The organism is Corynebacterium sp. CNJ-954, assembly GCF_001942345.1.
Classification (GTDB): Bacteria; Actinomycetota; Actinomycetes; order Mycobacteriales; family Mycobacteriaceae; genus Corynebacterium.
Map to the genome: position 1 here is coordinate 1 of NZ_MKKI01000008.1, position 47,653 is coordinate 47,653.

Sequence of the window (47,653 nt, forward strand, 5' to 3'; positions counted from 1 at the left end):
CGAAGCAGTTGATCAGGGGCTGGATCAGGGAGTCGGAGATGGCGGTGACGATGGCGGTGAACGCGGCGCCGATGATGACGGCGATGGCCAGTTCCATCACGTTTCCGCGGGTGATGAAGTCTTTGAAACCCTTGAGCATGATGCACTCCTTGTGCTGGTAGAACCGAGAGGGAGGGGTAGGGTCCGGCTACCGGGGGGCCCGGTCTCCGGTGGACGTCGGGAAGATGCCCGAGTCGGTCACGACGATCTGGACGGAGGCGTCGTGACCTGTCCTGGGGACGTCGACCCCGAACTCACCGTGGTCGACGACTGCCACAAGTGTGCCAGGTTCCCCGCGTCCGGTCAGGATACTGAAGGTCCGGTCGTAGTAGCCGCCTCCCTGTCCGAGGCGGGTGCCGTCCCTGTCGACGGCGAGAGCGGGGATCACCAGGGTGCTGACACGCCCGGACAAGTCCACGGTGGATATCGGTGACGGGAACTCCGGTGTTTCTGACGGTTCCGCGATGCCGAAGGTGCCGCGGCGGGTCGACTGTGCACCCCGGTAGGGGAGCCACGACAGCGGGCGGGCCGGGCCGGGGACAACCGGGAGCCAGACCTCGAATCCGGCGTCGCGGAGTGTGTCAGGGAGCCCTGCACCACCGGGCTCCCCAGGGAGCCCTGCGAATGCGGCGACCGTGCGGTCTGCGCCACCGTCCAGCAGGGCACGCAGGTGGTCGGCGATGGCGGCGTCCCGGCGGGACCGTTCGCCCGGCGGCACGGCAAGCCGCCCAGCCCGGATGTGCTGCCGGAGTTCCTGCTTCGCCGCCTGGACGGCTCCGACGGCCCCGACGGCCCCGACGGCCCCGACGGCCCCGACGGCGTGATCTGTTTCATGGCACATATCCGCCGATCATAGAGGCACCGGGGGTAGCGTCGGTCCGGTTCTGGCTCCCCGGCTGTCCGTTTTCCGGGTGTCGGTGTGTTCTCACCGGGCCACGAGGGGGTGATCCCTGTAGGATTCGTACCATGGCAACTACCAACTCACCTGTTCCCTCCGGCTCTCCAGACGGCGTCACCGACGGCGTTTCCACCGGTGGGATCCGAACTGTCGTGGTTCCTGCCGCCGGTCTGGGCACCCGTTTCCTCCCGGCGACCAAGACAGTCCCCAAAGAGCTCCTGCCCGTCGTGGACACCCCCGGTATCGAGCTCATCGCGAAAGAAGCTTCCCAGGCCGGCGCCTCCCGCCTTGCGGTGGTCACCTCACCCCGCAAGCAGGGAATCATGGCCTTCTTCGACCGCGATGAACTCCTGGAGGACACCCTCGAGTCGCGCGGCAAGACCGAACAACTCAACAAGGTCCGGGCGGTCAACGAGATGATCACGGCGGTGTCGGTGAACCAGGACCGTCCCCTCGGGCTCGGCCACGCCATCGGCTGTGCCGAGGACGCCCTGGACGAGGACGAGGACGCTTTCGCCGTCCTGCTCCCGGACGATCTCGTCCTGCCTTTCGGCGTGATGAACGAGATGATCGAGGTCCGCAAGCGCTACGGCGGCACGGTCCTGTGCGGTTTCGAGGTTCCGGAGGAGGAGGTGTCGAACTACGGCGTCTTCGAGATCGCCGAGGCTGACGGTGCTGACGGTGCTGACGACCAGGTCAGGCGGGTGACCGGTATGGTCGAGAAGCCCGATGCCGCCGACGCCCCCTCGAATATCGTGGCCACCGGGCGTTACCTCCTCGACCGTTCGATCTTCGACGCGCTACGGCGGACTGAGCCGGGCAAGGGTGGGGAAATCCAGGTCACCGACGCCATCGCCAAGCTCATCGACGAGGGGCACCCGGTGCATGTCTACGTCCACCGCGGGAACCGTCATGATCTGGGCAACCCGGGTGGTTTCATCCGCGCCTGCGTGGACTTCGCCCTCGACGACCCTTCCTACGGTCCCTCGCTGGAACGGTGGTTGGCGCGGCGACTGGAGAAGTGAGAACGTACCGACGGTCCTGCCGGTACTGACACGAACTGGAGGTGGTGCCCGACATGGGCGCCACCTTCTGCGGTTTCCGTACCGGGAGGCGGTAGAGTCTGCAGAGTCTGTACTCGTACAACCTGCACATCATCCTGAAACTTCCCGAGAACCCGTGAGGACGGCCACGTGAGAACTGTTGAGGAGCAGCTGGCCACGGTCAGCGCCGCGGCAGTAACACCGGAACCGGTGCGCACCGCGATTTCAGAGGCACTCGGGTTGCGGTGTGCCGAACAGGTGGAGTCGGAGGCGTCGGTCCCCGGTTTCGACCAGGCGGCGGTGGACGGTTACGCCGTGCGTTCCGTCGACGTCCGTCATGCCGGCAGCGTTGACCCGGACGTCCCCTCCGCGAAGCTCCCCGTCGTCGGCGACGTCGGGGCGGGGTCGCACCGTCCGGTGCGACTGCAGCCGAGGCAGGCGGTGCGGGTTCAGGCCGGGGCGCCGGTCCCCACCCTCGCGGACGCTGTCGTCCCTCTCGACTGGGCCGAGGACGACGGGCGTCGTACCGAGGCCTTACGTCCCGTCGCGGCCGGGCAGTTCATCCACCGTGCCGGGTCCGACGTGCAACCCGGCGATGTCGTCGTCGAACAGGGCTCGGTGATCGGGGCGGCCCAGGTCGGGTTGCTGGCGGCGGTCGGCCGCTCCAAGGTCCTGGTGTATCCCCGACCGAGGATGGCCGTCCTGTCGTTCGGCCCCGAGCTTGTCGACATCGACCGTGATCCCGGACTCGGACAGGTCCATGACGTGAACTCCTATGCACTGGCTGCCGCCGGACGCGAGGCGGGTGCGGACGTCAACCGGCTCGGCATCGTCGGGGGCGAGGACCGGCGGCTCCGTGACATTATCGAGGGGCAGCTCATCCGTTCGGAGATCCTGGTGATCGCCGGGGGAGTCGGGGGCTCCTCGAGTGACCGCCTCCGCGAGATCCTTGCCGAGCTCGGTGACCTGGACGTCTCCCGCGTGGCGATGCACCCCGGTTCTGTGCAGGGCTTCGGCATTCTCGGGGCGGACCGGGTGCCCACGTTCCTGCTTCCCTCCAACCCGAGTGCGGCTCTTGTCGCGTTCGAGGTCATGGTGCGTCCGCTGGTGCAGATCCTCCGCGGTCAGCGCCAGTCCATGCGTCGGATGGTCAAGGCCAGGACCATCGCCGGGCTGGAATCGGCGCCGCATCGTCGTGGCTTTATCCGGGCACAGCTCATGCGTGACCGCGAGACCGGTGAGTTCCTCGTGGATCCGCTCGGCGCGGTCGCAGGCGGCGAACCCACCCATCTGCTGGGCAGCCACGGCCAGTCGAACGGCCTGATCGTCGTTCCCGGTGACAGGACCCGCATCGAGCCCGGCGAGGTCGTCGACGTGATGTTCCTGACGAACCGGGTGTGAACCACCCGTGCTACTGACGAACCGCCACCCCGGGTGGCCGGCGAAGACACCCACGATCGTGACTGGCGCGGGACGGGTCCGGTTGCGTCCTCTGTCCCGACGTGACGGCCGGCGCTGGTCCGAACTTCGGAATGCGGACGAGCATCTGCTGCGTCCTGTGGAACCGACGGTGCCCGGGCAGTGGTGGGAGGCCCACACGAAGGCGATGTGGCGGCGTAACTACTCCGGGCTCACGGCTCTGGCGGCCCAGGGGGTTCTGCTTCCGTTCGCCATCGAGGTCGACGGCGGGTTCGCCGGTCAACTGACCCTGGGAAATGTCCAGCATGGTGTGGTGTGCAGCTGCTGGATCGGTTACTGGGTGTATTCCGGGGTCAGCGGGAGGGGAGTGGCCAGCAGCGCCGTGGAACTCGGTGTGGATCATGCGATGACCCAGGTCGGGATGCACCGGGTGGAGGCGACGGTGCTGGAGTCCAATGTGGCGTCGCGTCGGGTGCTGGAGAAGGTCGGCTTCCGTGAGGAAGGCCTGCTGCAACGCAATCTGCACATCAACGGGCAGTGGCGTGATCACGTCCTCGTGGGTCTGACGGTCGAGGAACGTCCTTCAGGGCTGGCACGGTAGCAGCCGGTCGACGGCAGCCTGCGACACGGCACGGCGCGCCTGCGGCGTCCTCACCGACTCGCCACGTATCGTCGGTGGCATTGTTCCATCGTGATGCGTTCTGAATGTCATGGTTGTCATGGTTGTCATGATTGTCGTCGGTGAAAGGAAAGGCCGCTAGTGTCCGGCTCCCTCAGCTCTCTGATCCTGATCGCGGTTGTCTGGCTTCTTCTCCTCGCGCCGTTGTTTCTCCGAAGCCAGTCGCCGGTCCGGCGGACGTCGAAGGCGTTGTCCGAGACCCGCGTCCTGCATGAAGGTGGCGCGGAGATCTCGCGCCCGCGGAAGCGGCCACTCCCGGCGGAGTCGTTGTACCACGCGGATGTCGATGACGACATCGAGCTGGTCGAGGCCGAGCCGGAGCAGGTGATCGTCGACGACACGGGGCGGAATGTGCCGGGCATCATCGAGGGTGAGGTGGTCGGCTACCGCCCCCTCGACGAGGAGGACACCGGCGAGTTCGCCCCGGTGGACCCGCTGGCGGATGACACGGAGGCTGTCGAGGACTCCGCCTTCGTCATCGACACGGAGGTCGGTGAGGAAGCTGACGACACAGAGGACACAGAGGACACAGACGAGGCCGAGACCGGCGACGAGCGGGTGGAGGTAGCCCCGGTGGCGGCAGTCGGTGAGGACCGTCGACGATTCTCCGACGTCCCGTCGGCGTACCTACGCGGTGGTGACATCGATGTCACGGTGGGGACTGACGAGCAGTACGAGGCCGATGCACAGGTCGGGGCCGAGAGCGAGTCGTCCGACGACTTCCTCGAGGACGAGTACGGCGACGGGGAACTGACCGCGGAGGAGCTCGACTACGCGGCAGCCCGCCGTGGTCGTGGTTTCTACGATCCGGAGGCGTCCCAGCGTCTGGTCGAACGGCGTCAGATGCGTCGTAAGCGGGTGCTGTCGGTGCTGGCGGCACTGTGCGTGGTGTCCGTCGTCGCTGCCGTGATCCTGGGCGGTGCTGTCTGGTCCGCGGTCGTTGTGATGGTCGCACTGTCGGGTGTGTACCTCTACTATCTGCGACGCCAGGTGGTCGAGGAGGCCCGGCTGCGTCGCCGGAGGATCGCCCGGATGCGGCGTGCCCGTCTCGGTGTGCGCAACACCGACGACCGTGAGCTCGGTGTCCCGGACCGTCTGCTGCGACCCGGTGCCGTGGTGTTGGAGAGCGATGACGCGGATCCGGAGTTTGCCGACCTCGCCTACGCTGACTACTCCGGTTACACCGACTACGCGGATGACGACGGATATGGCGGTTACGATGACCGCGCCGACACCCACATCCGGGCGGTGTAGTGCCGCTCACCGCGTCTTCCGGGGGAGATAGAATGGGGGCATCATGAACAATCCTGCCTTTCGCGATGCCGCCCTGCTGATCCTGCGTGTCGCCCTGGGGGTCATCTTCATCGCCCACGGGTGGGACAAGGTGTTCCATGTCGGAGCGGAGGAGACCGCTCAGCAGTGGGCGTCGATGCACATCCCGCAGCCGACGCTGTCCGTGTGGGTCGTCGCCGTCGTCGAGATGCTCGGCGGCGCCCTCCTGGTCCTGGGGTTCCTCACACCGGCTGCGGCCGGTGTGCTGGCGCTCGACATGGTCGCGGCCTTCTACTTCGTCCATCTGGGCAGCGGGCTCTTCGTGGCCGAAGGAGGCGGCGAGCTGGTCATCGTCCTGTTCGCCGCGTGCCTCGTTCTCGTCGTCTTCGGCGCCGGACGTGCGAGCCTCGACAAAGCACTCTCCCGGTTCGGGTGATCCCGGTGGAGGACGACTCACGTTCCGACATGCACGCGGTGGTCCGTTCCGCCCTGTCGGCCCGGTTGGACGGTGAGACTGCGCCGTCGGACGTCGACGACGACATGATCGACGCCCATCTTTCCGCCTGCGAGGACTGCCGCGAGTGGTTCGCGGCAGCGAGTGACCTGAACCGGCGACTGCGGATGTCGGTGGCTCCGTCCGACGGCGTCGCTCCCGGCGGGCCCGCCGGCGATGCCCGCGCGTTGGCTGAGTCGATGCTGCGCGTCGCCGACGAGACCCCCCGCCTGTCACACCGTCTCCGGAACCGGTCGCTGCCGCTGGTGCTCAGCAGGGTGGCGCTCGTGGCCGTGGCCGTGTGCTACATCGTCTGGTCGCTGCTGCTGCTCACCGGGGCCGCCGGAGGTGGTGCGGAGTCGGTGGACGGCACCGGGCCGGGTGGAGCGGTCGGCAACGCCGGTGACCCCGACGTGGCGTCGCTCTCCGTCGACGCTGCGGCTGTCCGGCTGGCTTTGGCGGCCGGGCTGTTGTGGGGCGCGGCCCGTCCGCGTTCAGCTCCGGGCCTGTTTCCTGTGTTCCTGGCGCTGTGGGGGTTCGGCGCCGGTTTCGCGACGCGCGACATCGTCCTGGGCGTGCTGGGTGGCGGCACGGACCTGACGCTCATCGCAGGTCTGCTGCTGCACCTCGCCGCGTGCGCGGCACTGGTGAGCGTGTGGTTGTCGCGGAACCACGCGGTCGCCCCGCTCCGGCAGTCGCTGAGGGGGCTGTCGGCCCGCCCGGTGAGCTACAGCCCGGACGATGTGCGGAGTAATTCGTCCTGGCGACCGGGGGATGACCGGTAACTGCGACCGGTCAGGTCCAGCCCGGCAACCACATCCGCCACTGCCACTGCTCGTCGGTGAGCGGCATCCCGGTGAAGATCGGGAGGAAGAACAGGAACATCCACACGACCAGGACCAGGTAGGCGACCACGAGCAGCATGCCGGTCTTGCCGAGGACGAGTCCGCGCGCGTCGGTGGCCACAGAGCGCCTGCCTCCCGCCCCGGGGGCCGGTTCGTCCGGGCGCAACGTCCACCCGGAGACCTGCCCCAGGACGAGGGCGAGACCCAGGATGAGGAAGGGCGCGAGGTTCGTGGCGTAGAACAGGTACATCTGGCGGTCGACGTTCAGCAGCCACGGCAGGAAGCCCGCCGCGTAACCGACCAACGGGACGAGCCACCTCACGTCGCGGCGGGCGATGATCCGCCACAGGCCCCACAGGAGCACCGGGACGGACAACCACCAGATCGCCGGCGTGCCGATCAACAGCACGACCTCACGGTGCCCGGAGTCATCGCCGGACGAGTGGTAGAGCAGTGCGCGGGTGGAGGCCAGCCAGTCCCACGGCTTGGACTCCCACGGGTGGTGGTGGCCGTTGGAGTTGGTCAGTTCACTGTGGAAGCCCAGGACGGAGACGTGGTAGTAGATGAAACTCAGCCAGCTGTCGGGCAGGAAGTCGAGACCCCATGAGCTGATCCGGTCGCTGCCTGCAGCGGCTTCGTGCCGGAAGACGCCGGTTTCGGAGGCGAACCAGGACCGCCAGGACAACAGGTAGACCACCAGGGGGACGAGGACCAGGGAGGCGAACGCGGGGATGCAGTCCCGCACCAGCGTTCCGGAGAACGGGCGGGTGACGCCGAAACGGTGACGCCGCCACCAGTCGACGGCGACGACGGCTACCCCGAAGAACGCCATGTAGTACAGACCGGACCATTTGACCGCGAGTGCGCAGCCCAGTGCGACTCCGGCGCCGAAGCGCCACCAGCGGTACCCCACCCGGGGGCCGAGTGTGTTGTCGGTGATCCTGCCCTCGGCGGAGACCCGGTGGAACAGGCGCTCCATCTGCCCGTGGTCGCGCAGCAGGAGGTAGACCGCGAGAACGACGAAGAAGACCTGGAAGTGGTCGAGCATCGCCGAACGGCCGGTGACGAAGAGGATGCCGTCACACAACGCCAGGATGCCGGCGGTGAGCCCGACCCAGTCGGAGCCGGTCAGGCGGCGGGCGGTCGCCGCGATGAGCAGGATCACCCCTACGGCGAGGAGCGCGACGACGATACGCCATCCCCACGGGTTGTTCCCGAAGACGGCCATGCCGAGGGCCTCGAGGTGTTTGGCCAGCGGAGGGTGGACGACAAGCCCGTAGGCGGGGTTGTCCTCGATGCCTCCGATGAGCAGGTCGCCGCCACCTTCCGTGCCACGCAGCACCTGCCATGACTGCGGGACGTAGTGTTTCTCGTCGAAAACCGGGGTGCCGTCGTCGGTGGGGTGCCCCAGCCAGAGGAGCCGGCTGACCAGGCCCAGGACCCCCAGTGCCGCCAGGATCGACCACCATCGGCGTGGCCGTTCCTGCCGCCCGGGTGCAGGACCGGGCGCTGTGCCTGTCGTGGCTGGAGTCTCCGTCACAGTGGCTTATCCTATACGTCTCCGGTGGGGTCGAGGGGTCCCGAGTCCCCCGGCGGGTAGAGTCTGGTGACCATGCAGGACAACACCCCGGAGCGTCCCGAATCCGATACGGTCACACGCGCGCTGGAGCGCGCGCGAGCCGACCGTCCTCTCCCCGGGGGTGGAGTGATTCTCGCGGCGACGCCGCTGGGTGATCCGCTGGATGCTTCGATCCGCCTCATCGACGCCCTGGGCAGTGCGGATGTCGTGGCAGCCGAGGACACACGCCGGACGCGTGCGCTGGCGGATGCGCTCGGGGTCGAGATCACCGGGAAGATCGTCTCCAATTTCGACCACAATGAGTCCGATCGTGCCGCGGGCCTGGTGGCACGGGCAGCGGCGGGGGCGCGGGTGCTGGTGGTGACGGATGCGGGGATGCCCGCCGTCTCCGACCCCGGCTTCCCCCTTGTCCAGGCGGCACAGCATGCGGGGGTACCGGTGACGTGCCTGCCGGGCCCGTCGGCGGTTCCCACAGCTCTGGCACTCTCCGGGGTCGGGGTGGGCCACTTCGCCTTCGACGGCTTCGCCCCGCGGAAGGACGGGGCGCGGCGTCAGTGGTTGGAATCGGTCCGTGACTCGACCCGTGCGGTGAGTTTCTTCGAGTCTCCGCACCGGCTCGCGGCAACTCTCTCCACCGCCGCCGAGGTCTGCGGGGCAGACCGTGAGGCGGCGGTGTGCCGGGAGCTGACCAAGAAATTCGAGGAGGTGGTCCGTGGACCACTGGGTGAGTTGGCGACGTGGGCGGCGAACGGCGTGCGTGGCGAGATCACCGTGGTGATCTCAGCGTCCTCGGGGCCGGAGGTACGGAGTCCTGAGGAGCTCGTCGGAGAGGTAGAGGAGAAAGTCGAGCAGGGGCTGAGGTTGAAGGACGCCACCCGTGAGGTTTCTGCTGTTCACGGTGTCTCCCGCCGGGAGCTCTACGAGGCGGTCCTCGCTGCCCGGCAGGGCTGACCGGTAGGGTTTCCGGTGTTCAGGTGGAAGGGGGGCTCGGCTCCGTACGCGGGGAGTATGGCAGAGTAGTCTGCATGTCCGTTTCAGAAGAGAACCCGCAATCTGACGATATCGGCCCGCCGGGCACCGACGCCGCCGGTGCTCCTTTCACGGATCCCGGCCTCAACCTGGAGAAGATCTCCCCGGTCGCGACCGAGGACATGCTGCCGCCGCCGGCCGAGGACGAGAACGCGAAGGTCGACAAGGCGTGGTGTTTTTCGCTGCGCTGATCGTCCTCGCCGTCGTCGCCTGGGGACTGATCTCCCCGGACAACTTCTCGACCTTCGCCGACAACGCCCTGGACTTTGTCGTGACTGACTTCGGTTGGGTCTACGTCATCGCGGGCTCGGTGTTCGTGTTCTTCATCCTGTGGGTGGCCTTGAGCAAGTTCGGCAACGTCCGGCTCGGACAGGACAATGAGCGACCCGAATTCAACGCGGCCAGCTGGATCGCCATGCTCTTCGCCGCCGGCATGGGCATCGGCCTGATGTTCTACGGTGTCGCAGAACCGATGAACTTCTACCGCAACGGTGTGCCCGGTGAGGCGTCGGAGAGTAACCCGGTCGCGTTCTCGACGACGTTGTTCCACTGGACGCTGCACCCGTGGGCGATTTACGCGATCGTCGGTCTCGCCATCGCCTACGGTACCTTCCGGCTGGGGCGTAAACAGCTGCTGAGCTCCGCTTTCATCCCCTTGATCGGCGTGCGTCGCGCCGAGGGGTGGCTGGGCAAGCTGATTGACGTCCTGTCGATCTTCGCCACGGTGTTCGGTACGGCGGCCTCCCTCGGCCTGGGCGCCCTGCAGATCGCGTCGGGGCTCAACGCCACCGATCTGGTCCACGACCCGGGTACCGGGTGGCTGCTGCTGATCATCGGTGTGCTGGGGGTCTGCTACCTCATCTCGGCATTCTCCGGTGTGAGCAAGGGAATCCAGTACCTGTCGAACTTCAACATGGTGCTCGCCGCCATTCTGGCGTTCTTCGTGTTGATCGTCGGCCCGACCGTCGTCATCGCGAACACTGTGCCGACCGCCTTCGGCAACTACCTCCAGGAGTTCTTCGGCATGGCTGCCCGTACGGCGGACTCCGCGCCGGGTATGGACGAGTGGCTCGCCAGCAACACCCTGTTCTACTGGGCGTGGTGGATCTCCTGGTCGCCCTTCGTGGGTACCTTCATCGCCCGGATCTCCCGTGGACGTACCGTCCGTGAGTTCATTCTCGTGGTGATGCTGGTCCCGACCGCGGTGTCCGTGGTCTGGTTCGCGATCTTCGGCGGTAGCGCGATTCACCAGGAGTCCGAAGGCTCGGAGATCTACGGCGACGGCACCGCTGAGAACATGTTGTTCAACCTTCTGCATGATCTGCCTCTGGGCACCATCTCATCCATGGTGGCGATGGTGCTGCTGGCGACGTTCTTCATCACCTCGGCGGACTCCGCCTCGACGGTGATGGGCACCATGAGCCAGAACGGCAAGCTCGTCGCCGACCGGAAGATCACGGTGCTGTGGGGACTGCTCACCGCCCTGATCGCCGTGGTGCTCCTGCTGTCGGGTGGCGACGACGCACTCAACAGCCTGCAGACGGTGACGATTATCGCAGCCAGCCCGTTCGTGATTCTCATTCTGTTCCTGTGCCTCGCCATTTACCGGGGGTTGTCGCAGGACCCGATGTTCCTCGACGAGAAGCAGAAGCGTGCCTTCGCGCTCCGTCTCGGCCGTGAGCGCCGACACCAGGAGACTGCGGAAGCCCGCGCGGCGCGGGAACGCCGCCGGGGCAAGCGTGGTGCCGCCGCCGACAAGGCGGACGCCAGGAAGTAGTACCGCCTGTCCATGAGACTGCTGCGCGCACCAGGGAACCAACCCCTGGTGCGCGCTTCGTCTGTGCGATGGCTTAGTCTGGTCGCATGTCGAAACACGTGCTCACCGCCGTTGCCTGGCCCTACGCAAACGGACCCCGTCACATCGGGCATGTCGCCGGATTCGGCGTCCCCTCGGATGTCTTCGCACGGTTCCAGCGAATGTCGGGGAACAAGGTGCTGATGGTCTCCGGGACCGACGAGCACGGTACACCGCTGCTCGTGCAGGCGGAGAAGGAGGGCGTCGGCGTCCAGGAACTCGCGGACCGGTACAACCGTGTCATCGTCGAGGACCTCGCCGGTCTCGGTCTGTCCTACGACCTGTTCACCCGGACCACGACACGGAACCACTACGCCGTGGTCCAGGAGCTCTTCCGTGGACTCAACGACAACGGTTACATGGTGCGTCAGACGACCACCGGCGCCATCAGCCCGTCGACAGGCCGTACCCTGCCGGACCGGTTCATCGAGGGCACCTGTCCGCTGTGCGGCGCCACCGACGCCCGCGGCGACCAGTGCGACAACTGCGGTAACCAGCTCGACCCCGCAGACCTGATCGACCCCCGCTCGAAGATCAACGGCGAGACCCCCGACTTCGTGGAGACCGAGCACTTCATGCTCGACCTCCCGGCGGTGGCGGATGCCCTGGAGTCCTGGTTGACGACCCGCGACGGGTGGCGCCCCAATGTGCTGAAGTTCTCGCTCAACCTGCTCAAGGACATGCGTCCGCGGGCGATGAGCCGCGACATTGACTGGGGTGTCCCGGTCCCGATCGAGGGATGGCAGGACAACAACGCCAAGAAGCTCTACGTCTGGTTCGACGCGGTCGTCGGCTACCTGTCCGCCTCGATCGAGTGGGCCTGGCGGTCCGGGAAGCCGGAGGCCTGGCGTGACTGGTGGTCTGATCCGGAGGCCCTGTCCTACTACTTCATGGGCAAGGACAACATCACCTTCCACTCCCAGATCTGGCCGGGGGAGCTGCTCGGCTACGCCGGGCGCGGCGACCACGGCGGCGAGGCAGGGGAGTTCGGTGAACTGAACCTCCCGACCGAGGTCGTCTCGTCGGAGTTCCTGACGATGTCCGGGTCGAAGTTCTCCTCGTCAAAGGGCGTGGTCATCTACGTCCGTGACTTCCTGCAGGAGTTCGGTTCGGACGCGCTGCGGTACTTCATCGCCGTCGCCGGACCGGAGAACATGGACACCGACTTCACCTGGGACGAGTTCGTGCGACGGATCAACACCGAACTCGCGAACGGCTGGGGCAACCTGGTCAACCGCACGGTGTCGATGGCGCACAAGAACTTCGGTGAGATCCCGGCCGCCGGTGAACTCACCACGGAGGACACCGACCTGCTTGAGGACGCCGCCGCCGCGTTCGACACCGTCGCGGAGTGCCTGGAGCATTCCCGGTTTAAGGCGGGGATCGCCGAGGCGATGCGTATCGTCGACCGTGGTAACCAGTACATCGCGGCCCAGGAACCGTGGAAGCTGGCGAAGGACGAGTCCCGGCGGGAGCGGCTCGCGACGGTCCTGCACACCGCGCTGCAGGTAGTGTCGGACGCCAACACACTGCTCACCCCGTACCTGCCGTTCTCCGCCCAGCAGGTCTTCGAGACCCTCGGCGGCACCGGCGTGTGGGCGGCGCAGCCGCAGGTCGTCGAGGTCACCGACGATTCGCCGCGGACGCCGGTCGGCGTCGGTCTGCCGGCTGAAGGTCGCAGCTACCCGGTCATCATGGGTGACTACGACGATCAGCAGGCGCACTGGGGCCGGACCACGCTGACGCCGGGAACCCCGCTGGCGAAACCGTCTCCGCTGTTCACGAAGCTGGACCCCGAACTGGCCGAGACCGGCCCGTCCTGGGCCGCGGTGGAGTAGAGCGTCCCAATAGGGCCCGGTGGTCGTGCCGGAGTGACGACGACCCGCACCACTGACCCACCACCGGCGAGACCTACACTGCCCTGGCGGCCCGCTACGCCTCGGCGGTCAACACCGCCGACGAGGTGCTGTGCATCCTCGCCCCACTGATCATGGCCGACACCGAGGCCCGGGAGGCTGCGGCGGTGTCCCTGACCCGCAGCGGGGCCCGGTTGACCCTGGACTGCGGTAGCCGGCACACCGCGGAGGCACTCTGGTCGGCGATCAGTGTCGCCGCTCTGGAGGCGCGCAGGGAGATCGTGCAGGACGACCGGGAGGGCCCGTCGTCACCGGTGAGAGACCCCGCCTGACGCCGCGCGCTGCAGGTGTGGTCCTCGTCGCCGCACGTTCTGCTAGCGTGGCGGCGCGCACCTGCGCGCTTCACCGACACGGGGTGCCCGGACCCGGGCTGAGATCCATACCCGTTGAACCTGATCGAGGTCACACTCGCGGAGGAATCGTCATGACCGACCACGCACGTTTCACCGACCGGCTCCAGCGGGAGCATGCCGACACCTGGGAAGCTGCGGTGAACCACCGCTTCGTCCGGGGCCTCTTCGCAGGAACACTGCCGGACGAGGAGATGGCGGCGTACCTCGTCCAGGACTACCGTTTCGTCGACGGGTTCATGGCGCTGGTCGGTGCCGCGATCGCCACCGCCGACAACTTCGCCTCCCGTCACCGCCTGGCGGAGTTCATCGGCGAGATCGCCGGGGACGAGAACACCTACTTCGTCGAGGCGATGGAGGATCTCGGTGCCGGGGAGCGCGACAGCATCCCCGACCGGGAATCCACCGCCGGGTTCAAGAGGATCTTCACCGAGGCGGCGGAGACCAGGAATTATGCGGCGATCGTCTCTGTCCTGGTGGTCTGCGAATGGCTGTACCTGGACTGGGCGACCCGCGATGCGAACCGTGCGGAGGCGCCGGTCGGTTTCGGCGGATACCCGGAGCGGTACGTCCATGCGGAATGGGTGCGCCTGCATGACTACCCGGCGTTCCACGAGCTTGTCGCCTTCCTCCGTGACGAGGTGGACCGGGCGGCGGGGTTGTCTCCGGAGAATGAGGCGTTGTCCCGCGAGTACTTCCGGCGGACCGTGGATCTCGAACTCGCGTTCTTCGACGAGTCGCTGCCGCTGCACTCCTGAGGGCGTTCCCCGGCCCGACGCCAGCTAGCCTGGGGACCATGTCACGGAAGAAACCACGTCCCACACCTGTGCCTCCCGAGCCGCTGGCGGAGGTCTTCGACGCACACACTCATCTGGCCTCCTGCGGGGCCACCGACGCAGAGTCCGTGCGGGCTGCCATGGACCGCGCTGCTGCAGCCGGTGTGAGCGGCGTGTGCACCGTAGGCGACGGAATCGACGAGGCGGAGCTGGCGCTGCAGGCGGCCCATGCCGATGATCGGATCGTCGCGGCGTGTGCCGTGCACCCGACCAAGGCGCATGAGCTCACTGACGACGTGAGGACGCGTCTGCGTGCGCTCGTCGCCGACGACCGGTGCGTCGCTGTCGGGGAGACGGGGTTGGACACCTACTGGATCAGGCACGATCCGGAGGGCACTGCGCCGCTGGACGTCCAGGAGGAGGCGTTGCGCTGGCACATGAGCCTGGCTGCGGAGATCGGCAAACCGCTGATGATCCACAACAGGGAGGCCGACGAGGACCTCATGCGGGTACTCGCCGACGCCCCGGACGGGCTGACCGTGATGCTCCACTGTTTCTCGTCACCGTTGGAGGTCGCCCTCGAGGCGGTGGACCGGGGCTACTACCTCAGCTTCTGCGGCAACGTCACCTTCAAGCGCAATGAAGAACTGCGGCAGGCTGCTGCCTGTGTACCGGGGGACCGGATCCTCGTGGAGACGGATGCGCCGTACATGACTCCGGAGCCGTTCCGTGGCGCCCGCAATGAGCCGACGTTCGTCGGATACACCGCCCGGCTCCTCGCGGAGGTCCGAGGCGTCGACCCGGACGAGTTCGGTGTCTCGGTGTCGCAGAACGCCCGCCGACTCTACGGCCTGCCTGTGTGACGCGTGGGGGTTCAGTCTTCTTCTGTCACCTGCTGTTATCGGTAGCGACGGGACCGGGTGTGATCATCGCGACAGAAACGGGGGCAGAATGCCGAATTTCTTGATCGTGACCCAATCGTTACCGTATCGTGATCAACGTTATGTCGGTTGTCCCGAACCGTCGTCCCTGACCGTCAGGAACGACGCCACCGGAGGTAGAAGAGCGCGTGTCCCCCAAGAAGAAGTCCACCCTGCATCGCATCAACAGCACCAGCTCGGTCCCGCTGCGCGCGGCGACCGGCGGCATGCTGGCGGTGCTGGTTGTCGGCGGCACCGTCGTCGCCACCAACCACAAGGACGTCACCTTGGACGTCAACGGCGAGATCATGCAGGCCAGTGCGATGTCGGGCGACATCCGCAGCCTGCTCGAGGACAATGACGTCCAGGTCGACGACCGCGACATGATCACCCCGGGGCTCGACGAGAAGGTGGAGAACGACGGCACCGTCACGGTGCGCTCGGCACGCCAGGTCGCTGTCACGGTCGACGGACAGCTCAAGGACGTCGACACCACGTCGCTGACCGTCGCCGACCTGCTGTCGGAGCTGGGCTACGAGGGCAACGACGCCTCCCTGTCCGAGGGCGTGGGGACGCAGATCCCCGTCGAGGGCATGGAACTGAACATCACCACCCCGCGTGACTTCACCCTCAACGACGGCAACCCCGGCGAAGAGCCCGCGCGTCTGTCGCTGGCCGCGGCCACCGTGGGTGAGGCACTGGAGCTGCGCGGCACCCCGCTGGGCAAGGACGACGTCGTCACTCCGCCCGCCGACACCCCGCTGACCCCCGGCACCCATATCGAGGTCCACCGCGTCAGCACCGACGAGACCACCGAGGAACGTCCGTTCGATCCGCCGGTGAAGGTCCAGGAGGACCCCGAGAAGCCTGAGGGCGAGGAGGAGGTCCTCGAGGAGGGGTCCGCCGGCCGCGAGAAGGTCACCTTCAAGATCACCAGGACCAACGGCGAAGAGACCGACCGTGAGGTCGTCGAGCGCACCGAGCTCGAGCCGGCCACGGAGCGTGTCGTGGTGCGCGGCACCAAGAAGGGCTCCAGCGCCGCAGCCGTCGCCGGGGGTTCGGTGTGGGATGAGCTGGTGCAGTGTGAGGCCACCGGCGACTGGTCGGCCAACACCGGCAACGGTTTCTCCGGTGGTCTGCAGTTCACCCCGTCCACCTGGGCGGCGTACGGCGGAACCGAGTACGCACCCGAGGCACACATGGCGTCCCGCGAGGAGCAGATCTCCGTGGCGGAGAAGGTCCAGGCCGCACAGGGCTGGGGCGCATGGCCCGCCTGCACCTCGAAGATGGGCCTGCGCTAGAGAGCCGGTCGGGGGCCACGGCGCTGTCGACACGCTCCGGTTCGGGGGACCGGGTGCGGGCGACTAGGCTGGTGAACCGTGGAACTAGAGAACAGCCCCGGTGTCCGTCTGCTCGGCCCCGGCGAGATCCGGGAGTTGGCGGCGGAGCTTGACGTCACCCCGACGAAGCGGCTCGGCCAGAACTTCGTCATCGACCCCAACACGGTCCGCCGGATCGTCTCTGCGGCGGAGGTCGGCCCCGATGACCACGTCATCGAGGTGGGCCCCGGCCTGGGGTCGTTGACTCTGGCGTTGTTGGAGTCCGTCGGCCATGTCACCGCGGTGGAGGTTGACCCACGGTTGGCCGGACGGCTGGAACGCACCGTCTCCGAGCACGCCCCGGACCGGGTCGCTGACCTCACCGTGGTCACCGCGGATGCCTTGTCGGTGGGTGGGGAGGACCTCGGCGGACAGTCGGCTCCTACGGCACTGGTGGCGAATCTGCCGTACAACATCTCGGTGCCGGTCCTGCTGCATCTTCTGGAGGTCTTCCCCAGTATCCGGCGGGTGTTGGTGATGGTGCAGCTGGAGGTCGCCGACCGGCTCGCCGCCGCCCCGGGCAACCGGGTCTACGGCGTGCCCAGCGTGAAGGCGGGCTTCCACGGCCGGGTGCGCAAGGCCGGCACCATCGGCAAGAACGTGTTCTGGCCCGCGCCCAAGATCGACTCGGGTCTCGTCCGGATCGACCGCTGGGTCGATGAGGACCGTCCGTGGCAGCAGACGATCGACGAGGTGGGGGAGGACGCCCTGCGCCGGGAGGTCTTCGCCGTCACTGACGCCGCCTTCCTGCAACGGCGGAAGACGTTGCGCGCCGCCCTGTCCGGGTACTTCGGGTCAGGCCCTGCGGCGGAGAAGATCCTGACCGATGCGGGGATCGACCCACGGGAGCGCGGTGAGAAGCTTGGTACCGCGGCGTTCGTGGACCTGGCGGTGGCGTCCCTGCAGGCAGGAGAGCAGCCGTGACCGCCGCAGACAGTGCAGAGTTCTCGCTGCAGGGGCAGTCTGTCATGGCCACGGCACAGGGGAAGGTGAACCTGCACCTCTCCGTCGGGGATGTCCGTGATGACGGCTACCACGACCTGGTGACGGTGTTCCAGGCCCTCGACCTCACCGAGACCGTGACGCTGACGGTGGCCGACATCCACGAGGGCGTGCCCACCGAGATGGCGGATCTCATCGGTTCCTTCACTGTCACCGGTAGGGACGCCGCCAAGGTCCCCACCGGTGATCGCATGGTCGACAACCTCGCTGTCCGCGGTGTGTTGTCCGTGCTGGAGCACTACCGGGACGACCTGGCGGGCGTGCCCTCGGCGACGTTCCCCGTCCTGGACATCGTGGTGGACAAGGGCGTACCGGTCGCCGGCGGCATGGCAGGTGGATCGGCGGACGCCGCGGCGGCGATGGTCGCCACCCGTGAGATCCTGCATGGCGCGGGCGCCGTGGACGCCGGTTTCGACCGGGCACCGCGTCCCGACGATGACACGTTGGCGGTCCTTGCCGCGGAGCTCGGGGCCGACGTCCCGTTCTGCCTGACCGGGGGCACCGCACTCGGTCAGGGCAGGGGTGACGTCCTGGTTCCGGTCCTGACCCGGGGCACCTACCACTGGGCACTGGCGATGGATCCGCGTGGACTGTCCACCGCCGATGTCTTCGGGCGCCTTGACGAACAGCGGGCCGCTGCCGCACGGGGTGAGCGCCCCGACCAGCGGGCCGGCGGTCCCGAAGACGCCCAACGTGCGATCCTCACCGGCGACGTCGACGTGCTCGCCGCACACCTCGACGGTGCGGTCGTCAACGACCTGCAGGCACCGGCCATCAGTCTCAGCCCGGATCTGCGCCGTACCCTGGCGGCGGGCAAGGACGCCGGCGCGCTGGCATGCCTGGTGTCCGGGTCCGGTCCGACCGTGGCGATGCTCTGCCGTGACCGTGACCACGCGGTGGACGTCGCGACGGCGTTGTCCTCCGAAGGGGTCGGTGGCCGTGCCGTCCCCACCACCACCGCGGCGTCCTGCCGCCACGGTGCGCGTATCGTGTCCCCAGCCTGACCCCGACAGCCTGACCCCGACAGCCTGACCCTGACCGACATCAACCGAGAGGATCCCCCGGAACCGCCATGGCAACACCGGTCAACCTGATCAACCTGGAGAACGTAGAGAAGTCCTACGGTCTCAAGACCCTGCTGGACAAGGTCAGCCTGGGGGTGCACTCCGGCGACCGTATCGGTGTCGTCGGCCTGAACGGTGGAGGCAAGTCCACTCTCCTGCGGATTCTCTCGGGCGCCGACACCGCGGACGCCGGACGGGTGTCGCGCAACAACGACCTGCGCATGGCGCGGGTCTCGCAGGACGTCGACCTGGTGGGCGACACCGTCGGAGAGTCGGTCCTGGAACCGTTGGGGCTGCAGACCTTCGAGTGGGCCTCGGATCCACGGGTCCGTGAGGTGCTCCACGGACTCGGGGTCGTCGACCTCGGCGAGGACGGCCTGGACACCCCGGTCGCGGGGCTGTCCGGTGGCGAGCGGCGTCGTGTCGGTCTCGCCGCTGCGCTGGTGCGCGACCTCGACCTGCTGATCCTGGACGAGCCCACGAACCACCTGGATGTCGAGGGTGTGCAGTGGCTGGCGTCCCACCTGCTGTCCCGTCGGTGCGCACTCATCGTGGTCACCCACGACCGGTGGTTCCTCGACACCGTCGCCAACCACACGTGGGAGGTGCACGACGGTGTCGTCGACGTCTACGAGGGCGGTTACAACGACTGGACGTTCGCGCGTGCCGAACGCGCCCGTCAGGCCGATGCCGCCGAGCAGCGCCGGGCCAACCTGGCGCGGAAGGAACTCGCGTGGCTGCGTCGAGGGGCACCGGCCCGGACCTCGAAGCCGCGGTACCGGATCGAGGCCGCTGAGGCGCTGATCAAGGACGTCCCGGCACCGCGCGACTCCGTGGAGCTGATGAGCTTCGCGACGCGCCGCCTGGGCAAGAAGGTCATCGAGCTCGAGGACGCGACCATCACCACCCCGGACGGCCGCCCCCTCGTCGAGGACCTGACCTGGCGGCTCAACCCCGGTGAGCGCATCGGTCTCGTCGGGGTGAACGGGTCGGGGAAGACCACGCTGCTGCGCACTCTCGCGGGCGAGTATCCGCTGGCCGGTGGTCGGCGGATCGAGGGCAGGACGGTGAAGATCGGATGGCTGCGTCAGGAACTCGACGACCTCGATCCCACCCGTCGTCTCCTCGATGCGGTCGAGGACGTCGCCACCCGGGTACAGATCGGGGACAAGGAGCTCACCGCGTCCCAAATGGCGGAGCGACTCGGCTTCTCCTCCAAACGCCAGCGCACCCCGGTGGGGGACCTCTCCGGCGGGGAGCGACGGCGTCTCCAGCTCACGCGGGTACTCATGGCGGAACCGAACGTCCTGCTGCTCGACGAGCCGACCAATGACCTGGACATCGACACCCTGCAGGAACTCGAGAGCCTGCTCGACGGGTGGGCAGGCACGCTGGTCGTCATTTCCCACGACCGTTATCTCGTGGAGCGTATCTGTGACTCCACCTGGGCGCTCTTCGGGGACGGGAACCTGACGAACCTTCCCGGCGGCATTGCGCAGTATCTCGAACGGCGTGCCGAGCAGGCCGCCGTCGAGAACAGGCACACCGGCAACATGGCGCTCGGTGATGCGCCGAGTCCGCAGCAGACTCCGCAGCAGTCCACCGGCCTGTCGGCGCAGGAGGACCGGGCACTGACCAAGGAACTCAACGCCCTGGAGCGGCGCATGTCCAAGGTTCAGGCAACGGTCGAGGACCTCAACCAGCGGCTCGCTGCGGCAGCGGCACCGGAGGACGGCAACGTCGACACCGCCCTGCTGGCTGACCTCGATGCGAAGCTCACCGCGGCGAAGGACGAACACGACGAACTCGAGATGAACTGGCTCGAGGTCGCGGAACGGCGGGAGACCGGCGGCGCCTGACCTTGCTAGACTCACTGGACGACATTGATATGAACTGATGTGAACTGATGTGAACTGACGTGAACTGACGGACGGACGGGAGCCGTAGCGGTGCAGGATGACTTCCCGGGCGTGATCGTCCGGCAGGACCACAGCAGGACCGGCACCGCCGCTCCGGAGGCTCCGGAGCACACCGGCTTCCTCCGACGGTTGATGGAGCCCAGCCCCTGGGGGCTCGTCGTCGGCGCACTGATGTTCGCGCTGTCACTGACTCCGTCGCTGCTCACCCGCGACTGGTTGTTCCAGGGGGTCGCCGCCGGCCTGTCGGCGGCGACCGGTCACCTGATCGGGGTCCTGCTGCAGTGGGTGTGGGTGTTGTGGATCCGCGACCTCGTGGAACCGTTGGCCACTCTGCTGACGCGTGGACGGTCACTTCCTGCCCGGTGGCGGCCACGACTGCGCATCGCCCTGATTGCCGTGATCGTCGTCGCGCTGCTGGTGTGGATCCTTTTCGCGGTGCGGTGGCAGCAGGAGATCGCCGACATCATGGGGGACGAGGCGTACTCCGCCGGGGAGTTCCTCAAGGTGCTTCCTGTCGGGCTGCTGCTCTGGGTGGGTATCTACCTGGTGGGCAAGGTGGTGGTGCGCGGGACGGTGCTGCTCGCCCGCGCCGTCCCGGGACAGCACACCCGGTACGGCCTGAAGCTGCTCGTGTCGTGGGCCGTCGTCGGTCTGGTGACCGTCTTCGTGGCGGACCAGGTGCTCCCCGGCACGATTCTGCGGGTCAGCGAGCGGATTTTCTCCGTGCGTGACCAGGAGATCCGTGAGGACCTGGTCCGCCCCCACGTCAGCGAGCGGAGCGGCGGCCCCGGTTCACTCAACGAGTGGGAGGACCTGGGCGCCTACGGCACACGGTTCACTGCGCTGGGGTTGTACAAGGACCAGCTCGAAGAGCTCACTGGCAGGGACTCGGAGGAGCCGATCCGGGTCTACTCGGGACTGAGCAACGGTGACACAGATCGCGAACGCGCGCTCAACGTCGTTGATGAGCTGGAGCGGACGAATGCCCAGGACCGCCAGGCGCTGATGATTGCCCCGACGACGGGAACAGGATGGGTGAACCCCACGGCAGCGCAGGCGTTTGAGCTGATGTTCGACGGTGACACCGCCATCGCCGCCGACCAGTATTCGTACCTGCCCAGTGCGATCCAGTTCATCACGGACCGGAACCGGGTGCGTGAGGCGGGCAAGGAGCTGATCTCCACGGTGGCTGAGTGGTGGAACAGGCTCCCGGAGGACAACCGTCCGAAGCTCTACGTGTACGGGGAGTCCCTGGGCACCACCGCCGGTGAGGGAGGGTTCTCCGGTATCCGCGACATCGCTTCAACGGTGGACGGTGTGCTGTGGCTCGGTCCACCGAACAGCAATGAGCTGTGGCGGGATTTCGTGTCGCGACGGGACCCGGGTACCCGTGAGGTTGACCCGGAGTACTCGGGTGGCATGATGGTGCGTTTCGCCGAGAACTCGGAACAGATCCAGAAGTGGATCGAGGACCCTGAGGACGGCGGGACTCCCTGGGGTGGCAGTCGTGTGCTCTACGTCCAGCACCCGTCGGATCCGGTGGTGTGGTGGTCGCCGAATCTGCTGTTCCGCGAACCTGACTGGTTGAAGGAGCCGCCGGGCTTCGACCGTTCGCCGACGATGCGGTGGATGCCGATCGTCACGTTCTGGCAGGTGACTCTGGACCTTCCGCGTGCGGGGAACGTCCCCAACGGGCACGGTCACAACTACGGCACCTCCGTGTTGGACGGCCTGGTTGCGGTGGCGGGGGAGGACCGGTTCTCGGTGGAGGACGTGGAGAAGCTGCGTGGGGAGTTGGACGTGGCCATGGAGAACCAGGGGCCGGAGAAGGAGGTCGGCGTCGACAACGGGTGATGCGCGGGTGTGGTCCCCGTCATGCGTAGGGTGGCCCAGAACATGTGAAGGGCCTAACATGGCCGGTGCGGGGAGTGGATGGCCCCGGCACCAGATACACATCGATCATGTATCACCTCTGGTTGAAGCGCCCTACGGTTCTCATACGGTGGACCGTGGGGTGCTTTGCTTTTTCTTCGCTGTTCATGGGGTGTGGCCTGTGAATATCTAACCCCGTCTCAGGGTGGGTAGTATCTGTTGCCTAACGGTCTGGGGGTCGGGATCGGTAGTGTGCATGGTGTGGCGCGGAGGTTGCGTGCCGCAGGTACTTGTATTCAGACTGAAAGGACGATCACCATGATCGAGACCATCCAGGACATCATCGACACCGTTTCCACCGCTCTCGTGGACGTCTTCAACGCCATCGTTTCCTCCGTCAACGAGTAAACGATGCTCGCTGCGTGAGCGGCGATGCCGGCCCCCGCACCTCAGTGCGGGGGCTTTTTATGTGACTACCCCCGGGGGTAAATACGTTCGTTATGGTAACTACCCGTCTCTGTCGTTGTAACGTACGTCTCGTGACAGGAACACCCGTCGCACCCCATCGCGCTTCTCAAGGAGATCACCATGATCGAGACCATTCAGGACATCATCGACACCGTCTTTACCGCCATTGCCGTCGTTGCCGTCAACGTCGTCAGCTCCCTGCAGGGCGCCCGGTAGTTTTCAGACGCTCATCGCCCCCGTACTTCGGTGCGGGGGCTTTCTGCGGTCGACGGAGAACTATTGCGAACTATTGCCTGACGCTTCGCCGGCGCACAGTAGGGCTGAATTGCTTCGAAGGTCGGCCGATCGTACCCCCGGGGGTGTGGCGATTCGGAGGGACATTTTCAGGGGGATAATGTTCTAGGTGCAGGGGACCTGGATGGCCCCCGCGCAACGATACAACTCGATCATGTATCGCCTTTCTGGGTAGGCGCACATCACGATCCGCAACGGCGGAACGGATGTGCGTCTATTCGTGTTTATGCTCCTGACCTGCCGATATAAGTTGCTCTAACCCATATGGGGGTAGGTAATATCCTTGTGTAACGTTTCTTATCCCCCCACCGGTATGGTCCATCGTGCGGCTCAGAACACTGGGGCGCGAAACCAAACTTCTATCGAAGGGAAGATCATCATGATCGAGACCATTCAGCAGATCATCTCCACCGTTGCTACCGCTATCACCGACGTCTTCGGTGCCATCGTTTCCTCCATCAACGAGTAAATGATGCTCGCTGCATGAGCGGCGATGCCGGCCCCCGCACTTCGGTGCCGGGGGCTTTTTGCATTCAAGGAACGGATGGGCCTGTCAACGGCGGGGCTTCAGGGGTTGTTCGGTCCGGAGGGGGTGGTCGCGTGTGGGCGGGGATGAACAGCGGTCACGTGAGAACGATTTTCGGTAGTATCGGAGAAGCGCCTCCAGTCCCATGGGAGCGCTCTGTGGAACGTTCCTGGTGTCAGCCGACTCTTGCACCAGGAACGGTGCGGTGGCTCGCCCAGTGTGGCCTCCGGCACCGGGTCCCCATCGCCGGCGTGACGATGGGGACTCTTGCTGTACGGCGACCGCCGATTTTATCCGGCTACTAGCGACCTGACGCGAGAGCGCAGGTGGTCGGCGTGACTGTAGATACCCTCGATGGAGTCTAGGTCATGCGGAGTTTCGTTCTTGTTCTCATCGAACAGGACGATTCGGGGGATTTTGCGGTCGAACAAGAGGCGTGCGATCGGTTTGCGGTTGTTGTCCTGAAACAAGATCGCACAGTAGGTCTTGGCGTCTCGCATGGTGATGTCGGTGGCGGGTACGTCGGAACAGCAGATTGCGCGGATGATGCTGTGGGCCTGCCGTTCTTCTTCGGTGGTCACCACGCCGTCTTCCGAGACCGGCACGTCAGGGGCCTTCTCTTCGACGCTATCGGCGGCGGTTGCGACGGCTGTGGTGGGGTCCTCAAGGTCCTGGGCGGAGCGGAGACGACGGTTCGTTTCGTCCCGCAGGTACTGGCTGGCAGCAGTCGCAGCGAGACGGGTGAACAGATCCAGGTTTGCCGCGGTCATTCGGCGGGAGGTGACTCGGGCGGCCAGCAGCTTGACCCATTCCGTGGATGGTTCCTTGAGCTCCGCTGCGATGCCCTTCCTCAGTTCAGAGACGTATTTCAGCTCTTCTGCGCTGGCGGCGATCGTCTCGGAGTCGAACTGGGTTTTCGTGCACATCTCGAGGTGCGGGAAGATTCGGGCGTCAACGGACGAGAGGTCAAGGGTCATGAACGGTTTCTCGTCCATGCGGTTGACGGCGTCGAGCTGAGCATAGAACTGGTAGACCTCGCCGTTCGTGAGAATCGCGAACTCGGTGTCCGTGACGTTGAAATACCGGACGAGCTGGGTAGCGTGATTGAGGTCGAGGGGTTCCCCGATCTTCTTGCACTCGATGAGGAACCGGAAGTCGTCGCCGGACTTGATGGCGAAGTCGACTTTCTCACCCTTCTTCTTCCCGATGTCTGCGGTGTACTCGGGGATGACCTCACGGGGGTCCGTGACGTCATAACCGAGGACGTTGCTGATGAAAGGGATGATGAACGCTGTCTTGGTGGCTTCCTCGGTCTCGATGATGGGTTTGAGTTCGCGAACCTTGGTCGCGAGTGCGCTGATCGCCTGGTCGATGCTCATGGTTGACTCTCTTGTCGGGGAATGTGCGCTGGGAGGTGGAGAGTCCTTCCCTGAGCGTTTAGGGATGAAAGTGATAATACATCAGGCAAAAGCATTGAGGTCGGTGTTCTGATATTGGACCCGGTTTTTCGTGTTTCCACTGGAGCATCCTGAAACACCGGGTGCGGACCAACCTTTCCGCCGGGCATGCCCGTGAACCACCCGCCGGTACCCGTCCAGAGGGCGAAATGTTCGTCATACCTGCCGTGAGTGGTGTCGTCTGACCTGCTATGACACGAGGTCTGCGCCTCGCGTACCCTGGTGGCCATGATTTTGATCAATGTGCGGTTCCGTCCGCTTCCCGAGTACGTCGAGAACTTCCGCGAGGTTGTCGCGGACTTCACCGAGGCCACCCGGGCCGAGGACGGCAACCTGTGGTTTGACTGGTTCCGTGGCACCGACGACCCCTCCGAGTACTTCCTTGTCGAGGCATTCGAGGACGGCGCGGACGGCGCTCATGTCAACAGCGACCATTTCCAGGCCGCGTGCAAGCTGTTCCCGACGGTGTTGTCGGAGACCCCGCAGATCATAAACACCTCTATCCCGGGTAAAAGCGAGTGGGACCGGATGGCGGAGTTCTCCGTCGAATAGCAGGTAAACTCGGTCCCCATGACGTCACAGAACGCTCCGGGACCGACTGCCCCCGCTGAGAACCCGTCGGGGACCCGTCCGCCGAAACTGAACAAGAAAGCCTATGAGAAGGAGCTCAAGAAGCTCCAGGCCGATCTGGTGGACATGCAGCAGTGGGTCCGGGAGACCGGTGCCCGTGTGGTGGTCATCATGGAGGGGCGCGACGCCGCCGGCAAAGGTTCGGCGATCAAGCGGATCACCCAGTACCTCAACCCGCGGTTCTGCCGGGTGGAGGCGTTGCCGGCACCGACGTCCCGCGAACAGGGGCAGTGGTACTTCCAGCGCTACGTCGAGAAGCTGCCCACCGCCGGGGAGATCGTGATCTTCGACCGCTCCTGGTACAACCGTGCCGGGGTCGAACGCGTCATGGGGTTCTGCACCGCCTCGGAGTACCGCCGGTTCCTGCACCAGGCTCCCGTCTTCGAGCGACTGCTCGTCGAGGACGGCATCATGCTGCGCAAGTACTGGTTCTCGGTCTCCGACGAGGAGCAGGTGGCCCGGTTCACCTCGCGCCGTGAGGATCCGCTGCGGCAGTGGAAGCTGTCGCCGATGGACCTGCAGTCCATCACCCGGTGGGAGGACTACTCGCGGGCGAAGGACGAGATGTTCGCGCACACAGACACGCCCGCCGCCCCGTGGTACACCGTGGAGAGCGAGGACAAGAAACGCTCCCGGATCAACGTGATCAACCACATCCTCTCCTCGGTGCCGTGGGAGAAAGTCGAGCACACGCCCCCGCGCATCCCGGAGCGACCGGAGGTGGCGTCAGACTACGAACGACCCCCGCGCACGGAGTTCCGTTACGTCCCCGACCTCGCCTCCAGCCTGGAGCAGGGAAAGCAGCAGAAGAAAAAGAAGCGGAAGAAGAAGTAGGACTCCGCAGGCTACTCACTCGTAGTGGGCGGCGATCTCCTGGGCGAAGTGCTCGTGGATCACCTTCCGGCGGAGCTTCAGTGACGGTGTGATCTCCTGGTAGTCGACCCCGAGGTCACGGTGCAGGATCGTGAACTTCTTGACCTGCTCCCACCGGTTGAGGTTGCTGTTGAGCTCGTCGATGTAGCCCTGCACCATCTCCCGCGTTTCGGGGGCGCGGACGATCTCGCGGTAGCCACCGGAGACGCCCTGGCGTTCCGCCCAGGCGGTGACGGCATCCTCGTCGAGGGTGACGAGAGCGGACACGAACGGGCGGTCGTTGCCGACCACCACCAGTTGGCTGGCGACCGGGCAGAGCCCCTTGAACTTGGCCTCGACCTGGGCGGGAGCGACGTACTTGCCGTTGGACGTCTTGAACAGTTCTTTCTTTCGGTCGGTGATCCTGACCCGGCCTTCGCTGTCCATCTCGCCGATGTCGCCGGTGTGGAACCAGCCGTCGGGTTCCAGGACCTCGGCGGTGGCCTCCGGGTTGTTGTGGTAGCCGTCCATCACGCCCGGCCCCTTCACCAGGACTTCACCGTCGTCGGCGATGCGGACCTCGATACCCTCCAGCGGGGGGCCGACGTAGCCGGCGCGGTAGATGTCCGGCCGGGTCAGACAGGTTGCCGCGCTGGTCTCGGTGAGTCCGTACCCCTCGAAGATCGGCATGCCGGCGGCACCGAACCAGCGGGCGATGTCGGTGTTCATGGCCGCCGAGCCAGAGATGAAGCGCCGGACATTACCCCCGAAGCGCTCGCGGATCTTCGACATCACCAGCCGGTCGCCGATCTTCGCCTGCAGACGGATCCAGGGGCTGGCCGACCCGACACCGTTGTCGGCGTCGAAGACCTGGACGCACACGCGGCTGGCCCAGTGGAATAGCTTCTCCTTCACACCGCCCTCAGCGGCCATCATCGTGGCGATGCCGTTGTAGGCCTTCTCGAAGATGCGGGGGGCCGAGCCCATGAACGTCGGTTTGACGACGGCGAGGTTTTCGATGATCTTGTCGATCCGTCCGTCGATGGCGGTCTCGTACCCGATGTGGACGGGCAGGACAAGGAGCAGTTTGCCCATCACATGCGCCAACGGCAGCCAGAGGAACTGTTTGTCGTCGATGGTCAGGAGCTTCTCCGGGCCGGAGTTCGAGGTGACCTCGGAGGCGTGCGCCTCGAACACCCACACCCGGTGGGGGAGACGCACGCCCTTGGGACGACCGGTGGTGCCTGAGGTGTAGATCAGCGTCGACAGGTGTTCGAGTCGGGTCGCGTCAATACGGTCGTCGACGGCGGAGGGGTGGGCGTCGAGGTGTTCGCGTCCCCGTCGGCGCAGTTCCTCCAGGGTGATCACCCAACCGGGGGCACTGCTCTCGACCTCGTCCGGCACGTCGCCGCTCACCATCACGACGGTCTGCACCCCGGGAATCTCGTCGCGGAGGCCGAGGAGCTTGTCCACCTGGTCCCGGTCCTCCGCGAACACCACCCGGGACCCCGAGTCGTCGAGGATGAACGCGACGTCATCGGCGACGGTGGTGGGGTAGACCGTGACGGTGGCGGCGGAGGCGTACATGATCCCGTAGTTCGCCAGGGCCCACTCGTACCGGGTGGAACTGGCGATGGCGACCCGCTCCTCGGCCTCGATGCCCAGTGACATCAGGCCGCCGGCCACCTCGGACGCCTGTGCCCCGAGTTCCGCCCATGTCACCGCCTCCCAGGTTTCCCCGGATGCTCCGTCGGTGACCGGGAAGCTGTAGGCCCGACGCTCCGGTGTCTCCTTGATGCGCTTACGGAGCATGTGACCCACGGACTGGATCGAGGGGTCGATCGGCACGGCGGTGGACGGGGTGCTGCCTGCGGACGCGGTTGTCATTTCTTCTCCATCCGGACGGTGGTGTGGATCGCCTCGACGATTCATCCTTTCTGTCACGATATCAAATGAAACGTGTTTCAGTTCACAGTTGTACGTGATTCACCCCGGCATCGGTGGAGCCGCTGCGCCGCCGTCCGTCGTTTCGTGCCACCATGGCAGACATGAACACCACAACCACCTCCCAGACACCCGCCGTCCGCGTCGAGACAGTGAACGGTACCGGCGTCATCACCCTCGATCGTCCGAAAGCGCTCAATGCGCTGAACCACGAGATGATCAGCGCGATCGCCATGGCGCTCGACAGCTTCCGCGACGATGACAATGTGCAGCAGGTACTGCTGTGTTCGGCGGGGGAGAAGGCCTACTGCGCCGGTGGTGACGTGCGGTCGGTCCGTGACTCCGACCTCACGGGAGATTTCACCCCGGGAGACGACCTCTTCCGTGACGAGTACGACATGAACCATGCCCTCGCCACGTTCCCGAAGCCCACCATCGCCGTGGTCGACGGGATCGCCATGGGCGGCGGGCTGGGTGTCTCGGCCCACGCCGGTATCCGGGTGATCACCGAGAGGACGTGGCAGTCCATGCCGGAGATGGCCATCGGCTTCATCACCGACGTCGGTATCTCCCACGCATTCACCCACCTGCCGCACGTCCCCGACGAGTCGCGCACCGCCCTCGGACTGTTCCTGGCGACGACCGCCTACCGGATCGGCACCGATGACCTCCTGTGGAGCGGCCTGGCCACCCACATCCTGCATGACGGTGACACCGCCGCCTTCCGGGAGACCCTCGTGAACGACGGGCTGGATGCGGCGTTGGCGCGGACCGCGGGGAGGGAGTCCGCCGGGACGTCGACGTTGGCGGAGAACCTGGACTGGATCACCGCTACCTTCGCGGGCGAGGACTGGCCCACGATCGAGGGACGGATCGCTGAGTCGGAGGGGGAGTTCGCCGACAGTGTCCGTGAGATGCTGGCTCCGGCGAACCCGCTGTCACTGGTCGCCGCGACGGCACTACTGAACCACTCCGCGCGCAGCACTCTGCGGCAGGCGCTGGACGCGGAGTACGCACTGGGGCGGCTGCTTCGCCGTCAGCCCAACTTCCCCGAGGGAGTCCGGGCGGTGCTGGTCGACAAGGACCGGCAGGCGCACTTCTCCCCGGCCACCGTCGCCGACGTGACGGCCGAGCAGGTCGAGGAGGTCAGGCGGACAGTGGCGGAGTGCTGACCCGCCGGGCGTCCCGTACCGTCCGCGCACCGTAGACGGCACCGGCACCGAGGGCGAGCGCCACGACCCCCGCGACGACGTCGAGGAAGTAGTGGTTCCCGGTGCCCATCACGACGAGGAAAGTGACCAGCGGGTACAGGACTCCCAGCACCTTCAGCCAGGTCCTACGGGCCAGGCTGACCAGTATGGTCCCGCACCACGTCGCCCACGCGCAGTGCAGTGAGGGCATGGCGGCGAACTGGTTGGAGACGGCGTCCGACCCGAGGTTCCCCGATTCAGGCCACCATCCCCACGACCCTGTCTTGGCCATGATGTCGACGAAGTCTTCGGTGGCCAGCAGCCGGGGTGGTGCGGTGGGGGTGACGAAGAATCCGATGAGGGCCACGACCGTCGTCAGGATGATGATGAGACTGAGGAACCGGTAGCGCCGGTCGTGGCGCAGATACAGCCAGACGAGTACGGCGGGGGTCACGAGGAAATGCAGGGAGGCGTAGACCAGCGCGCTGGCGGCTGCCACGGTAGGGGTGGCGTCGAGAAAGGTGTTGAGACCGCGCTCCAGTGACAGGCCGAGGTTGCCCTGGAAGTCGAGGATCGCCTGCCCGTTCCGGTGGGCCACGGCGTCGGCGTCATGGACGCTGTTACGGATCCCCGAGTACACGGCGTACAGGCCCAGGAGAAGCAGGATTTCCAGCCACCAGCGGGGGCGGGTGGTCGAGGACGGCTCTACCGTCGTCTCCGTGTCTGTCGCCACGCCTGTCCTCACCGCGCCGGGGACCCGCGGGCATCAGCAGGTCAGCCAGGCGAGTCGATTCTGCATACTCCACTCATCAGAACTTCATGTCCTGTTCATCTGCTACAGCGTACGTTCTTTCCTGGCGGTCGCAACCACCGGTGGAATCCGCGGAGGACCGTCGCTGGACCCGCAGCCACACCACGAAACCCCAGGCGACGAAGATTCCGTAGACGAGGTAGAGGACGGCACTGGGGTAGTAGCCGGCCGTGAAGAGGAGGGGGACACCGACGATGTCGACCGCGATCCAGATCAGCCAGAACTCGGTCCATCCCCTGGCCATGCCGAAGGTGGCGAGCAGGGAACCGGTGAAGATCCAGGCGTCCGCCCATGGCCCCCAGGACCCCAGAGCGCTGAAGATCCAGGCGAAACCACAGGTTCCGACGACGGCGACGGCGAGCATGACCAGTCGTTCGCGTGACGTCGCCCACCGCGGTTGCACTGCCTCGTAGGTGTCGGCCGGTTCGGAGAGGATCGAGCGGGAGGGGTCGGTGTCCTCGGGCTCCCGCATGCCGGCGGTCGTGGCCCGGTGCCACTGCCACCAGCCGTAGACACTGACGATGAGGAACATGACCTGGCGTCCTGCCTGGCCGTAGAGGTCGAGGTCCTGCGGGGTGTGGAACATGCCGCCGAGAAAGACGGTGAACAACAGGATGTTCCCCGCGATACCCACCGGCCATGCCCAGACGACCCTCCGCATGCCGCCGATGGCGGAGGCGATACCGAAGCCGTTGCCGATGACCTCCCGCCAGAGGACCGCCGAGTCGCCGATCGACCACTGTGCGTTGAGGAATGTTGTGAGGGCGTCGTTGACCGACGCCAGAATTCCGGACATGAGGTGTCCAGCCTTTCTCTCCCGTCCGGACTGTGACCGTCGGCTCCGGAATTACACCGGATCTGCTTGACCCACCTGGTGGAGGTGGCGCTCGCGGGCTTTCACCGCCGGTGGGGAATTTCGCCCCGCCCTGAGAATGCGTACAGGACGTCACGTTACACCTGCCGTCGCGCTGTGGCGGGCGTTAGGCTCATCCGGACTGTTACTCTCTGAGAATATGACGGCGGAATCACACGGGATGCCTGGAGAATCGCGGAAAGCGGATTATCCGCCGGTGACGATGCCGGGCTACCTCTATCTGCTGGCATTGCTGCCGCCTGCTGCTGCGGCGGTGGCGCTGGTGGCGTCCTATGACGCACTGCCTGATCCGATGCCGACGCACTGGGGTTTCACCGGGGAGCCGGACTCCTGGTCGCCGAAGTCGATGGGGACGTTACTGTTCGGTGTCCTGCTTGGTCCGGTGATATGTGTGTTGGCCATGGGTTTCGTCGGTCTGTTCGTGCGGGTGCACTCCGGGTCCCTGTTTGAGCGCGGTGGGGCGAAGTCGACCCTGGACGCCCAACGCACCTGGCACGAACTCAAGGTGATGCAGCCGCTGATGGGCTGGTACTGCGTCATGCTCTCGACGTCGATGACCGTGATGATGCTCGGTCTGAACGGGCCGTGGGGGTGGTTGCAGGGAATCTCCGGATGGATCGACGCGCTGGGGATGCTCGGCATTCTCGCCAGTACCGTCTGGTTGCTCGTGGTGATGGGGCGACGCGGCGACGCCGTCGCCGAGAGGTTCCCCCACCCGGACGGACGCCGGCGCCGGTGGCTGATGTTCATGGACATCCCGGGGAGTGACAGGGTGATGGTCGACACCGGATCGGGAATGAACTTCACCTTCAATGTCGCGACCCGTGGTGGTCGGATCGGCGCAGTGGTCATGCTGCTTCTCCTCGCGGGCACGGCCGTGATGCTCCTGTCTATGGCGGTCACGGCATTGTTTTGAGGGGCTGATACCGTAGATTCTTATGGATACACAGCGCACGCCCAGGATACGGACACGATGGCCTGTGCATTCCCTGGCGCTCATCCCACCGGTGGCGCTGGCCGTGGGGCTGCTCACCGCCTACGGGGCCGTCCCGGATCCCATGCCGATTCACTGGGGTGCGGACGGTACTCCGGACTCCTGGGTGGGACGGTCACTGCCGTTTCTGATGGTGATTGCACTCGGCGCGCCGGTCGTCGGCGTCCTGGGGCTGTGCATCGCTGCCGTGGGTGTTGCCTCCCAGGGAGGCGGGTTGCCCCTCGGAGATTCGGAGCGGTCCAGGAATGACGCGCTCAATACCTGGGCACACGCAGAATCGGTGCAGGTGCCGTTGGCATGGTCCGATGTCGCGCTGTCTGCGTCGCTGACACTGACTTTCACCGGGCTTGCCGGCCCGTGGAGTTGGGCGGGTGGTGGTCTCGTGGCAGTCGGCGGAATTGGCGCTCTGGCGACGCTCATCGCGTTGATGCTGGTGACGGGACGGGTCAGTCGGGCCATCGACCTGCAGTATCCGTCGCCCTCCGGGCGTCGTGACCGGTGGCTGGTATTCGTCGACGCGCCGGGCGGAGGTGTCATCGCGCAGAACAACCGCGGAAAGTACACGCTGAACATGGCGACGACGACAGGGCGGGTTCTTACCGTTGTGGTGGCTGCCGTCGCTGTCGTGGTGGTCGTCGAGCGGGTGACTGGAGCTCTCGCGGCGGCGGTGTAGGCGAGCGGCCCTCGTCCTACTCTGTACTATTGTACGTAATTACGGAAGTGCGTACTATCGGTTGATATGTCAGACGGTTTCAGCTCGTTCCCTGGCGCAGTCGAGCACCTCACTGCGCAGGCAGATGCGTCGGAGGATGTCGCATCACAGGATGATGCAGCAGGGCTCGGGCCCGGTACGGCAGAACTGGAGGACACGGTGGCTGGACGTAGTGACACCGGGCCAGCCGGCGTGTTTGAAACGGACCCTGGAGGAAATGGTCAGGCAGCGTCCTTTTCCCGCTGACCTGATTGATAGGAGGTGAACAATGAAAAATAACGGACGATTGAGGCGCATCGCTAGACGGGCCTTTTCTTTCGCGGACTGGGCATCGGACCCCTTACCTCTCCAGGTGGCCTCTGCCGTCGAATTTCTGAAGCGCGATAAAAACCGGAATCCTCAGAGCCACGAAAGGGACAATGGTCCCGAAGCCTCATGAATCGACGGCATCTGGTCCCACCATCTACGGCGACCACGACCTGGTCAGAAGATTTCTGCAGTACATCCCGGAGAATCGGGCGATGTCCGGAGCTGCGGTCGCTGTAGTAGGCCCACATACCCCTGGCGGGGCCGCAGTCAGCGGTATCGGCTACCCGGCAGACTGCACTTCCCCCTTGGTTTGGTCGGAAAATCGAACAATTGGCTGACCTACGCCGGTATGACGCTCGACGTCTCCGGCTATTCGTACCTCGGCGGGGCTGTACTGGGGCATACCCTCGCCGCGGCATCCGGCTGACCTGCTCGGCTCCTCGGGCGTGGCACGATATATGTCCAGGAGCCTGGCAGCGAGGACGGTTCGCAGCGTGCTCCCGGGCTCAGTGTCTTCAATCGACGTCAGGCCCGAATGGTCTTAGTCAGACCAACCGCTGTCGCTCCAATCAGAACAACCAGCCCTGGAACAAGGACCACCGTCGCATTGATCTCACTGAGCATGGTTGTCGCCATTCCGGCGTAGATTGCCACGAGTCCGACATTCAACCACACCAGGGATTTCTCACCTGCCCGGTAGAGCCGCTGGGCATTGTCTTCGGTGACGTCTTTCGGGTAGTTCATCCACCTGGCATCGGGATGTCGGGACGCCCAGAAGGTTCCACCGATGCACACCAGCATGATCAGCGAGAGAAAGAGAACCGTCGTTTTCGAACCCCAGGCATCTGCTTCCCCTCCGAGACCGAAATGCACGGGAATGGTGTCCGGGAGTCCTGGGTAGCGGACCAGGACCAGCACCGTGATGACCCCGGCGACCGCAACTGACAACCGACGAAGCCATACGGTTGTCGCACCTGTGGTGAAATTACGTGCCGGACGCCCCCGTACCGTCACCTATCCTCGTCCGCGCCATAGTCCCAGGCTATCAGCGAGGTCTCGTCGTACCGCGTCTCCGCGTCTCGGTCGCACAGACACGAACGACGGTTTCTGTCCGGAATTGCGGGCGAAGTGTGTTCTTCACTCCCGGATCCGGACAGAAACCGTCGTACCGTGCGTGTCCAGGTGCCTCAGCTCCCGAAGCCGCTGCGCAGCAGCGCGAACCCTTCGTCGAGCACCTCGGCGGGGGACTGGTCGGTCGACGCCCAGCTGGGGAACATGACCATGCAGTCATGTCCCTTCTCCGCCGCCCGTGACTCCACCGCGATGGCGCCCGCGGTCAGGCAGGACACCAGCATGAGCGCACTCGCCTGACGGCTCATCGTCCCCCGGGCCCGTTGGTGGAGCGCATCCAGCAGGCCGTCGGCGATGTGCATCACCCGTTCCTTGTCGCCGGGCCCGGTGATGTAGCTCAGGTGGTCGGCGATGGAACGCAGGTTCAGCAGCGTGCCGGGGTCGTCGGAGACCGTGCCGTCGTCGTCCACGCGGTCGGTCACCAGTCGCTGCATGATGTCCAGGGGATGTTCGTCCTCAGGGGCGTCCTCGACCTGCTGACGCAGCTCGTCGATGGTCTCCTCGATGAAGAACAGCAGCGCGTCCTCCCGCCGGGGGAAGTAGTTGTGGAACGTCCGGGTGGACACCCCTGCCCGTTCGGCGACGGCGGCGACGGTCATCCCGTCGCTGCCCTCGCTGAGCAGGAGTTCCGCGGAGGCGCGGGCGAGCGCGCGGCGGGTCTCCTCCTTCTTCTGCTCGCGGTGCGAGAGCGCGTCGTTAACGGCCATCTGTCGTGGTGCTGTCGTCGGACGGGTCGGTGTCGGCGGCGTGTTCGCCGTGGGTGCCGTCGGGGGTGTCGGCCCCGACGGTGGCGGGCTCCTTCTCGTGCTTGCCGGCGCTGTCGTGCTCCGGGGCTTCGAGGCCGACGAGTCCTTCGCCCTCGACATCGACGGACGGGATGATCTTGTCCAGCCAGCGGGGCAGCTTCCACGCACGGTCACCGAGCAGGAAGAGCACGGCGGGCACGATGGTCATGCGGACCACGAAGGCGTCGATCAGCACGGCCATCGCCAGGGCGGAGCCCATCACGGCGATGAACGGCTCGTCCATCAGGATGAAGGCGGCGAACACCGAGATCATGATGAGCGCGGCGGCGGTGACCACGCGGGCACCGTGCTTGAACCCGTTCGAGACGGCGTTGCCGGCGGTCTTGCCGTGGACGTAGCCCTCGCGCATGCGGGTCACCAGGAAGACCTGGTAGTCCATGGCGAGGCCGAAGACGATGCCGATGAGCATGATCGGCAGGAAGGAGATGATCGGCTGCGGGTCGTTGGTGATGCCGAGCCATCCCCACTGCCAGATACCGACGGTCAGGCCGAAGGTGGCGGCGACGGAGAGGGCGAAGCCCAGTGCGGCGATCAGCGGTACCCAGAGGGACCGGAAGACGATCATCAGCAGGACGAACGCCAGAACCACGACGATGGCGATGTACGGGATCAGCACCTCGGACAGTCGGTCGGAGATGTCCTCGAAGATCGGGGTGACGCCGGTGACGGCGTACTCTGCCCCGGTCTCGTCGTGGAAGGACGCCTCGGCGTCGCGGAGGGCCTGGAGGGTGTCGTTCGTGGCCTCGTCGTTGGCGCCGGTGGTCGGGGTGATCATGACCTGGGCGGCGGAACCGTCCTCGGTCATCTGGGTGATCTGGGCGTTTGCGACGCCGTCCTGGCTGCTGATGGTCTCCACGGCGGCGCCGTAGGCGGCCGGTGCGGTCTCCGGATCGTCGGAGGTCACCAGTGCGATCATCGGGGCATTGCGGCCGGGGCCGAAGTCCTCGTTGATCCATTCGGCGGCGGTGCGCTGCGGGCTGCCGAGTTTGGCGGAGTCGTCGGTGGGCATGGCGAGCTGCAGGCCCAGCGCGGGGATGGCCAGCACGACCAGCAGCAGCACGGCACTGACGGAGAAGACGACGGGGCGCTTGCGGATCTGGCGGACCCACTTGAGACCCATGGTGGGCTTCTCGTCCTCGGGATCCGGAGCCTTGACCACCGGGGCACGTCCGGCGAAGGACTTCGTGCCGAATGCGCCGAGGATGGCGGGCAGCAGGGTGACGGCCACGACGACGGCGATCAGGACGGTGAACGCCGCAGCCAGCGCCATCGCGGTGAGGAACGGGATGTTGATGATCGACAGTGCGGCCAGCGCGATGATGACCGTCAGGCCGGCGAAGCAGACGGCGGAACCGGCCTTGCCGACGGCGAGTCCGGCGAGGTGGGCCCTTTGCCGGTGACTGGTGTTCTTGATCGCCTGGGCGAGTTCCTTCGGTGTCATGTTGTTGCCGCCGGCGAAGGCGACGAGTTCATTTCTGAACCTCGACACGATGAACAGGGCGTAGTCGATACCGACGGCCAGGCCGATCATGGAGGCCAGGGTCGGGGTCATGCTGTTGATGGTGTCGGTCAGCGCGGTGGCCGCCATGATCAGCATGATGCCGGTGCCGACACCGGCGATCGCCGTGATCAGCGGCAGACCTGCGGCGACGAAGGAGCCGAAGGTGATGATCAGCACGAGGGCGGCGATGATGATGCCGATGAGTTCGGCGGTGCCGCCGATCTCGGCCATCTGGAAGGCGTTGCCGTTGTACGAGACCTCGAGGTTGTCGGTGGCGGCGTCGTCCAGAACCTCGGTGACGGCCTCGGTGTCCTCCGGCGCGATGTCCATCGCGGAGTCGGCGTCGAAGGTGACGGTGAACGTGCCGGTCCGGCCGTTCTCACTCACCGGGGACAACGCCTGGATGTCGGCCTGGATCTGCTCCTCCGGCAGACCCTGCTGGGCCTTGGCCTCGGTGAGCTGCTGCTCCATGCCGGCGGCGGCTGTGACCGGGTCGACGATGGCATCGGTGTCGGTCAGTGCGTCCTGGCCCTTGAGCTCGGTGATGAGCTTCTCCAGGTCGGCGTGGGTCGCCTCGTCGGTCAGCGAGCCGCCTTCGGGGGCGCGGACGACGACGGTGCCGGTGGCGGCCTCCATCTCGTCACTGCCGCCGGGGAAGTAGTCGCCCATCTTCTCCTGGGTCTCGACCGACTCGAGTCCGGGGATGGTGAAGGTCATGGAGGTCGATTTCGCCATGGTTCCGGCCAGGGTGCCCGCACCGATGAGCACCAGCAGCCAGACGGCGATGAATCGCCACCTGTACAGGTATGCGGATCGTCCGATCCGGTAGAGGAGTTTAGCCATGCGCGATATTATTGCACCGGTTGCGCAATATTGCACGATCAGTGCACAGCTATGTTTTAGCGGTGGTGGTCCGGGGTATGCCTGTGCAACCACCGTGTAGGATCAGCCGGTGTGCTGTACGTGCTGAGTTTCGCCCTCGCGGACACCGTCAACTTCCTGCTGATCGGTGTCCTGGTCGCGGTCGGAATCGCACAGCCGCTGAAAGACAGGGGAGGTCGTTACGGCGCGGTGGCCACCCGCCTCGTCTTCGGTGACTGGCTCGGGGTGCTGGTGCTCGCGCTGCTCACCATGGTCGTCTTCGACGGGCTCGGCGAGAAGATCAAGACCGTCGTCGAGTCTCCTGTCCTCGGTGTCCTGCTCATTCTCACCGGAGTGGCCGGTGCGGTCTTGTCATGGCGCGGCGGTGGGGACGGATCGTCCGGCCTCGTCCGGCGCATCATGAAACCGCTCAAGACGCCGTCCTGGGCGACCGTCGGCACCGGGCTCGTCCTGGGCCTCGTCCAGTCGGTGACGTCCGTCCCCTTCTTCGCCGGCATCGCCGTGATGAGTGCCGGTGACTTCGCCACGCTCACCCGCTATGTCGGCATGATCGCCTATGCGTCGGTCGCGTTGAGTCTGCCGTTCCTGTGCGCTCTCGTGGTCGGGTACATCCGGATGCGACCCTACAGCGCCGTGGGACGCGGTTTCGGGTGGATGCGCCAGAATCAGGCGACCGTCGCCCGCGCCGGGGGCTACATCGTGGCGGTGTTCCTTGTCCTCCTCGGCGTGATCCACCTGGTGTGACGCCGTGGACCTGACCTTCACCTACCCCGGCCGCGCTGAGCGCGTGCTCCTCCACATCGACGGGATGCACGACCACCACACCCCGGATCTGCACCGTATGACGCCGGACGGGGAGGGGTGGACGTCCACGCTCTCCGTGCCGGACGATCTCGTCTCGTCCTACCGGGTGGTCCCGCTGGACGCGGACGCGGCAGCACGGTTCGACACCACCGCCGATTCCCGGTTGCGGTGGCTGGGTTTGATGGACTCCGTCGTTCCGCACGTCCTGGACCACTCCGCCTGGCGGCCGCCGATGCCCGGGAGTGCCGCTTCCGGACGTCTGATCATGCCGGGAGCCCCGGAACGACCCGGGTGGGCCGAGGATGATCCCGTCACCTGGGACGAGACGGAACTGGACGGGCGTCGGTTGTGGACCAGCGGACTTTGCGGGGCAGACCACCTGCTGGTGATCAGCGACGGCGCCGCCTGGTCACAGACCTCGCTCCCGGCAGCGCTGGAGCGGTTGCATTCGTCCGGACGCCTCCCGCGTGTCGCGCTCGTGGCGGTGGACACGCGCGACGACCGCGTCGCCCTGCTGTCCCGCTCGGAGGGCTACCGCACACTCATCGCCGACCGGGTGCTGCCGTGGGTGCGCGGTCTCGTCGACGTCCCGCCCGGGCGCACGGTCATCGCCGGCGAGAGCCTCGGCGGACTGTCCGCGGTGGACCTGGTGCTGCGGCGACCCGACGCCGTCCGGCTCGCCGTGGCGACCTCGGGATCCTTCTGGTTCGGCGATGTCGCGGCCGAGATCAGGGAGTCCGGGGCACCGTCCGGCGTGCGGGTGCACCTCAGCGCCGGGAGGGGTGAGGGGAGGAGCATGCCCGATCACGCGGCGGCGGTGGCGGACGCGCTGCGCGGAGCGGGCGTGCCGGCCAGCCTCGACATCGGCACCCACGGTCACGAGATGGCCGGCTGGACCGGCGCGCTGACCCGCGGGCTGGTGGAACTACTCAGGCGAAGTACGCACTGATCTCGTCCTCGAACGCCTGCGGATCCTCCAGCAGGACGCCGTGGGAGTAACCGTCGAGAGTCAGCAGGTCCCCGCCCATCGCGCGGTGCATGTCGGTGGCACCCTCCGCGGTGACCGCGGTGTCGTGGGAGTAGCCGATGTTCAGCGGCGCGTGCTCAAGCTCCGCGCCGGACGGATCGGTCGGCACCGTGGTGGCGGACCAGCCGTCGCAGTAGAGACCGGAGCCGATCAGGTCCTCGTTGTACCGGATCAGGTCGCCACCGGTGTACTGCGTGACCAGGGTCGGTACCACGAGTGAGGGGTCCGGTGCCGAGGTGTTCTCGTTGCAGATGATCGCCCGGTCGACGTAGGCCATCTGCGTCTGCATCAGTTCCAGGGCGGCGGTCTCCTCTTCGGACAACGGGGGCTGCTCGGCCTGCTGGGCGCCCGGGTTGCTGAGCTGCTCTCCGATGACCGGCCACAGCTTCTCACTGTAGAGACCGTCCATCAGACCGGACTGCCCGGCGGTCACTCCGAGAAGTGCGCTCTCATCGCCGAGGAGCATCCGTGTGGTGTCGGAGAGGGTGCCGGCCCTCCACTGGGCGTAGACCACGGCGTCGACGACACGGGTGGCCAGTTCGCCGGGCAGCGGCGCGTCCGCGTCCGTCGATGCGGGCGGGGTGGTCGGGAGCTGGACGCCGTAGGGGCCGGCGACGACCTCGGCCCACCGCTGGTAGACCTGCAGCGGTGTGGTCCCCAGGTGGTACTCGTCGTCGCGTTCGGCGAGCCAGGAGAACATGGCGTTGAGACCGTCCACACGGGCCTGCTTCCGGGCCTGGCCGAGGCCGAACCACCGCTGGTCGGGGGACGCCGACGAGTCGAGCAGTACCCGGCCGGTGTGCCCCGGGAAGAGTGTGGCGTAGGTCGCCATCAGCGGGCCTCCGTAGGAGACACCGTAGAGGTTCAGCGTCTCCTCACCCAGAGCCTGGCGCGCCTCGTCGAGGTCGCGGGCGGTGTTGTCGGTGGTGATGGTCGCGGCGTACCCCGGATTGTTCGACTCACATCCGGCGAGCAGATCGCCTGCGGGGGCGGCCGGTCCTGCCGGCGTCGAGCAGTCCAGCGGCGTCCCCCAGGCCAGCCCGCGGGGCTCGACGGCGAGGAGGTCGTAGTTCTCACGGACGTCGGCGGGCAGGACGATCCGGCCTTCGGCGTCTGCTCCGTTACTGCCGGCGAACATGGCGAGTGCATCGCCGCCGGGTCCGCCCGGGTTCCCGGCGATGACGCCCTTGCGCTCACCGGTGGCCGCGATCCGGCTCATCGTGAGCGTGATGGTCCCGGCGTCCGGGTTCGCGTAGTCCTCCGGGACCTCGATGTCGGCGCACTCGGCGGCGGGGTTGGCGAATGATCCGGTGGGGCAGGCGCCCCAGTCCAGGGGGTCGGGCGCTGCCGTACCGGCGACAGCGGCGGGGGTGGTGAGGGCACAGGCGACGACAGCGGCACACGCTGTCCGGAGGATCCGGGATGACACGGGGAGGAGCTACCTTTCACTGAAGACGTCCTGCCGGACACTACCTCATTTCCCGGTCAAAATCAGGCGAATCTCCGCTCAGTCGGCCACCAGGGGCTCCATCGTGAGCTCCGGGTGCTCCTTCTCCACGAAGGCGAGCTTCCACTTGTCGCCGAACAGCGCGATGAGTGCCCCGTCCGAGCGGGTGAAGATCTCCACGCCGCGCTGGCGGCCGAGTTCGGGGGCACTGGCCGCGTCGGTGCGGCGTGCCACGGAGTACGGCACCGGCTCGGTGACGGTCTCCACGTTGTACTCGGCCATCATCCGGGCCTGCATGACCTCGAACTGCATGGGGCCGACGGCCGCCATCACCGGGCTGGCGTCGCCACGGGCGTCGTTCTTGAGGATCTGCACCACACCCTCGGAGTCGAGCTGGTCCAGGGCCTTGCGGAACTGCTTGTACTTGCCCAGCGTCTTCGCCCGCAGCGTGCGGAAGTTCTCCGGGGCGAACTGCGGCATGGGCCGGAACTGGACCTTCCGTCCGGCGTAGATCGTGTCGCCGGGGGCGAGGGTGCCGGCGTTGACCAGTCCGACGATGTCACCGGGGTAGGCGGCCTCGACGGTGTTGCGGTCGCGCCCGAAGACGGTGAGGGCGTACTTCGTGGAGAAGGAGCGCCCCGACTGCGCGTGGCTGACCTGCATGCCCCGGGTGAACTCGCCGGAGACGACGCGCATGAAGGCGAGCTTGTCACGGTGGTTGGTGTCCATGCCGGCCTGCACCTTGAAGACCACACCGGCGAAGGCGTCGGTGACGTCGCGGACCGTGTCGATCGCCGCACCTGCCGAGGATGCCGCAGCCTCGACCACGGCCGGGTCGGACTCACGGGGCCCCGGCTGCGGGGCGAGGGCGCAGAGGGTGTCCAGGATCTGGTGGACGCCGAAGTTCAGCATCGCGGAGGCGAAGATCAGCGGGGAGGTCGTGCACTCCAGGAAGAGCTCCTGCTCGTGCACGGCGCCGTCGGCGGCGAGCAGTTCTGCCTCCTCGGCCGCGGTCTCCCAGACGTCGTCCTCCTTCGCCGATGCGTCGGCGGGGGAGTAGTGCTCCTCGGGGGCGATGGTCGACCCACCGGCGGTGCGCAGGAAGTGGATGTACTCCTGCACCTCACCGTCGCTGTCGAGGCGGGCCAGCCCGCGGAAGTCGCCGGCGGGGCCGACCGGCCAGAACAACGGGGTCGGCTGCAGGCCGATCTCCGTGACGATCTCGTCCACCAGCTCGAGGGGTTCCTTACCCGGCCGGTCCCACTTGTTGACCACGGTGATGATCGGCAGCCCGCGGGCCTTGCACACCCGGAAGAGCTTCAGGGTCTGCGGCTCCAGGCCCTTGGCACCGTCCACGAGCATCACGGCGGCGTCGACGGCGGTGAGCACGCGGTAGGTGTCCTCGGAGAAGTCGGCGTGGCCGGGGGTGTCGACGAGGTTGATCATGTACGGCTCGCCGGTGTGGCCTTCCGGGGCGTACTCGAACTGCAGCGCGGAGGATGCCACGGAGATACCGCGGTCCTTCTCCATGTCCATCCAGTCCGAGACGGTGGACTTGCGGCCGGCCTTGCCGTGGACGGCGCCGGCCTCGTTGATGACACGGGCATGCAGCGCCAGCGCCTCGGTCAGCGTGGACTTACCGGCGTCCGGGTGGGCGATGACGGCGAAGGTGCGCCGTCGGTGCGCTTCGGAGGCGACGGTGGAGGTGCTGGCGGGGGAGGCTGCTGCGGTGTCTGACACGTCTGGACACCTTACCTGCGTTGCAGGCGCTCCGGAAAAGGGGGACGACGTACTTGTTCACGATCTGAAACATGTTCCACTCCGGCGTAGCGTTGGGGGCACGCGATGAAGGAGGTGTGCCGTATGCAGACCGCACAGCACGAGAAGAGGAATGTCGCACAGAAACTCATCGCCGACCACCTGGTCGACAGCGACATGGCGGACATGGCTGATCTGGCCCCGGGGAGTGAGATCGGCCTGACCGTCGATCAGACGCTCACCCAGGACGCCACCGGCACCATGGTGATGCTGGAACTCGAGTCGATGGGGCTGGACCGGATCCAGACGGAGCTTTCCGTCCAGTACGTCGACCACAACCTGCTGCAGACCGACGAGAAGAATCCCGATGACCACGTGTTTCTCCAGTCTGCGGCCCAGCGGTTCGGCCTGTGGTTCTCGAAGGCGGGGAACGGGGTGTCACACCCCGTCCACCAGGCCCATTTCGGACGGCCCGGTGCCACGATGATCGGGTCGGACTCCCACACCTGCGCCGCCGGTGCCCTGGGGATGCTGGCCATCGGCGTCGGCGGCCTCGAGGTCGCCATGGCCATGGCGGGACAGCCGCTCTACGTGTCCATGCCGGAGGTCTGGGGTGTCGAGCTCACCGGTGAACTCCCTCCGTGGGTGTCGGCGAAGGACGTCGTGCTCGAGATGCTGCGCCGCCACGGGGTGAAGGGCGGCGTCGGACGGATCATCGAGTACCACGGTCCGGGACTGGACAACCTCACGGCGATGGACCGCCACGTGATCGCGAACATGGGCGCCGAACTCGGCGCCACCGCGAGCGTCTTCCCCGCGGACGACGCGGCGCGCGACTACCTCGCCGCCGTCGGACGTCCCGACGACTTCACCCGTCTCGTCGCCGACGACGGTGCGCAGTACGACGTGACCGAACACATCGAGCTCGGCGACCTGGAGCCGCTGATCGCCCGGCCGTCCTCACCGGGCAATGTCGTTCCGGTCCGCGAGGTGGCGGAGGAGAACGAGGAGGTCTCCCAGGTGGTCGTGGGGTCGTCCGCGAACCCGGGGGTCCGTGACTTCGCCGTGGTCGCGGAGATCCTGGACGGGAGACAGACGGCACAGACGGTGTCCGTGGACATCAACCCGACCTCCCGTGAGGTGCTGGCCGACCTGATCGCCGGAGGATGGCTGACGTCGCTGGTGACGTCGGGCGCCCGGATCCACCAGTCCGGCTGCATGGGATGCATCGGCATGGGGCAGGCGCCCGCCAGCGGCCGGAACTCCCTGCGTACCATGCCGCGGAACTTCCCCGGGCGCTCCGGGACGGAGGAGGACGCTGTCTGGCTGTGCTCGCCGGAGACCGCGGCCGCTGCTGCGCTGACCGGGAGAATCACCGATCCGCGTGAGCTGGAGTCGTTGTACGACATGAGCTGCCCTGTGCCGCAGATGCCAGAGCGTTTCAGCTCGGTCGACGACATGCTGCTGGCGCCGCTGGAACCGGAGGAGGCGTCGAAGGTCGAGCTGGTCAAGGGGCCGAATATCTCGTCTCTCCCGGAGTTCGCACCGCTGGACGACGACCTGACGGCACCCACGCTGCTGGTCATGGGCGACGACGTGTCCACCGACGAGATCATGCCCGCCGGGTCACGGGTGCTGCCGTACCGCAGCAACATCCCGAAGATCTCGGAGTTCAGTTTCTCCCGCATCGACGACACCTACTTCGAGCGCGCCACCGCGACCGACGGTGGGCACATCGTGGTCGCCGGCGAGAACTACGGTCAGGGTTCGTCCCGTGAGCATGCGGTGATCGCACCGCGGTATCTGGGGCTGCAGGCCGTGGTGGCGAAGTCTTTCGCGCGGATCCACTGGCAGAACCTGGCGAACTTCGGGATTCTGCCGCTGGAGTTCGTCGACCCCTCCGACCACGACGCGATCTCGCAGGGTGACGAGTTCGTGGCCACCCGGCTGCGTGACGCGCTCCGTCAGGGTAACCAGGTCACCGCGACGATCGGTGGTCGGGACGTGACGCTGCGCCATCGCCTGTCGGACCGACAGGTCGAGATGCTGATCGCGGGCGGACGTATCCCGTACACCGCGGGTGGTTCCGGTGCCTGAGCTCCCTGAGGTGGAGGCGCTGGCCGTCGATCTGCGACGTCGGATCGGCGGGAGGGTGGTCGACCGCGTCGACCTGACGGCGTTCTCCGCGCTCAAGACGGTGGCCGTGGCACCGTCCTCACTCGTGGGGAAGACGGTCACCGATGTCCGTCGCCACGGAAAATTCCTCGACCTCCAGATGGATGACGTCCACCTGATCATGCACCTGGCGAGAGCGGGATGGGTCAGGTGGCGTGACACTGTCCCGGCGACCCGGCCGAAGCCCGGCAAGGGGCCCCTCGCCGTCCGGCTGGTACTGGGAGACGGGTGCCTGGACGTCATGGAAGCGGGGACGAAGAAGAAACTCGCGCTCTATCTCGTGAACGATCCTGCCGAGGTAACCGGGGTCGCGGCACTCGGGGTCGATCCGGTGGGCCCGGACTTCACGTTCGAGACGTTCTGCGGGGTGCTGGACGAGGCTGGTCGCGCGCGGATCAAAGGTGCCCTCCGCGACCAGACTCTCATCGCGGGGATCGGCAACGCCTACTCCGACGAGATCCTGCACCGCGCCCGGATGTCACCGTTCACCTCTGCCACGATGGCTCCTGAACAGCGACGGCAACTGTACGACGCAGTCGTCGGGACGATGGCCTCGGAAATCCAGCGCCTCTCGGGGCTTGACGCCGCCGACATCAAACAGGCGAAGAAGGACGGCATGCAGGTGCACGGCCGTGCAGGGGAGTCCTGCCCGGTCTGCGGCGACACCGTACGGGAGGTCGTGTTCAGCGAGTCGTCGTTCCAGTACTGTCCGACCTGCCAGACCGACGGGAAGGTTCTCGCCGACCGGGGGATGTCCCGGCTGCTGAAGTAGCCGCTACTCCGCCCGGCGGAACTTCATCACCGACAGGGGAGCGAAGATCAGGACGAGCAGGATCGCCGCGGCGAAGACCGCGAGAACCGGGTTCTGCATCGTCCAGATGTCTGGAGCCGGTGCGTCGCCTGTGTTGCCGAAGAGCTCGCGGGTGGCCTGGACCAGCGCGGATACCGGATTCCACTCGGCGAAGACGCGCAGGGCGGTCGGCATTGTCTCGGACGGGACGAAGGCGTTCGACAGGAACGTCAGCGGGAACAGGACCATGAAGGTGGCGGAGTTCATCACCTCGGGGCTGCGGACGACCTGACCGAGCAGCACCATGACCCAGGAGAACGCCCAGGAGAACAGCAGGAGCAGGCCCATGCCGGCGAGGAAGCGTCCGACCCCGTCCTCGAACCGCCAACCGACGGCGATCCCGGACAGGACCATCACGATCAGCGTGAGGGTATTGAGGACGAGGTCTGCCAGTGTCCTGGCGACCAGGACGGCGGACGGCGCCATCGGCAGGGTCTTGAACCGGTCGATGAGGCCCTTCTTCCGGTCCTCGGACATGAACATGCCGGAGAAGGTCGATCCGAAGACCACGGTCTGCACGAAGATACCGGCCATGAGGAAGTCGGTGTAGTCCTGCCCGGGTACCTGGATGGCGCCACCGAAGACCTGGCTGAACAGCAGGACGAACATGATGGGTTGGACCATCCCCCACATCAGGACGTCCGGGGTACGGCGGAAGTGGATGAGGTTGCGCAGGGTCACTGCGCGGACATCGGTGAACCAGTTGCTGAGGGTGGTCATGACGCGTCCTTCCCTGTGTCGTCCCCGGTGAGCGAGAGGAAGACGTCGTCGAGGGTGGGGCGGGCCAGACCGATGTCGTGGACGTCGATGTTGTGTGACCGGATGTCGTGGACGGCACGTTCGAGGGCGGCGGGCCCGTCGTCGACCGCGAGCGTGAGGGTGCGTTCCTGCCTGGTGACGTTCTCCTGGCCGAGGGCGAGGGGTTGCAGCAGCTGTGTTGCGGCGTCCACGTCGGCCGGGTCGGCCAGGGTGACGGTGACACGTTGGCCTCCGACCTGCGTCTTGAGGACGTCGGCGGTGCCTTCGGCGATGACGGTGCCGTTGTCGATCACGCTGATCTCGTCGGCGAGTTGGTCGGCCTCCTCCAGGTACTGCGTGGTCAGCAGGAGTGTGGTGCCGGCGGCGACACGTTCCCGGATCACGTCCCAGAGGCTGAGGCGTGCCGCGGGGTCGAGACCGGTCGTCGGTTCGTCGAGGAAGAGGATCCGCGGATTGTTGACCAGGGAGGACGCCAGGTCGGCACGACGGCGCATGCCTCCCGAGAAGCCCTTGACCGGGCGGTCGGCGGCGTCGGTGAGGTTGAAGAGTTCGAGGAGTTCGTCTGCCCGCTTCTTCGACGTCCGGTCGCCGAGGTGGAACAGACGCCCGATGAGCATGAGGTTCTCCCGGGCGGAGAGGTCTTCGTCGATGGTGGCGTACTGACCGGATGCGCCGATGATCTCCCGGACGCGGGCAGACTGCTTCACCACGTCGAGCCCCGCCACGGTGGCGGTGCCGGAGGTGGGGCGGATGAGGGTGGTCAGTACCTTGACGGTGGTGGTTTTTCCCGCGCCGTTAGGTCCGAGGAGTCCTCGGACGGTGCCTTCCTCCACCGCGAGGTCAAGGCCGTCGAGGGCCCGGACTTCCCCGGAGGAGGATCGGTAGGTTTTTCGGACGCCATGCAGCTCGATGAGGGGCATAGCCTCGGATGGTACTGCAACGGTGCTGTGGTGAACAGTGGTCAATCGGGTTGTCTCGCCGGGGACAGTGGCCCGGCGGCGATCGTGGTGACCCGACTGCCGCCGGGGCCGTGCCAGTGCAGGGTGAGGGCATCGTCCGGGGTGCTGGGTTCCCAGATCCCAGCGGTCTTCAACCTGTGATGC

The 47,653-nt window shown here is 66.4% G+C and carries 41 protein-coding genes and 2 riboswitches; of the genes, 27 read left to right on the forward strand and 14 right to left on the reverse strand.

Annotated features, from left to right (window positions below):
• Together BJF89_RS04020 and BJF89_RS04025 are read right to left on the reverse strand one after the other, a co-directional pair.
• Window positions 1-139 (reverse strand): MscL family protein (locus tag BJF89_RS04020; protein ID WP_139311869.1); only part of this gene is annotated, 139 nt, incomplete at its 3' end.
• Between the two features lie 48 nt (window positions 140-187).
• Window positions 188-880, reverse strand: a complete 693-nt coding sequence (locus tag BJF89_RS04025) for a 5-formyltetrahydrofolate cyclo-ligase (protein ID WP_075812461.1) — start codon at window positions 878-880, stop codon at window positions 188-190.
• Between the two features lie 125 nt (window positions 881-1,005).
• Here BJF89_RS04025 and BJF89_RS04030 point away from each other — a divergent pair, with 125 nt between their 5' ends.
• The 6 genes from BJF89_RS04030 to BJF89_RS04055 all read left to right on the forward strand — a co-directional run bounded on the left by BJF89_RS04030 (window position 1,006) and on the right by BJF89_RS04055 (window position 6,628).
• Window positions 1,006-1,962 carry a UTP--glucose-1-phosphate uridylyltransferase gene (locus tag BJF89_RS04030; protein WP_083650477.1) on the forward strand — a complete coding sequence of 319 codons (957 nt, stop codon included), beginning with the start codon at window positions 1,006-1,008 and terminating at the stop codon, window positions 1,960-1,962.
• A gap of 168 nt (window positions 1,963-2,130) precedes the next feature.
• Entirely contained in the window at window positions 2,131-3,381 is a 1,251-nt protein-coding gene (glp, locus tag BJF89_RS04035) for a gephyrin-like molybdotransferase Glp (RefSeq protein WP_075812463.1), read from the forward strand.
• A gap of 13 nt (window positions 3,382-3,394) precedes the next feature.
• Window positions 3,395-4,000: a GNAT family N-acetyltransferase gene (locus BJF89_RS04040; protein WP_075812526.1), complete on the forward strand. Its 606-nt coding sequence runs from the start codon at window positions 3,395-3,397 to the stop codon at window positions 3,998-4,000.
• A gap of 159 nt (window positions 4,001-4,159) precedes the next feature.
• Window positions 4,160-5,332, forward strand: a complete 1,173-nt coding sequence (gene glpR, locus BJF89_RS04045) for a gephyrin-like molybdotransferase receptor GlpR (RefSeq protein WP_075812465.1) — start codon at window positions 4,160-4,162, stop codon at window positions 5,330-5,332.
• Window positions 5,333-5,375: 43 nt separating this feature from the next.
• The gene (locus tag BJF89_RS04050; RefSeq protein ID WP_075812467.1) at window positions 5,376-5,786 is read left to right on the forward strand and encodes a DoxX family protein; all 411 of its coding nucleotides are present in this window, start codon (window positions 5,376-5,378) and stop codon (window positions 5,784-5,786) included.
• A gap of 5 nt (window positions 5,787-5,791) precedes the next feature.
• Window positions 5,792-6,628, forward strand: coding sequence for a zf-HC2 domain-containing protein (locus tag BJF89_RS04055; protein WP_255372481.1), 837 nt, complete (start codon window positions 5,792-5,794; stop codon window positions 6,626-6,628).
• 10 nt (window positions 6,629-6,638) lie between these two features.
• Here the strand turns inward: BJF89_RS04055 and BJF89_RS04060 are convergent, their stop codons facing one another.
• Window positions 6,639-8,228: a dolichyl-phosphate-mannose--protein mannosyltransferase gene (locus tag BJF89_RS04060; protein ID WP_075812469.1), complete on the reverse strand. Its 1,590-nt coding sequence runs from the start codon at window positions 8,226-8,228 to the stop codon at window positions 6,639-6,641.
• Window positions 8,229-8,300: 72 nt separating this feature from the next.
• Here BJF89_RS04060 and rsmI point away from each other — a divergent pair, with 72 nt between their 5' ends.
• From rsmI to BJF89_RS04120, 12 genes are all read left to right on the forward strand, one after another.
• On the forward strand, window positions 8,301-9,218 hold the full coding sequence (gene rsmI / locus BJF89_RS04065) for a 16S rRNA (cytidine(1402)-2'-O)-methyltransferase (RefSeq protein ID WP_075812530.1): 918 nt from the start codon (window positions 8,301-8,303) through the stop codon (window positions 9,216-9,218).
• 74 nt (window positions 9,219-9,292) lie between these two features.
• Window positions 9,293-9,487: a hypothetical protein gene (locus tag BJF89_RS04070; protein ID WP_075812471.1), complete on the forward strand. Its 195-nt coding sequence runs from the start codon at window positions 9,293-9,295 to the stop codon at window positions 9,485-9,487.
• Window positions 9,466-11,073, forward strand: a complete 1,608-nt coding sequence (locus BJF89_RS04075) for a BCCT family transporter (protein ID WP_075812473.1) — start codon at window positions 9,466-9,468, stop codon at window positions 11,071-11,073. Before BJF89_RS04070 ends, BJF89_RS04075 begins: the two co-directional genes overlap by 22 nt.
• A gap of 86 nt (window positions 11,074-11,159) precedes the next feature.
• A complete protein-coding gene (gene metG / locus BJF89_RS04080) occupies window positions 11,160-12,989 on the forward strand; it encodes a methionine--tRNA ligase (RefSeq protein ID WP_075812475.1) in 1,830 nt (609 codons plus the stop codon).
• 152 nt (window positions 12,990-13,141) lie between these two features.
• Entirely contained in the window at window positions 13,142-13,339 is a 198-nt protein-coding gene (locus BJF89_RS04085; RefSeq protein WP_139311870.1) for a hypothetical protein, read from the forward strand.
• 69 nt (window positions 13,340-13,408) lie between these two features.
• A riboswitch (TPP riboswitch) is annotated at window positions 13,409-13,504 on the forward strand.
• Complete coding sequence (locus BJF89_RS04090; RefSeq protein ID WP_075812479.1) at window positions 13,492-14,175, forward strand: TenA family protein; 684 nt, start codon at window positions 13,492-13,494, stop codon at window positions 14,173-14,175. It overlaps the preceding riboswitch by 13 nt.
• A gap of 38 nt (window positions 14,176-14,213) precedes the next feature.
• The gene (locus BJF89_RS04095; RefSeq protein ID WP_075812481.1) at window positions 14,214-15,056 is read left to right on the forward strand and encodes a TatD family hydrolase; all 843 of its coding nucleotides are present in this window, start codon (window positions 14,214-14,216) and stop codon (window positions 15,054-15,056) included.
• Window positions 15,057-15,262: 206 nt separating this feature from the next.
• Window positions 15,263-16,414 (forward strand): resuscitation-promoting factor, encoded by a 1,152-nt coding sequence (locus BJF89_RS04100; protein ID WP_075812483.1) that lies wholly within the window; start codon window positions 15,263-15,265, stop codon window positions 16,412-16,414.
• Window positions 16,415-16,492: 78 nt separating this feature from the next.
• Window positions 16,493-17,416, forward strand: coding sequence for a 16S rRNA (adenine(1518)-N(6)/adenine(1519)-N(6))-dimethyltransferase RsmA (gene rsmA / locus BJF89_RS04105; RefSeq protein ID WP_075812485.1), 924 nt, complete (start codon window positions 16,493-16,495; stop codon window positions 17,414-17,416).
• A complete protein-coding gene (locus BJF89_RS04110) occupies window positions 17,413-18,498 on the forward strand; it encodes a 4-(cytidine 5'-diphospho)-2-C-methyl-D-erythritol kinase (protein ID WP_255372482.1) in 1,086 nt (361 codons plus the stop codon). The genes rsmA and BJF89_RS04110 overlap by 4 nt, the downstream gene beginning before the upstream one ends.
• A gap of 68 nt (window positions 18,499-18,566) precedes the next feature.
• Window positions 18,567-20,417 carry an ABC-F family ATP-binding cassette domain-containing protein gene (locus BJF89_RS04115; protein WP_075812487.1) on the forward strand — a complete coding sequence of 617 codons (1,851 nt, stop codon included), beginning with the start codon at window positions 18,567-18,569 and terminating at the stop codon, window positions 20,415-20,417.
• Window positions 20,418-20,507: 90 nt separating this feature from the next.
• Window positions 20,508-22,331 (forward strand): alpha/beta-hydrolase family protein, encoded by a 1,824-nt coding sequence (locus tag BJF89_RS04120; RefSeq protein ID WP_255372483.1) that lies wholly within the window; start codon window positions 20,508-20,510, stop codon window positions 22,329-22,331.
• 1,596 nt (window positions 22,332-23,927) lie between these two features.
• On the opposite strand, the gene BJF89_RS04125 is transcribed toward BJF89_RS04120, so the two are convergent.
• On the reverse strand, window positions 23,928-25,016 hold the full coding sequence (locus tag BJF89_RS04125) for a type I restriction enzyme HsdR N-terminal domain-containing protein (RefSeq protein WP_075812489.1): 1,089 nt from the start codon (window positions 25,014-25,016) through the stop codon (window positions 23,928-23,930).
• 306 nt (window positions 25,017-25,322) lie between these two features.
• Between BJF89_RS04125 and BJF89_RS04130 the strand changes: the two genes are divergently transcribed.
• Together BJF89_RS04130 and ppk2 are read left to right on the forward strand one after the other, a co-directional pair.
• A complete protein-coding gene (locus BJF89_RS04130) occupies window positions 25,323-25,646 on the forward strand; it encodes a putative quinol monooxygenase (protein ID WP_075812491.1) in 324 nt (107 codons plus the stop codon).
• 18 nt (window positions 25,647-25,664) lie between these two features.
• On the forward strand, window positions 25,665-26,558 hold the full coding sequence (gene ppk2, locus BJF89_RS04135; protein ID WP_075812493.1) for a polyphosphate kinase 2: 894 nt from the start codon (window positions 25,665-25,667) through the stop codon (window positions 26,556-26,558).
• 15 nt (window positions 26,559-26,573) lie between these two features.
• Here ppk2 and BJF89_RS04140 read toward each other — a convergent pair whose 3' ends face one another.
• Window positions 26,574-28,463 (reverse strand): long-chain fatty acid--CoA ligase, encoded by a 1,890-nt coding sequence (locus BJF89_RS04140; RefSeq protein ID WP_075812495.1) that lies wholly within the window; start codon window positions 28,461-28,463, stop codon window positions 26,574-26,576.
• Window positions 28,464-28,624: 161 nt separating this feature from the next.
• Between BJF89_RS04140 and BJF89_RS04145 the strand changes: the two genes are divergently transcribed.
• Entirely contained in the window at window positions 28,625-29,692 is a 1,068-nt protein-coding gene (locus BJF89_RS04145) for an enoyl-CoA hydratase/isomerase family protein (protein WP_075812536.1), read from the forward strand.
• Here the strand turns inward: BJF89_RS04145 and BJF89_RS04150 are convergent.
• Window positions 29,667-30,443, reverse strand: coding sequence for a phosphatase PAP2 family protein (locus BJF89_RS04150; RefSeq protein WP_075812497.1), 777 nt, complete (start codon window positions 30,441-30,443; stop codon window positions 29,667-29,669). The genes BJF89_RS04145 and BJF89_RS04150 overlap by 26 nt on opposite strands.
• Before the next feature lie 76 nt (window positions 30,444-30,519).
• Window positions 30,520-31,317 (reverse strand): nicotinamide mononucleotide transporter family protein, encoded by a 798-nt coding sequence (locus BJF89_RS04155; RefSeq protein ID WP_075812499.1) that lies wholly within the window; start codon window positions 31,315-31,317, stop codon window positions 30,520-30,522.
• A gap of 9 nt (window positions 31,318-31,326) precedes the next feature.
• Window positions 31,327-31,459: riboswitch (FMN riboswitch) on the reverse strand.
• 75 nt (window positions 31,460-31,534) lie between these two features.
• On the opposite strand from BJF89_RS04155, the gene BJF89_RS04160 reads away from it, so the two are divergent.
• Both BJF89_RS04160 and BJF89_RS04165 read left to right on the forward strand, forming a co-directional pair.
• Entirely contained in the window at window positions 31,535-32,311 is a 777-nt protein-coding gene (locus BJF89_RS04160; protein WP_158026031.1) for a DUF1648 domain-containing protein, read from the forward strand.
• A 22-nt stretch (window positions 32,312-32,333) separates the two neighbouring features.
• A complete protein-coding gene (locus BJF89_RS04165) occupies window positions 32,334-33,062 on the forward strand; it encodes a DUF1648 domain-containing protein (RefSeq protein ID WP_083650481.1) in 729 nt (242 codons plus the stop codon).
• Window positions 33,063-33,935: 873 nt separating this feature from the next.
• On the opposite strand, the gene BJF89_RS04170 is transcribed toward BJF89_RS04165, so the two are convergent.
• From BJF89_RS04170 to BJF89_RS04180, 3 genes are all read right to left on the reverse strand, one after another.
• On the reverse strand, window positions 33,936-34,424 hold the full coding sequence (locus tag BJF89_RS04170; protein WP_075812505.1) for a DUF1648 domain-containing protein: 489 nt from the start codon (window positions 34,422-34,424) through the stop codon (window positions 33,936-33,938).
• 173 nt (window positions 34,425-34,597) lie between these two features.
• Window positions 34,598-35,248, reverse strand: a complete 651-nt coding sequence (locus tag BJF89_RS04175; RefSeq protein ID WP_075812507.1) for a TetR/AcrR family transcriptional regulator — start codon at window positions 35,246-35,248, stop codon at window positions 34,598-34,600.
• The gene (locus BJF89_RS04180) at window positions 35,238-37,691 is read right to left on the reverse strand and encodes an MMPL family transporter (protein ID WP_083650482.1); all 2,454 of its coding nucleotides are present in this window, start codon (window positions 37,689-37,691) and stop codon (window positions 35,238-35,240) included. Before BJF89_RS04180 ends, BJF89_RS04175 begins: the two co-directional genes overlap by 11 nt.
• A gap of 111 nt (window positions 37,692-37,802) precedes the next feature.
• Between BJF89_RS04180 and BJF89_RS04185 the strand changes: the two genes are divergently transcribed.
• Together BJF89_RS04185 and BJF89_RS04190 are read left to right on the forward strand one after the other, a co-directional pair.
• Entirely contained in the window at window positions 37,803-38,474 is a 672-nt protein-coding gene (locus tag BJF89_RS04185) for a GAP family protein (RefSeq protein ID WP_075812510.1), read from the forward strand.
• Between the two features lie 4 nt (window positions 38,475-38,478).
• A complete protein-coding gene (locus BJF89_RS04190; protein WP_075812512.1) occupies window positions 38,479-39,483 on the forward strand; it encodes an alpha/beta hydrolase-fold protein in 1,005 nt (334 codons plus the stop codon).
• Here BJF89_RS04190 and BJF89_RS04195 read toward each other — a convergent pair.
• Window positions 39,464-40,990 (reverse strand): alpha/beta fold hydrolase, encoded by a 1,527-nt coding sequence (locus BJF89_RS04195; protein ID WP_075812514.1) that lies wholly within the window; start codon window positions 40,988-40,990, stop codon window positions 39,464-39,466. The two genes, BJF89_RS04190 and BJF89_RS04195, sit on opposite strands and share 20 nt — an antisense overlap.
• Window positions 40,991-41,068: 78 nt before the next feature.
• Window positions 41,069-42,748: a peptide chain release factor 3 gene (locus BJF89_RS04200; RefSeq protein ID WP_075812516.1), complete on the reverse strand. Its 1,680-nt coding sequence runs from the start codon at window positions 42,746-42,748 to the stop codon at window positions 41,069-41,071.
• Window positions 42,749-42,871: 123 nt separating this feature from the next.
• On the opposite strand from BJF89_RS04200, the gene BJF89_RS04205 reads away from it, so the two are divergent.
• Both BJF89_RS04205 and BJF89_RS04210 read left to right on the forward strand, forming a co-directional pair.
• Window positions 42,872-44,863: an aconitate hydratase gene (locus tag BJF89_RS04205; RefSeq protein ID WP_075812518.1), complete on the forward strand. Its 1,992-nt coding sequence runs from the start codon at window positions 42,872-42,874 to the stop codon at window positions 44,861-44,863.
• Window positions 44,856-45,713 (forward strand): DNA-formamidopyrimidine glycosylase family protein, encoded by an 858-nt coding sequence (locus BJF89_RS04210; RefSeq protein WP_075812538.1) that lies wholly within the window; start codon window positions 44,856-44,858, stop codon window positions 45,711-45,713. The genes BJF89_RS04205 and BJF89_RS04210 overlap by 8 nt, the downstream gene beginning before the upstream one ends.
• 3 nt (window positions 45,714-45,716) lie before the next feature.
• Here BJF89_RS04210 and BJF89_RS04215 read toward each other — a convergent pair whose 3' ends face one another.
• On the reverse strand, window positions 45,717-46,511 hold the full coding sequence (locus BJF89_RS04215; RefSeq protein WP_075812520.1) for an ABC transporter permease: 795 nt from the start codon (window positions 46,509-46,511) through the stop codon (window positions 45,717-45,719).
• Window positions 46,508-47,470: an ATP-binding cassette domain-containing protein gene (locus BJF89_RS04220; RefSeq protein WP_075812522.1), complete on the reverse strand. Its 963-nt coding sequence runs from the start codon at window positions 47,468-47,470 to the stop codon at window positions 46,508-46,510. Before BJF89_RS04220 ends, BJF89_RS04215 begins: the two co-directional genes overlap by 4 nt.
• Window positions 47,471-47,653: the final 183 nt, after the last annotated feature.

Coding starts and splice junctions, on each gene's coding strand:
- BJF89_RS04025 (WP_075812461.1), bottom strand. CDS start 880: ATGTGCCATGAAACAGATCACGCCGTCGGGGCCGTCGGGGCCGTCGGG.
- ppk2 (WP_075812493.1), top strand. CDS start 25,665: ATGACGTCACAGAACGCTCCGGGACCGACTGCCCCCGCTGAGAACCCG.
- metG (WP_075812475.1), top strand. CDS start 11,160: ATGTCGAAACACGTGCTCACCGCCGTTGCCTGGCCCTACGCAAACGGA.
- BJF89_RS04070 (WP_075812471.1), top strand. CDS start 9,293: ATGTCCGTTTCAGAAGAGAACCCGCAATCTGACGATATCGGCCCGCCG.
- BJF89_RS04130 (WP_075812491.1), top strand. CDS start 25,323: ATGATTTTGATCAATGTGCGGTTCCGTCCGCTTCCCGAGTACGTCGAG.
- BJF89_RS04215 (WP_075812520.1), bottom strand. CDS start 46,511: ATGACCACCCTCAGCAACTGGTTCACCGATGTCCGCGCAGTGACCCTG.
- BJF89_RS04145 (WP_075812536.1), top strand. CDS start 28,625: ATGAACACCACAACCACCTCCCAGACACCCGCCGTCCGCGTCGAGACA.
- BJF89_RS04030 (WP_083650477.1), top strand. CDS start 1,006: ATGGCAACTACCAACTCACCTGTTCCCTCCGGCTCTCCAGACGGCGTC.
- BJF89_RS04125 (WP_075812489.1), bottom strand. CDS start 25,016: ATGAGCATCGACCAGGCGATCAGCGCACTCGCGACCAAGGTTCGCGAA.
- BJF89_RS04155 (WP_075812499.1), bottom strand. CDS start 31,317: ATGTCCGGAATTCTGGCGTCGGTCAACGACGCCCTCACAACATTCCTC.
- BJF89_RS04090 (WP_075812479.1), top strand. CDS start 13,492: ATGACCGACCACGCACGTTTCACCGACCGGCTCCAGCGGGAGCATGCC.
- BJF89_RS04050 (WP_075812467.1), top strand. CDS start 5,376: ATGAACAATCCTGCCTTTCGCGATGCCGCCCTGCTGATCCTGCGTGTC.
- BJF89_RS04180 (WP_083650482.1), bottom strand. CDS start 37,691: ATGGCTAAACTCCTCTACCGGATCGGACGATCCGCATACCTGTACAGG.
- BJF89_RS04095 (WP_075812481.1), top strand. CDS start 14,214: ATGTCACGGAAGAAACCACGTCCCACACCTGTGCCTCCCGAGCCGCTG.
- BJF89_RS04220 (WP_075812522.1), bottom strand. CDS start 47,470: ATGCCCCTCATCGAGCTGCATGGCGTCCGAAAAACCTACCGATCCTCC.
- rsmI (WP_075812530.1), top strand. CDS start 8,301: ATGCAGGACAACACCCCGGAGCGTCCCGAATCCGATACGGTCACACGC.
- BJF89_RS04160 (WP_158026031.1), top strand. CDS start 31,535: ATGACGGCGGAATCACACGGGATGCCTGGAGAATCGCGGAAAGCGGAT.
- BJF89_RS04115 (WP_075812487.1), top strand. CDS start 18,567: ATGGCAACACCGGTCAACCTGATCAACCTGGAGAACGTAGAGAAGTCC.
- BJF89_RS04085 (WP_139311870.1), top strand. CDS start 13,142: ATGGCCGACACCGAGGCCCGGGAGGCTGCGGCGGTGTCCCTGACCCGC.
- BJF89_RS04165 (WP_083650481.1), top strand. CDS start 32,334: ATGGATACACAGCGCACGCCCAGGATACGGACACGATGGCCTGTGCAT.
- BJF89_RS04140 (WP_075812495.1), bottom strand. CDS start 28,463: ATGACAACCGCGTCCGCAGGCAGCACCCCGTCCACCGCCGTGCCGATC.
- BJF89_RS04205 (WP_075812518.1), top strand. CDS start 42,872: ATGCAGACCGCACAGCACGAGAAGAGGAATGTCGCACAGAAACTCATC.
- BJF89_RS04175 (WP_075812507.1), bottom strand. CDS start 35,248: ATGGCCGTTAACGACGCGCTCTCGCACCGCGAGCAGAAGAAGGAGGAG.